Genomic DNA, 57,671 nt, shown 5'->3' on the forward strand with positions numbered 1-57,671 from the left:
GGATGAGGACGGCGAAGTCAATATTTTTGATATGCATATTGACCAGGAACTAAATGGTTGAAGCGTAGATGGTGTGTGGGGTTTGGAAGTAGCCGCGGGCATGGTCGGGGAGTTTCTGGATGCGCCGGAAGAACGACCGAACCGCCAGTTCCATCTGCTCTGGGTTGAGGATGTTCTCCTCGGCCAGGACATGTTTGAGGTCGTCGTTGACCAGTTCGTCGGGGTTGAGGTGTGGGGCGTATGCCGGGAGGTAGTGCAGTTCGATCCGGTCGCGGTGGGCGTGCGTCCACACCGTGGTCGCCTTGGCGCGGTGGACCGGGTGCCGGTCTGTGACCAGGTGGATCTTGGTGTCGTAGCCGCTGATCAGACGGTTGCAGAAGGTGCCGAACCCGGCAGTGTCGAACCCGGCAGTGTCGAACCCCGCCGGCGAAGACGGTGTAACGCACCTCGCCACGCGCGCAGATCGCCGACATCGCGTGGAGAGAGAATCGTTTACCCGTCCGTGCCATGGTCGGGGTGCGCCCGACCCGCCCCCAGGTACGTCCGGACAGATGATCCGACCGTACCCCGACCTGGTCGGCGAACAGGATCACCGCGCCCTCGGCCTCGGCGCGTTTCACCAGCGCCGGATAGGTGACCTGGACCCACTCCGCCAACGCTTCCGGCGTCCGCCTCGATCGCGCGACGATCCGGACGCTGGAACGACAAGCCCATACGCGCCAACAACTTTCCCATCCCACGCTCGGTATAGGACACCCCGAACAGTCGCCGCGCGAGTTCACCGACCTTGCGGCGCGTCCACAACTTCCCGCCCAGATCCAACTGATCAGGGGCGAACTCCACAACCGCCTCCACCAACGCCATCTCCTGATCCGGTGTCAGTTTCCGCGGCACACTCGCCTTACACCCCGGCCGTCGCGACTCCAAACCAGCCACACCACCGAACGCGTAACGGGCCTTCCCATTGCGGATCGAGTTCTCCGACACCCCGAACACCCGCACCGCCTCCGCTGCCGACATCTCCTCACCCACCGCAGTCACCACCCGCATCCGCACCGCCTCCTGCTGACCCGGCGAAAGCCTGCGCGTATCCACCCTCAGGTCAGCACCTACCCCGCAGGTCTACACGAACACCATCCACATCCACAAACATTCAGTTCCGGGTCAATAGGTCTGTTCGATCCAGGTGGTGATCGTGATGCGTAGTTCTTCATGGGACAGGGTTCGGTTGATGCGCTTGTCGCGACGGTGCTCTGGCGGGTGACGGGATCGGGGATTTCCTGGTCCTGGCCGCGGCGATCCGCACGTTGGTTCCGGACGTGATGAGCCTTGCCGGACATCGGCTCCGGATCTGTCCGCCTGTTCCAGGTAGGGCAGGTGGTGAGTGTCGTCGACCAGAGCGCCCATCGACCGGAACAATCCCAGCGTCCACGAATGTTCTCCCGCCAGAGCAGGTTCGGTCGGTTGCCTGATCGCTACCGTCGACTGTGTTCTCCGTGCCGGACGTGCCGCGTCGGCACCCTGGAAGCATCGTATGCCCGAGCCTTTGGCGCGGCAGCGTCGGCTTCGTGGGTACGCATCGCGGCGGTACTGCCCACAGGCCTCGAGGGATCAGTGGAAAAATCCATATCTACCTGCGTTTTTCCGCTGATTTTGATTCAGGTGCGTATTGCCTCATGTCAAGATGCGCGCGTAGCCGGGGTCGTTGCTTCACTTGCGGATGCGCGCTTGTTTCCCGGTGTGGTGGTAGGGGTCGAGCGGCCGGTCGCCTTGGCGAGGACCAGCGCCAGGAGTTGACTGTTCAGGTCCTGGATCTCCCGCTGCACGGCCGTCGGGTTGATCTGGACGTAGGTCTGAGCGAGTGTCTTCTTGACCGTTTTGTCGATCTTGTCGTGCCGGTCGGCCTGCTGGTGCGGGGTGGTCGCGGTGTCGTATTTCTTGGTGACTTTCGCGCCGTCGCGGTCCTTGCTGATGAGCTTCTGCTGCGGGTAGAAGTAGTTGGTCAGCTTCGATTGCAAGACCCAGATCTTGTTGAGCAGCAACAGTTCCGCCTGCGTGTCGTAGCGGTGGTAGCCGACGATCGTCCGCACGACAGCCCAGTTCTTCTGTTCGACATGGGCTCCGTCGTTGCTGTTGCCGGGCCGCGACCGGGTGAAGGTGATCTCGCGTTGCGCGCACCAGGCCAGCAGGTGATGATTGATGAACTCGCCGCCGTTGTCGCTGTCCGCGCCGAGAACTTCGAATGGCATTGCGGCGCTGATCTCTTCGAGTGCGGCCACAACCCACCTGCGGGCCTTGTTCGGCACGCTGCGATTCTCGGTCCAGCCTGTGGCGATATCGGTCACCGTCAGCGTGTAGGCGTGATCACCGATCGCGTTACCGCCCTCGTGGCCGACCAGATCGATCTCGACGAAACCCGGCTGCGTGTCGTCCCACCCGGCCCACGTGCGCACCGGGATCTGCGATTTGAGCAGCGACCCCGGCTTGGTCAGCGACCGCCCCTCAGGCGATGCTTCGCGCGTTCACCCGCCAGGCGGCGGTCGATCGTGGCCGCCGACATACCGGCCAGCAACACCGCGTCGTCATCAGTGATGTCGAGCTCACCGAAACGGCGCAGCGTGACCACCAGCTGCGGCAACATCGGCGCCAGCCGCTTCCCCGCGGGCATGCCCAACACCGCCCAACAGAACACCAGGCCCGCAACGACATTCGCACCGTACTTCGGTGGTCGCGGCGCCCGGGCCCGCACAACCCGGGGCCGCAGCGCGTCGGACAGGGCCTTGCGGGCATGGTTGCGGCGCCAACCGGTGGTGGCACACAACTCATCCAATATCCGACCCTTGTCCGATTTGGTAGCCCGCGCGTAACGAGCCGCGATCACCTTCGTCACAGCCTTGCGTTGACCCAACGTCAGCCCCATCATCCAGGACCTAACCCGACCAGCAACAACAGCCGAGGAAAGCACACCGCACGCGCGCACAATCATCTGAGGCAACGATGGTTGCTATGCGCGCATTTTTGATGAGTCAACGCGCGGTGTTGACAACTGGGTCGTCCTTAAGCCAAGATATTCGCAGCGCCAGAGCTGCGCCCAGATCCCGAAAATCCGGGAACACTCCTCACCCCAATAGCTTTCAACAAAGGCTCCGACCACACCCGGCGGGGCCTTTGTCATTCCCACACCAGGCCATCGGAAACCCTGGCCCCACACGTGGCACGCCCCCGAAAACCCGTCGACAACAACGACATGCGGGCAGAGCCTGCCACCACACCACGCCCTGATCCCGCGCCGGTCTCCCGCTACCCCTCACACTCGCGGTCGCAGACCGAGCCGGCGCATCGGGGCGTCCCACCCCGCCCCCGGTCACCAGCACCGGGGGCGGGGCCCCTACCGGTACGGAAACGAGTGCTGGAAAAACTGCCGCGGTCAGCAACTCCTGGCGCCGACCGCTCACCACGTCCACCCGAATCACGCACACCCGACAGGAGGTGAATCCATGGGCACCATCGTCCTCGCCCTGCTCGAACTCGTCATCGAGATCGCGCCGGTGCTCTTCCCGCTTCTCGGCCTCTGACCTCGCCGATACGGCATCCACACCGCAGCGTGCGGATGGCCGAACGGATGCATGGCATCCGGAGTCCGCTCGAACTTCTCCAAGGGTGGTGACCACAAGCCTTGTCCGACAAGGAAATCATCGAATCCGTCCGGTTCGCCAACCATCAGCCCGCACAGAATTATGTGCAGACCGATGGCGGGCAGCTGGTAACGCCGGAGTTCCTGGCATTCATTCAGCAGGCATTGAGCGGCAAGCTCGCCGACAACGCCGAAACCCAAGAACTGGACCCACAGGTCAAGGCACTGGCCGAGGAGCTGTCGGTGATTCATCTGCCTGCCTGGCAGAGCAAGACCTCGCCGCGGACCGCTGAGGCGACGGTAACCGGTATCAAACAGGCGACGCGAGTAGCGGAATACCTCGTCAAGCGCGGTGTTCGCGTGCAACCCGAGTTGGAGGAGATCCGCTGGGTGGCTACTCCCGGCGGTCCGCCCGGCGCGTTCGACACCGGCATCCACATCACCAAGGACGCCGATGGTGCGTGGCCCGCGCCGGATCCGGAATCGTTCTACGACTTCGACGATATCGAGGTCACGCAGACCGATGAGGGCGCTTGGTGCGCCGTGCATCCCCGCGGCCTTTCCTTCGAGGCCGTGACCAAGACCGAAGCCTATGCGGGTGTGGTCGATCAGCTGCGTCAGCGGATCGAGCAGGCTCGCGGGCAGCAGCAATAGCTCACGAAAGGCGGTGGCGCGGTGCCTGAACGAATCGTGTTCCCCGACATCGAGAAGACACTGGTCGATTACCTCACCGCGCAACTCGCGGCGGCCTCCGACACCGCGAAAGTGGTTACTCGCGTGCCGGATCCGCGTCCGGCTCGAATGGTCCGGGTGGTCCGCAATGATCGCAAGCAGCGATTGGATCACGAGGACGGATACGGCAGGCGTGGCGCGAACCTGATTCTGGACCGCTCGCGAGTGGTGTTCGAATGCACCGACGACTCCGGCACCGCTGCCGGTTTGGCCGGGCTGGTCCGGGCGATCCTGGCCGGTGCGTCCCCCGGTTATCTGGGGGCGGTGTGGTGCGACGCCATCGATGATGTCGGCGTCGAGAACGACACCGACCCGGCGACCGCCGCCCCACGGCAGGTGATCACCGCCGATCTGTTCGTTCGCGGCTCGATCCTCACCTGAATCCGCGCGGTACAACCCTGCTGGGTTGCGCGATTCCTCCAACGTGCGGGGCGCTGTCCCCGCCCGGCTCCCGCATAGGAGCCGAACCGAATAACCGAATCCCGATGGGCCTGCGCAACGATCCCAAAGGGAGAAAACGAAAATGGCTCAGCCTTCTAGCAAGTACATCGGTGCAGGCACCCCGATCTCGGTTACCGGCGGTGTGCTGGCCGCCCCGCTGGGCACCACGCTGCCCACCAGCAGCTCGGACAGTCCGAACGCCGCGTTCAAGCCCCTCGGTTACGTCTCCGAAGACGGTATCGAGTCCAAGGGCGAGCGTCGGGTCGAGATGATCAAGGACTGGAACGCCGACGTCATCGCGAACCTGCAGACCGAGCACTCGGTCCGTTTCGGTCTCACCCTGTACGCGGTATGGGACGAGGATGTCCTCAAGGAGATCTTCGGCGCGGGCAATGTCACCCCGACCGCGGCCACGGCCAGCACCGGCAAATTGTACAAGATCATCGAGAACGGTGCGGTATTGCCGTCCCGCTCGTGGATCTTCGACATGAAGAACGAGAGCAAGAAGCTGCGGATCGTGCTGCCGAACGCCAAGATCTCGCAGGTGCAGGAGCGGCGGTTCGTCTCGCGAGAGCTGGCAGGCTTCACCATCACCGTTGAAGCGTTCAAGGACGACACCGGTGTGAAGGCCTACCGCTACCTCGACGACGGCATTAAAACCGCCTGATAAGCCCCCAGCGGCGGCGGGATTCACCCTATGCGCAGGCCCGCCCGCCGCCGCTGGGCCCTTTACCCAGAAATTGCCTGCGCACCACTACACGTAACGAAAGGGTCTGTGCGCCAATGACTTCTCCGAAAGCCCCGATCACGCTCAACCGTCCGGTCCAGGTGAAGGACGACTTCATTCATCGGGTCGATGGCACCGAACTCCGGTTGCCCTCCTTGTCGTACCTCAAGCCTGGCCTGATCCGTCGCATCCGCCGCCTCGGCGATGTCGATGCGATGTACACCCTGCTGGAGCTGACGCTCTCGGCCGAAGCGCTCGCCGTGCTGGACGATATGGACCCGGACGCTTACCACGAACTGCTGGATGCCTGGCGCACCCACTCGGGGGTCAACCTGGGGGAATCCTGAGCCTCGATGCTCTGCTCGAAGAGCATTCCGAGGCGATCGAATACGACCTGATCACCCTCGGCCTGCGGTTGCGTCACCTGGGCAGCGAACTGCTCGGCTGGCGCGACCTGAAGGCTGTTATCAAATGGCTGCCCGTCGATTCCGCGTTGCAGCGGTCGATGAACCCAGACAATCACCGCTGGCAGCTCAACAATTGGCTGCTTGCCGATATGACTGATTCACTGCGCTGGCTCGTGTGGTCCAAAACCGAAGACGGGAGCCGTGGCCGGAACCGGCCCGAACCGGTGCAGCGGCCCGGCATGAAATCCGACCGCGAGCGCGTCGGCACGGCTGTCGGCATCGATCAGATGAACGACTTCCTCGACTGGGATCGGTAGCTGCCTGCGGCTGCGCTCGTAGCCGCAGGCAGCGGCGATCTGCGGAAGCGGCCGAGAAAGTAGATGTGAATGTGGAGAAAACGATGAGCTCCAATGTGCGGATTCCGCCGGACTCCAGGCGCCCTTCGGCGACTGATATTAATACTTCTCGGCCCGAGCGGTCGCGCCCGTCGTTGATGTCGATGCCCGACATTCTGGCGATGGCGACCAACGGCCACCCCGCGCCGGGCAGGAAGATGACCCTGCCCAGCGGAGCCGTGTGGGAGGGCGGCACGACCAGCGGAACGTCGATTATCACCACGCCCGGTGACGATGCGACCGCGCTTGCCGCGGAGGTGGCGGCGAACGAGATCACCGGCGGTGCAAGCCGGATCGACTCGCTCGCCCGCACCTTCCACGAGATCCTCAGCGCGGTGCCGACGTTCGTCGCGAGCTGGATTGGCGGTGCGGCTGCCAGCAACGCGGATCGGGCGAAAACGGGCACCAGTACCCGGCTTGTCAAGGTCTCTTCCCGCACCACCATCACCAATCCCGCCGGGAGTCCGATCGACCAGGGTGCGAATGAAGTTGTCGAGCAGCTGCCCGACGATTCCGCCGTGACGGGTGAATCGAGCATCGCCGACCGGACTCCGATCCGCCGCGCGGCCGGCGGCATGGTGTTCGGGCCAGGCGGGTCGCGCGACGACGTGATCCCCGCGTGGTTGTCCAATGGCGAGTATGTGGTCAATGCCGCGGCCACGTCGAATACGCTGCCCTTACTGGAGGCGATCAATGCGGGATGGGTGCCTTCGCCTGCCTATCTGGCGGGGATGCTGCCCGGATTCGCGCACGGTGGCCTGGTCGGCGATGCCGCCTCGGCCGAGCGTTGGCGCGACGTGCTCGCAGATAACCTGCATGCGCCGAGCAAACCGGCTGCTGCGGGGTTCCGCCCGCAGGATTTCGGCCTGTTCGGTTGGTCCGCTGATGCTCTGGGCACGCTAGGGAACTTCGCCGCTGATGCCGGTGGCGCGGCGGGCGCCGCGGTCGGCTCGGCAATCGCCCCGCTTTTCGCGCCGAACGGTCTGCTCGGCACCTTGTTCGGCGGTGCTTCCGCCGCATCGACCGAGCCGACGATGGCGATTCAGCGCCGGATACCGGAGGTCGGCGGGGCGCCGGACCCGTTGACCGCCTCTCTGCACATCGAACCGAAGGGGATCCCGCAAGGACATGCAGGCCCTGGGGCGTTCACGACCCCGCTGGGCACGCTCTCCGATCTCCCCGCCGCCACACAGAGCGCAGGGCTTACCCAGATGGGTGCACTGGCTGATGCTTTCGGCCGCGGCCTGGAGGGCGCTGCTATGGCGGCCGGTAGCCGAGTCGGCGCCGCTCTCGGCGCGGCGATTGGCCCGGCTCTCGGCCCTGCGGGCGCGCTGGCCCCGGAAATCGGCGCCGAGCTGGGCAGTCTGATCGGCTCCCGATTCGGCGGGAGCCTGCGCGCATCGATGACCGTATCGGGTCAGACTGGTCCGAATCCGGCGACCATGGGCAACGGTGGGACAGCCGCTACCGACCAGGTCCCCGGTGTGGGGCTGGGCGGCAATCCGGCTGAGGAGAGTTTCGCACCGGGCCAGGTAGGCGGCCTCGGCGGTGTCGGAGGTGGCGGAGGCGGCAGCCCGTGGTCAGCCTCCTCGGGAGGCGCGGACGGCGGTGCCGGTGGTGGGAGCTGGCAGTACGTGCCGAGTGGCACGGCAGGTGTCACCGGCGGTCCGTACTGGGATTACACTCCTTCCGGCGAAGGACCCATCAATCGGTATCCGGCGGATCCGAACGGCCCGCTTGTCGTGCCGGATGTCCGTGGCGGCCTTTCTGTGCAGGGCATTGTCGATGATCTGCGCCAACAGCCGAAACTGTCCATCGGGGGCACCGACGAGGCAGCTGTACCGGATACCGAGACACCGGCCATCGCTGTTCCCGCTGTCGATGGTCTGGAGGTGAAGACACCTGAAAACCCGGTCAAGTATTACAACCCGTTCGAAGGAAACTTCACCGACCTGTCCAAGTTAGCGGGGCAGGAGGTCGGCGCGGACTTCGGCAGCACGGTCGATGCCATGCTCGGCGGAGACCAAAGCCTGTTCGGTGGGAAAGACGGCGCATTCGGCAAACTGGGCGCCAGATTGGGTGGCGCGATCGGCACGGCGTACGAAGACGCCGACCCGGACAATGCATGGCTGCACACCATCGGCGCGCTGGTCGGCGGTGCTACTGGCATCGAGTGGACGCCGGCGAATTGGCAGCAGCCGCCGGAACCGACCTTCGAACAGCAGCTCGGCATGGTGGCCCTGCAGAGCGGTATCAATGGTCTGCAGCAGGGTGGCCTGGTCGGCGGTGTCACCGGCGCTGTTCGCGGTGTCGGGACGGCACTGGGGAGCGTGGCCGGTCGGACCCTTGGCACCCTGGCGGCTCCGTTCCTCGGTCCGGCGGGGGCGGTGGCCCCCTTTATCGGAGAGATGATCGGCTCTGTGGTCGCCTCGACCGCCGCTGATTTCATCACCAAGCCGATCGAGCTGGCGGCCGGTGCGGTCAAAGAGGAGGTCGGCAGCGGCTTCGGCCTGGTCGATCTCGCCAAAGGCTCGGGCGGCCGGACCGCCCGCGGCGACATCTACAACTTCAACGGCATGGATCCCAAGAGCGCCGCCATCGCGGTGGAACGGGTCCGCCGACGCCGCACGGTGGCGCAACAACGCGGAGGAGGGCTCGGCAGATGACCCACCAGTTACTCGATATCCACGACACCAAGATCGTGGTCTGGGATGTGAACGGCCGGGTGTGGCACCTGTCCGGCGCGAACGCCGGACGGGAGGGGGTCCGGCTGTCCAACCAGCGGGGATTCATGTTCGCCCCGGTGCAGCTGCTGGTGTCCGAAGGTGCGCGTCAGGACGGCGCGACTTTCCTGCGGTCGGTGCGCGCCAAAAAGGAATGGGATTTCCTGGCGGTCATCACGCCGTCGGCGAAAAGCACCGGCACAGGCTCGATCCGAGACTTCTACGCGGTGCACGACGCCTGGTTCCGGGGCTGGTCCACCGACAAGCCCTGCACTCTCGGGTTCTTCACCCGGCATCAGGGGTGGCGGTTCCAGAAGGTGCAACTCGATACCGCGCCCGAACCGATCAGTGAGATGGATCCGGCCCGTAATGCCCTCGCGCTGTACCGGATGTCGGCCACGGCCATGGACCCGCTGCAGCAGCACTTCGAGGAGGCTTCGGTATGGACCAATAGTGCGGGACGTGGTGAGGGCACAGTGCGTGCCCGCAATGCCGCCGACCAGCCCGCCTGGCCGCGCTACACCATGAACGGGCCGGGGCGCTGGGCGATTCTGGACCCGACCGGTGGCGATGAACTGCGCCTTGTGCAGACGCCGCTGCTGGAGGCCAAACAGACGCTGCGTATCGACACCCATCCACGCCACCGCACCGCGCGACTGTATTCGGCTACTGGCTCCGGCCGGAACGTCTGGGGTCAATTGGCCGGTCGCCGCTGGCTCGCCTCGCTACCACCGTGGAGTTCCACCGATATCACCGTCCGGGTCGAGGGCGGCACTGTGCAGTCGAGCCTGATCGCGTCGGTCACGCCGCGGTCGTCGAGGCCGTTCTGATGAGCGCGCCGATGTGGGACCCGCAGGCCGAAGCGCTACGCATGGACCGAGCGGAACAAGACGAGCGCGACGAGTACCGCGATCCCGAAGTGCTGGTGCGCTATTGGAACAAGTTCATGCGCGAAGTGGGCGAGGAACACAGGTACCTCTCGCTCGAGTTCACCTACCCGCGCAATGCCGCGGGCGGGTTGAAGATGGTCTGCCCGCGCGACATGGTCCACTTCGACCACTTGTTCAACAATCCTGACGGCGAAGATGCGACCATCCCGATCACGGTGAACACCAAGGGATTCCGCTGGGACGGCTACATCACCAAGGCGGCCATCGTGCGCGACGAGCACGGCGTGGAGACCGTCGATATCGAGGCCATCCACTGCTGGAACCACATCGCCACGATCTGCTGCTGGGCCAGCCCCTTCGCGCCGATCCTGGCGCAGTTCCCTCGACATATGATCCAGTTCGGCCCGGTGCGCACCATCATCACCAACTATCTCACCGCGAACTTGATGCGGCTGCAGGCGCCCGGTTGGGCGCCGCCGGGCGCGGCGGGCAACCCGGACTGGGGCGGGGTCGGCAACACGCTGTTCCCGATCGCTGTGGTCCCGGTGGATCCGTTGACCGACACCAGCGGGTGGAGCGCAGCCTCGGCCCGGTTCGATATGGCCGACAAGTTGTTCGCGCCCATGCTGGAGGACTCGGGAGTGCTGCTCACCGCCCGGTTCTTCCTGCCCGGCGAGGACGAGCAACCCGCACCCAAGTGGTACTACTTGGACCGGCCGACGGTTGTGCTGGAGACGGAGGACAAGTCGGGCGTTACCGGCAATACCGGCAGTCTGCTCGACGGAATCCGTTCCTGGATCGAAGAGTTCAGTGACGACGGCACTACGCCCGTCCGCTACCCCAACTTCAACTCCACCACCGACTATGAGGCGGTATACGGCGAGCACGGCCCGCGCGGAACATTCAAGAACTTCCCGTGGGTGTGGTACTTCGAGGGCGAGTATTCCGGTATCGGACGCTCGGAGATCGCGCTGCACAAGCCCACCGCCACTGATGTCATTATCGGCGGCCGGTCGCCGGGCTGGGTGAACGCGGGTATCGAATTCGTGCTCAAGGGCCTGCTCTCGCTGGTCGGTCTGGGCTTCCTGTATCGCGGTCAGCTCAACGACGTTTTCCTGGCCTGGATGGTCTACCGGGACATGGAGCGTGTCGACCGGGCAGGCCCCTACGCCTTCCGCGAGTTGTATATCACCGGTAGCGACAAGGCATTCAACCTCGATGGTCTGGTCGCCGCCCGCCAAGGCATGCACTTGACTCGCGGTTACACCAGTAAACGGGTCACGGTCGAAGACGGCGCGCCCTACATCCTCGGCAGGGACTTCCACCTCGGCGACCAGATCGGGTTCGCGATCGACAACCACATCTTCACCGATTACGTGACCGAGCTGACCTTCACCGACGACCGCGCGACCGCCGCACACTGGCAGATCGTCGTCGGCGACGGTTCCGACGAAGAGGACTCGATCGTCAAAGCCTGGCAGCGGCTCGGCCGGGTGGCCTCCGCGGTCAAGGATTTGGCCACCGACGTCGGCGCCGACCTCGACCTGCTCATCTTCTGATCTCGTCCGTGAGGAGAAAACATTGGCCGACATCACTTTTCCGGCCCACATCACACTACGCCGTACACCGGACGGCACTGGTCTTCCCGTCCTCACCGCCGAGGTAGCGGTCACCGACGACGTCGCCGAACTGTCACTGCCGCCAGGCCCGCGGGGGCCGCAGGGGCGACCTGGGCAGCCTCGTACCACCTTCCGCAAAATGGGCGCGATTCCCAATGCGACCGGTCGACCGAGCGGACTAGGCCCGGCCGACCGCGGTAAATGGTGGCATCGGCTCGACGACAACGGCATGGATGTGTGGACCGGCGCCCAGTGGCAGCATTCGCCGCAGGCCGTCGGCCCGCAGGGGCCATTGGCTCCGGCCAATGCCATCACCGTTGCCGCGACCGAGCACAACGAGAAACTGACCACACCCGCTGTCGAGTTCACCGGCAGAGGTGCCGCGCAAAAGGTGAAGGTCACTGCACCGGCAGGCCCGCAGGGGCCGAAGGGGCCCGCGGGCACGTCCGCGCCGATCGCGTCGGCAAAGGATTACGACACCACGACCAATCCGACCCCCGGCTCGACCCTCGCGTATCACCGCGCCACCCAGAAGTTCCGGCCGACGCCGCCGCCGCTGGGCACCGGACCGTGGTCCTGGTATCAGGAGGATTTCAACGCCAGCAAGGAAGGCAATGCCAATGACACCCAGTTGATCGCGGGCACCTTCACCGTGCCTGCGCAATCGTTCGCCTGGCGGCCAGTGGTGCATGGGCATATGTCGGTATACGGCAGTTCGGGATCGGGAGTCGAGGCCACGGTCCGGCTCGGCAGCACGACCGGCGCCGTAGTCGCCGCGCTGCCCAAGTCTTCCGGCGGTTACCTGATGCTGCCGATACTTCCCTGGTACCGCGACGACCGCAACAGCAAGTCGCTCTCACCGGCCTCCGCCTTCGCCACTGTGCCCGCAGGGCGAGAAGCGACGCTGGTGGTAGTCGCGCAGCGCACCAGCTCCAGCGGGGTCATCGGCTACTCCCGGACGATGGCTTCGCTGGTAGTCCACGCCCAGCCCATCTGAATGAGGTGACATGTCCACCGTAGGTGAATACTTCGAAACCACGCTCGTGCGTGGCATCGACGAGAACGCGGGTGCGCTCGGGCTGGTCCAGTCCCTGCACGGCACGCCGCGCACAGGCGCACTCGAACTGATGACCGGTACGCCTGGTCCCGCAGGACCGCAGGGTGCGGTGGGAGCGGCTTTCCGCTGGGAGGGCGATATCGCCGACCAGGCAGCCTTGGCCGCGCTGGCGTCGAAACTGACCACCGCCCATGCGGGCAAGTCATGGCGAGTTCTTGCCACAGATACCCTGATGTACTGGAACGGAACGTCATTCGACACCTTCACCGACGCGTTCGGTGCGGCGGGCCCGGACGGCGCACCGTGCACGCTCAGCATCGGAACGGTCGACACCGGCCCGGTCGGTTCTGAGCTGCGGGTTACCGTGACCGGCACCCCGCCGAACCTGGTGCTGAATCTGACTGTGCCGCGCGGCGTCAAGGGCCGCAAGGGCGAGCCCGGCGGTCCGGGTCCGATCCGGCAGGCGCCCGACTATGCCGACGGCCCCCATGTCGACCGCGCCGTCCCGGTGTGGGACGAGGGAGCGAAGAAATGGAAGCCTGCGCCTCATCCCGGCCTGCGCGGTCCCTGGTCGATCCTGGGAACCCAGGCGTGGGACGGCGGCGCGGGTTTCGCCGCCTCGCAGAGCAATATCAACGGACCGCTCACTGTCGCGCAACTGAAAGTCCCGGCGCAGGACACCGACTGGCGCCCAGTTATCTCGGGCGGTGTCATCGCGGCGACCGCCGAAGGTGTCGGTAACTTCAATACCCGTGTCGATGCCGAGGTCCGGATCGGTTCCGCCACCGGGCAGATCGTCGCGCTCGGCAGCGGAATCCCTTTCGGAGCGCAAGGATACTGCTACTTCCAGCCCTATTACGCCACAAGAGGACTAGCTCCGGCCAGCGCGGTCGGAGTGATCTCGGCCGGTCAACAAACCACCTTGTTCGTGGTGCTGCGCCGCAACAAAGGTGGCTCCAAATTCAGCTATATCAGCTCCAATGCCCAGATCACCTGTTGGGCAAGGCCGGTTACGGCGCAGTGAGGCGAAGAAGGAAATGACCGATCAAAACAACATCGTCTACGACGACGACATCATGATCACCATGCGCGGCGTCTCCGATTCGATCGGGCTGCCGTATACGGTGAACCCACTCGAACTCATCGACCGTGAGGCCGTGATCGAGCTGCGCGAGGGGCGGACAGGGCCTGCGGGCGCGGAAGGCGACCCGGCGTGGCCGTGGCAGTGGCAAGGAGATATCGCCGATCCGGCCGCGCTGCAGGCATTGCGGCTGACTATCGCCGATGCCCGCAAGGCGTGGCGGGTGGTCTCGGAGAACGCCATCTACTTCTGGACCGGGCTCGAATTCATTGCCTTCGCCAAGGCATTCCGACGCACCGGAAAACCAGGCCCAGCCAATGTGCTGACCGGTGCTGCGGTCGCGGGTGCCGCCGGGTCCTCCGCCAGTGCCAGGTTCGTTGGTTCGAGTCCGGGGCAGCGCCTCGAAATCACTTTCCCTGCAGGCGTTATTGGTGATGCGGGCGATCCCGGTGGGGTCGGGCGTCTCCAGGACGCCGCCGACGTGTTGACCGATAGCAAACACCAGTTCGATCAGGACTTCATCCTCTCCTGGAGCACTGCGGCAGGCAAGTTCGTGCCGACGCCGAACCCGCGCTTGGGGGGACCGTGGGCCATCGGCGAAAGCCAGTTCAGCAGCGGCACGAACTTGAAAGTGCTCGCGGCGATCACCATTCCCGGTCAGTCCGCGGCATGGCGTCCGCGAGTCGTCGGATCGGTCGCCATCTCGTCGGACAGTAGTACACGCGTCGATGTGGAAGTCCGCGTCGGTGGGCCAGAAGGTGAGCTTGTCGGTTATGGTGTCGGTTACCGCCTGAGCAACTTTGGGTGGGTACCGATCGGTCCGGAATTCGGCTACCCGATGAAACCCGATTCGAAACTCGGTGTTGTGCAGCCCAATCGGACGATCACCCTATATGTGATCGCCAAACGTGTAATGGGCAATGGCACCTATACGGTCAATTCCACCAGTGCTCAGCTCATTGTCTCCGCTGAACGCGTCTGAGTTCGCGTCGACTCTCATTCATTCCGGCCGGTGCTTTCCCTCCGGTCGATCCGATTTCGCATGCCGAATCCGGCTGCGGCTGTTCGAAAGGCATTGATCCATGGCTGATCTGCCCCCGTTGAAGTACGGAAAAGTCGTCGGGCGATTCCTCGCCAATGTCATCGACGGCCCCGATCTCGGCGACCTGCCGGAATTCCCGCCGCTGATCGGCACGATCACCTTCACCGCCGACGCGCCGAAGGTACTGGTCGCAGGCGCCCAGCCGAATCCGGCGACCTACGTCCAGCTACCCAAACACTACGAATGCCAGCTCGACGAGTTCGGGTATCTCACCTGGCGCGGAAAGCGCGGCGTGCGGTTGGTCGCGCCCAGCGGCGCGACGAATCCGACCCAGTGGACCTGGCGGGTGTCGTTCGACCTGTCCTACGACGGCGACCCGGTTCCACTGGAGTCGTTCAGCTTCACCGTGCCCGAGTACGTTCCGGGTTCCGACAGCAGCAACCCCGATAATGGGGCGGCCGGGCTGGTCGATCTCACCCTCGTCTCGCCCGTGCCCGCTTCCCAGGGCAATGCCGTGGTCACCGGCCCGCGCGGTGCGGGTATCCAGATCGACGGCCAGGTCGCGGCGTACAACCAGCTGCCCACGGCCCCGAAGGAGGGCGCGCAGTACATCGTCAAGGCGGACGGGCTGCTGTATGTGTATCACCAGGCGGCAGGTGGTTGGACACCGAACGGGCAGGGCATCGCGATACGCGGGCCCGCGGGCGCCAGCGATTGGGCAGGCATCACCGGCAAACCCACAACCTTCCCGCCCATCATCGGCGCCACCTCGACTACCGCCGTCGCGGGTGACGATCCCCGATTGTCGAACGCGCGAACCCCAACCGCGCACACCCACACATCGAATCAGCTCACCGACTCCACCGCTATCGGTCGCTCGGTGCTGACCGCGAGCGACGCCGCCGCGGCCCGCACGGTCGTCAGCGCTGTCGCCGCCGACGACCCTCGACTGACCAACGCCCGCACTCCCACCTTGGTCGGGCAGATCTACGACATCGTATTCAAGTCGCACAACGGAACCCGCGCGGCGGGCGCGGGCAATGTGATGCCGGAGGGCTTGCGTATCGAACGCAAGATCGCGGTCAGTTCGGTCACCTACCGCGGCGAGTCCGCGGGCACCGGCAATCTTGTTGTCGAACTGCGGCAGAACGGGACTGCCATCGCGGGCTCGTCGGCAACTATCGCCGTCGCCAATCAGGCCGGCGATACGACAATCACCCCTGCCACGCCCTGGACGTTCAACTTCGGCGACCGGATCACCGTGCATATCACCACGGTGGATACCGGCGCGGGCAAAGGCTTGCAGGCCAGTATGAAAGGCAGCACCGTCGCATGACGCTCCTCGTAGTGGGCGGTGCGGAAGTGTTGAAGCCGATGGGCATGAACAAAAGCACTCCGGATCAGTCGGTTCCGGGGCAGGAAAGCCTGAGAAAGATCACCAAGTGGACTGTGCGTGACGGCTACCCTGACACCGTCATCAGCAGTGCGGACGAGTTGATCGCCAACGCATCCGGTGCGGTCATAGTGCGTTGGCATGCCGAGGTCTCGGGTACCGTGGGGTGGAATGAGAAAAGGAAATTCGAGCTGATGCACAATGACAGATCGGTGAGTGCATTCAGCAGTAATGATAAATTGGTAAGCCCGCCCGATGAGCCGCTCACTCTTGCGGCAGGTGACCGTTTGTGGATGCGTGTGACCGGATTGAAGTCCTTCTACGTCACGACCGTCAAAGCGGGCATTAACACCTATCTCGCCTTCGATCTCGCCTGACCACCGCACCGAGTCGCCGATTTCGGCAGCATCGTCCAGATCACAGCGACAAGAAAAGCGGCCCTCATGGTGGACTGGTGATCCAGCGTGGTCGGCGGATGTTCTTCGTGTCGGCCATCATGGTATGTGGGCTTACAGGCGCCAATGTTGGACAGATATCACGGAAATATCACGGAAAACTGGCAATCTTCCCGCTCATCATCGGTGCCACCTCGACCACCGCTGTAGTCGCCGACCAGGCTGGTGATGTGACGATCACTCCCGCCACGCCTTAGACGTTCAACCCCGGCGACCGGATCACCGTGCAGATCACCGCGGTAGACCCCGGTGCGGGCAAAGTCCTGCAGACCAGTATGAAAGGCAGCACCATCACATGGCATTCCTCGTAGTGAGCGGCACGGAAGTGTTGAAGCCGATGGGCATGAACAAAAGCACTCCGAACCAGACGGTTCCGAAGAATAGCAATCGGGTGAAGATCACCAAGTGGACTGTGCGTGACAGCTACCCTGACACCGCCATCAGCAGTGCGGACGAGTTGATCGCCAACGCATCCGGCGCGGTCATAGTGCGTTGGCATGCCAATGTCTCGGGAATCCTGGCGATCAATGAGAAAAGGAAATTCGAGCTGATGCGCAATCAGGATTTGAAGGAGTCGATCAGTAGCGTCAAAGCTTCGGTAGACCTGCCCGATGTATCGCTCACTCTGGCGGCGGGTGATCGTCTGTGGATGCGTGTGACTGGATCGTACTACTACGCCACGAGCGTCATAGCGGGTGTCGACACCTATCTCTCCTTCGATCTCGCCTAGCCACCGCACCGAGCGGTTGGCTTCGGCGGCATCGACCAGTGACAAGAAAGGCGGCCATCATGCCGTGGACCGGTGATCCGATATGGCTGGCGGATGTGCTTCGTGCCGAGGGTTTGTCGGTGGTGGAGTTTCCCGGCTGGCGCGACCGCGGCCACGGTGATTTCGGCGCCATCTGGGGCATCGTCGCCCACCACACCGGCAGCTCCCGCACCCCGCCACGCGAGATCGCCTACGGACTGCCCGCTTTGAAAGGCCCGCTATCGCAGCTGCATCTGGCTCAGGACGGCACCGTCACCGTGGTCGCGGCCGGTGTCGCCTGGCACGCGGGCGCGGGCCGCTGGCCCGGATTGCCGGAGGACGACGCCAATGTCCGCACCATCGGTATCGAAGCGGTCAATAACGGCACCGAAGGTTGGAGTCGCGCCCAGTACGACGCCTATGTCGCTTGCTGCGCGGCGATCTGCCGCCGCCTCGGGCATGGCGCCGAGCGGGTGATCGGGCACAAGGAATGGGCCGGCGCCAAGCAGGGCAAATGGGATCCCGGTGGCATGGACATGGACCAGTTCCGCGCTGATATCGCGGATCGTTTGAAAGGTGTTGCTTTGATGGCGCTTTCGGATCAAGAGCAGCGTGAGCTGTTGGACAAGGTGCGGCGAGTGCATTTGGAGTTGACCGGTGCTTTCCAGTCGCGGGTGACCGATTCGGAGTATTGCGACACCCTCACTGGGTACGTGTTGAATTCCGATGCCGCTGATTACCGCAATGAGCAGCGGTTGCGGGCGTTGGAGTTGAAGTTGGATCGGGTGCTGGCCGTCGTCGAGGAGGTGTCGTGATGCGGGTTACTCGTTTTCCCGAGCCGGCGTTGGTGCGTTCGGTGCTGGTCGCGGTGAGCGGTGTGCTGGCGTATCTGCTGGGTCGTCAGCTCGATACCTCCTGGATCGAACCGGTGTTGACTCTTTACGGCCTGCTGTCGCCGGTGGTGGCCGGGGCGTTGATTCGGCCGGTGGTTACTCCGGTCGACGGCCTGGAGGGTGGGGGTTGAGGTGGATATCTTATTGGATCCTGAGGTGGTTCAGGCGGTTGGGATGGCGTTGGCGTCGGTGATCGGTGTGGTTACCGCGTGGGAGGCGCGGGCGGTGTCGAAGTTGCGGCGGCGGGTGGAGTCGTTGGAGCGGCAGGCCGTCGATGACAAGAAGCGGTTTCGGGAGGCGATTGTGTTGATTCGTGCGTTGCGGCGGCATATCGATGAGTTGCGTGGTTTTCTGCGTGTTCATTTGCCTGGTCATCAGCCGCCTACGCCGGGGTATCGTATCCCGCCGTCGTTGCAGGAAGAGATCTGACATGACATGTATTTACCGGTTGCCGGTCGATGCTTCGGCGGTGTGGACCGATGTCTTGGTTCCCGCTGGTGGTCGTTTGGTGCACGCGCGTACGGAGTTCGGTCGTCTGATCACTTATTGGAGTCATGAGGGTGGTCCTGATGCTCCTGCGAGTGAGTCGCGTCGTTTGCGTACTGATTCGTTGCCGTTGGCTCCTGGTGCGGGGCCGGGGTTCATTCGTGGGGTGGCGGGGTTGCCTGGTGCGGTCGCGTTCGTGGTGGAGGACTGGTTGTTGTGGGTGTATCAGCAGCCCCCGGCCAATGATCCTTGATCGGGGGAGGTTTCCTCCGTCGCTGGTGGTGGCTGAATCTCGTTGGTAGTGCGAACTGAACAACTCGAAACCTGAAGCGGCCTGGATGTGTTCCGGGCCGCTTCCTCATTTTCCTGTCTTCCTCGGTGTGGGTTGTCGAGGTGGATCGGGTATCGATCAGTGAAGGTGTTGTGGTCGTGGCATACACCGGTTTTCTCGGTGCGCCTGCCGGTCGTGGTGAGCGTGATGAGTTCTTGGGTTGGGTAGCTCGTCGCGTTGCTCATCTGGATACGTTGACTCCCGCTGTCGACGATCTGGCCGAGCAGTCGGTCGGTGGTGGTGGGCGGGTGCACACCTTTCATGGGATGAATCCTGATTCGGCTGCTCGGATGGTCGGGCGTATCGATGTGCGTCGTGAGTTGGTGGCCGATGCCCGTGAATCCGTGACCACGACGACGTCGTTCGGTGATAACCCTGCGGTGGTGCCTGTGCGGCAACAGGTTCCGACCCCGCCATCTTCAGGGCCGAAGGTGCAGAACATCAGCGCGACGAACTCCTCGTTATCTGACAACCCGTTCGACGACCCAGGTGACCGTCTTCTATATGCGCTGCGGATGGCGGAGGTGCAACAGGCAGAGCAGGAGTTGCTCGGCATGTCGCCGGACGACCCGCGGTACAAGGAGATGGGGAAAAAGCTGCTGGATGCGTGGAGCGATCTGCAGAACCTCAGGGAGAAAGCGGAGGCGGCTGAGCAGGGTGATCGAGGGTCGTCTGTCGTTCCCCCGGAATCATCGGGTTCCTCGACTCCGGCGGATAAGTCGACTGGTGGTCCTGCATCGTCTGGACCCGCTTCCTCGGCATCTTCGGCCCCGTCTTCGGGTGACTCGGCGTCGTCGGATTCGGTGGGTGGTGAGTCGCAGGCGCCGCAGCGCGGTATCGCTGGCAGGAGTTTGCTGGATATGCCGGACACGACCGGTCGCGTTCCGGGGGATGTCTGGGAAGGGGTCATGCTCGATGGGCGGCGGGTGACCTACCGTATCCCGGAGGGCAATGGCGCTGACACGGTCGATTTGGAGATCGAAAACTCTAACGGCACGATCGATCGGTGGCGGATCGCTCGTAATGGGCGTGGTGGGTTGCAGCACTGGCATGACGATGCTGACGGGAATTCTTCCTATGCTGGTAAGGCGACCGCGGAGGGTGATTGGTATCTGCAGAGTTTCGCTGCGGGGAGGTCGACTTCCGGTGTGCCCAGTCACGAGTCCGCCGCGGATGCGGGGCTCGAGAATATTTACACGCCGTCCTACGACGCGGACGGAAACCGCGACGGGATCGATGTCGGTGTCCTCAACGACAAAGGCTTGTACGACAACCAGCACATCGATTTGTATAACAACACGACTTTCACCGAGACGGTCGGTGTCGCTGGTGGTGGGTACGGCAGTGTCGTGGTGGGGCAGGTCGACAATACCGGTCGCGGTTGGATGGTCGGCGCCGACGATGAACGGTGGGATGTGTTTCCCGACGAAAACGGGAAACGTGTGTACCGGCGTCTCGACCCGGATACCGGGGGATACAGCTTCGTCTACCAGCACGGCCCCGACCTCAGGGTGGAGACCCGCAACGCTTCCGGGCGGGTGGTGGATTCCCAGACGTTCGGTCCGGACGGGAAACTGTTGTCCACCCTCGAGCGTGTCGGTGGGTTGCTCATCGCGGGCAGGCGTGGAGAAGACGGCGAGTTCGTATACGACTTCGTCGACGAGAAGGCCGGCCGCTCCTCTGCCAGGGGGACACTCGAACACCTCCCCGACGGTGGCATGTTGTTGCGCTACCGCAATGGTGAGACGGTCGAGGTAGACGCCGACGGGAACCCGACCGATACCCGAGGCCTGTTGGAAAAAGCCCTGGATCTCGATCAGGCCATGCGCCGGGGGGCGACAGAAGCCGCGGTCGAGCTGGTCGAAGGCCTCGGGGCGTTGAGTGGTGTCAACGACAACATCAACCAGATCGGTGGACTTTTCGGCAGGCAGCCGAACCTGACAACCCGGGCCGCCGCCGCACTCGGTATGGGGCAGAGCGTTGTCGCGCTCATGGTCACCAGTTCCGAAGCCCAGCACAAAAACCGGGAAACGATTCTGCGTTTCCTCACCGGGAAGCAGGGGATCGGGGAATCGCTGGGTGATATCTGGGCCGACAGCAAGGCGTCGTTGAACGAGACTTCCAAACTCGTGATCGGCACCGACTGGAACAACTTCTCGAGCGATCCCGGAGGCACTCTCGGCAGGGCGGTGTTCGGCACCGCGACCCTTATCGCGCCGACCAAAGGGCTGGGGGCCGTGGGCGCTGGCGCCAAAAGCGCGGCCGGGGCCAGCCGAACCGGCCGGGTCGCCGCCGACGCCGGTGGCGCCAGCAGCCGCGCGACCGCGGCAGCGATCGATACCGCAAGGACCACCCCGTCAAAGGCTATAACTTCCGCTCTCAGTGCCTCAAGATCTGCCCGAACCCCAACCGAACGCCGCTCTACAACACCGGGACAAGCCAGCAAACCTGGGCGCAACGCCACACCGGCCGACGGTTCTGTACGACGAACCGGCCTAGGCGGCAAACCTGGCAGTGAATCACGGGCGAGCACCCTGAGGTCAAAACCACCAAGAAAGCCGACCGAAGAGCTCGCCCCCGGATCCGTGAGGGCTTCCGAATCAAATTCTCGGCGCATATGGAAAGGTCAAGGAGTCGAGACCAACACAGATGCAGTTATCGAGAGCCGTGTAACCCAAAGCAATACACATAAAATCGGCGATAGCAAAGTAGTAGAATTCGCCGAAGCGACCAAATATGCGTCGCGACAAAGTGTCAATTTCTATGCGGGCTTTGGTGCGCAGTCGATACGCGATCTCGCGAAGGAAGTTCCCGCGAAGTCTCCCAAGGGTGCACTCCGTGCAATACATGGAGATTCCGCGTCTCCAGATATCCTCAAGACGGTCTTTCGTCGAGAATACGGAGAAGTCCTCGACGTGAATGCAAGGAATTTTGCCAATGGCCGCCCTGGGTTCGACATAAACTGCACCCGATGTGTAATCGCAACAGATCACACGTTAGCCGGATCGCCTGCTTCAGCGATGGGCGTGTCTTCCCCCGGTGGCCTTACTACTGTCGCGAAGGCACTCGATGGGACTTGGCAGTGGATGTCTGGCTACAATGAAATTGTGCGGCGAATGACGAATTGGGGACCTGGATCTCGAGGTATTGTGCTCATGGATCGAGGATCAGGAACTGTAGGACATGTCATTAATGTAGTACATGATCGCAATGGTGTGGTGTTCATCGATGGACAGAGCGGCAGATTCGCATATCTTGAGGTGGTGTCCCGATTGGCCCTAATGAGGACGGCATAATATGGCAAAAATTCTGGACCAGAATTCGGCGCGCGTTAAAGCAGCGGAACTTCTTCATGACGTCCAAGTAGCTGCAGATGTACCCGTTTCCTTTTACAATGGAGAGTTCGGAGTTTCCGAAAATGAAGACCATGGTGATGTTTGGATTTTCAACTGGAATTCTGTGCAGTACATCAAGTCTGGAAACATCTTCGATCAAATAATAGCTGGACCAATTGTGGTTCCAAAGGACGGTAGTGATCCATTCTTTCTCGGAACCGCCCGGAAGATATCTGAAGAACTAGATAACTGGCGATATCTGCGCTCACGCGAGAATTGAACATTTTCGGGTAGTAGTCTTGGGGGGCGATTTCAGGTGGCGCACTCACCACCTGAAATCGCCAACCGTCTATTTTCCGAGTGTGAAACCTGACTCGGGCTACATTTCTGGCTTGACGGTGGGTGTGGGTTCGTGACGTGCTGTTCTTCGGTGTGTGAGGGTTGGGATTTGCGCACTAACCCTCGGTCCGTAAGAGCTCCTGGCTTGTTAGCGCTCAATAGCGTTTACTTAGCTTAGGGTGGTGGCGAGCTGCCCGGGGTTATGACCGGTCTGTGGTCGATGCAGGGCGCGGTGCGGTGGTGCGGGTGTTTGACGTGGAAGACGGACATCTTGCGTTTGACCACACGCGGGTTCGCGCGGGCTCGACGTGGGGGGAGTAGTTCGTGAAGGATCTCCGCGCGGACGCTTCGGTCGGCGTCAGTTCGGGCTTCGGACCTGAGTTGCACCAGTTTAGTGTGCCAACCCTGACCGAGGATTCGGGATTTCGAGGGAATCGAGGATGTTCGTGGCGGTGTCGGTGAGCGGATCGAGGGCGGTGTGCTCGTGGCCCGCGATTGTGACGGTGATTTCCTGCAGTGGGCGCAGAGTGCGCACGATCTTCCGGATCGATATCCCTGTCTCGACCTGAGGGTAGCGTGAGATCGCCAACGCAGTGAACACGATGGTCAGGTGCGCCTCGATCGAATCCCGGGTGTGACTGAAGATCGGGCGGGCCCGCAGGTCGGTCTTCGACATACGAAACGACTGCTCGACCTGCCACAGATCGTGATACTTCTCCATCACCTCATGCGGGTTCATCAGTGAAGCAGGAAGATTGGTGACATAACCTTTGAGTCCGACGAGGGATCGAGCCCTGGCAATGCCGTCGGTATCAAGAGTCTTGCCCTTCGTCGTAGTCTTGACGAACCGTGGTGTTCGGGCAGCCCGGGTGCCGTCGATGATGTCCTTGGCCCGGGCCTGCTGAGCGTTGAGCGTCTGATTGTCGCGCACGGCACGCTTTCTCGAGTACGCCCAGATCGCCCGCCACGCCGATGTGTCAGCGGGGTCCCATACCGGCTCGGCGCGGTGCGTGATGTCGTTGACGACGCTATTTGCATGCCTCGGGGTGACCGTGTCGATGACCTGCCCGTCGGTGAACACGTCACCATTCCAGTGGAAATGACTGGCCAGATCCGACGGCGCCTTCATCACCAGTTGCCAGCCGATGAGCAGGTCGCCGACCGAGAGCAGGAAGCGCACCGAGCCGAGGCCGACCTTGTACAGCTCTGTGGCGTCTTCCTGGGCGCTCATCAGGTGCCCGGTCAGGGTGGCGGCCATGGTTTGTACGTCTTCCAGCGCGGTGGCCAGCAGCTTGCGTTCACCCTTCAGTCTGCCGTTGCCCGCATCCGAGTCGATGAACTTCTTCACCTGGCCCGCTACGTGGCCGAGTGCGGTGCCGCGGTCGCGGGCGATTTTGCGGAAGAAGAAGTCCTGCGCCTGGATGGCGGTGGTGCCTTCGTAGAGCGAGTCGATCTTCGCGTCGCGGATGTACTGCTCGATGCCTTGTTCGCCAAGCTGCGACGCCGCAGACCTGGACCAGCGTCTCGGTGCCTATTTCACGACGCGGACCAGCCCGATGTCCGGCGGTGGCCTCTGTAGGAAGACACTGCGCGGTGCTCGTACCTCCGGCCACCCATCCGGAGAAACTGTGGCCATCGAACCGGAGAAATCACGACCACCCGATCGGAGGTCTACCGACTGCAGGCCGGGGGATTCAGATGGTCGTTGCCGGTGTGGGCAGTCCAGACGCTGGTGCGAACGTCGCGGGTTGCCGATTTGGCTGGCTCCAAGCGCGATTTGGATGGCAGAAAAATAACATAATGTGGCGATTATCTACATTAATTTAGCTATTATTGTGCCATGGCTGAGGATAGTCGTGCCGCACAGTTGGTGGGTCTGGCGAGCGAACAGTGGGGCCTGGTGACGAGTCGCCAGGCCGGTGCCCGTGTGGGCGTGAGCCCGCAGCAGCTCAAGCAGATGGCCGATGCGGGGATGCTGGAGCGGGTTCGTCACGGTATGTATCGGGTAGCGCGGTTCCCCTATGACGAGCACCAGGACGTGCGCGTCGCGTGGATGGCCCTCGATCCTGAGCGTGTGGTCTGGGAGCGTCTGGACGATCCGGTGCCCACCGGGGTGGTGTCGCATCGGTCTGCCGCGGTGATCCATGGACTCGGTGACGTGGATGCTGATGTAGTGGAGCTGACTGCGCTGCGTCGAGTACGGCTGTCGATGCCAGAGGTCGAGATCCATCGCGCTCACCTCGACCGTGATGACTGGCAGGTGGTGGACGGGCTGGCGGTGACCACTCCGTTGCGCACGATCGCCGATCTGGTGGCCGCGGGACTCGACGCCGGCCATCTGGCGGGCGTTGTTCGTGACGGGCTGGCGCGTAGCCTGGTCACCGCGGACCAGGTCATCGCCGTCCTGTCCGAGCGCGCCCACAGCTATGGCCATGTGCCGTTCGATGGGCAGGGCTTTCTCGATGCGCTCATCGAGACGGCCGGGGTTCCGTCCTCGGCGGTGTCGCTGGCCCAGATCGCGGGTCAGCACGCCGTTGCCGACGCCGCTGATACCCTCTCGCTCGTTGCCGCGCTCGAAGCGCTGCTGCCACCGGGCCAGCTGGCCGCGGCGTTCAACAGGATTCGCAACGAGATCGTCCACGGCGACTCGAGCGCTGCGCTGCTCGCGGGTATCGCCGCGGAGCCTGCGCTGCTCGCGATGATCGACACCATGCAGCCGATGCGCAATGCCGGGAGGCAGGCTCGGGCGGCGCTGGATCCCGACACGGTGCGGGCCTGCCTCGCGCGAGAGCGCACCGATGGGCAGGTGGGTCGGTGATGCGCTCTCCGAACGCAGTGCGCCGCAGTATCACCGATCACCTCAGATCGCACGCGAAGGCGACCGAGCAGGACTTCAACACCGTCGCCCGCAAGTTCGTGATGTCGCGCTTCCTGGCACGGGTGTTCGCTGTCGACCCGGACCGATGGATCCTCAAAGGCGGTGTCGGGATGATGGTTCGACTACCGGAGTCCCGCTACAGTCGTGATATCGACCTGCTGGCAGTTCCCCAAGGTCAGGTCTTCGATCCAATCACCCAGTTGCGCAAAGCGGTTCGCGATAACCACCTCGACCACTTCCGCTTCGAGGTCGCCGCGCCTGCGCCGCTGGCCAACGGCAAGGGCTCGACGGTGACGGTGCAGGCTCTGCTGGGTGGCCGGGCGTTCGATGCGTTCTCCATCGACGTCGTCGATGCCCGGCGCGAACTCATCGGTGCGATCGAGTACCAGCCGGTGCCTCGGCTGATCGACAACGACGATTTCCCCGGCCACGCCAGGATCGCGCTGTATCCGCTGGCCGACCAGATCGCCGACAAAATCTGCGCCTTCTTCGAGCGTCATGGCGCGGTCGGGGCTTCATCGGGGAGATACCGCGATCTGGTCGATCTGCTGCTGGTCAGCATGTATCTGCCGATCGACCTGGAGTCGACAGTCTCCGCGGTGGAGGCCGAGCGTGCCCTGCGTGGAATTCCCGAGCTGCCCCGCACTATGCAGGCTCCCGGTCCGGACTGGGCTATGCAGTGGTCGAAAATGGTGAAGAAGAGTCCGTTGGCCGTGGAGCACCACGATCTCGATGCTGCTCTGTCGAGCGCGCGCACTTGCTACGACCGCATTCTGATCAGTGTTCCGGCCGCAGCGGCGCCGCAAACATGGAATCCCGAACAGCGCATCTGGACCTCGTAGTTCGAGGGCACAGCCAGGCGTTATCGGTCAGCATCGGTTTGTCGAGGGTCAGCGCGGCCAGCGGGCTGGGCTCGCCAGTCGAAGAGGGACGGCGGCGACGATCTCCTAGGAGGCCAGCAAAGACGGGAGCACGGCGACGACAGTCGTCGAGAGTTGACGCGGTAACCGGCGCGGTGCGCTGGTGTGGTAGTGAATGACAAAGGCCCTGTTCCACATCTGACAGTGTGGGACAGGGCCTTTCAGTCGTCGGATGCCGGGATCAGAACGCGGCTTCGTCCAGTTCCATGATGTCGTTGTCGAGGTTCGACAGCACGGTGCGGGTGGCGGTCAGCTCCGGCAGGACGTTGCGGGCGAAGAAGTGCGCGACCGCGATCTTGCCTTGGTAGAACGCCTCGTCGGCGCCGTTGGCGCCATTGTCCAGTGCCGCGATGGCGATCTCGGCGTGGCGCAGCAGCTGCCAGCCGATGAGCAGGTCGCCGACCGAGAGCAGGAAGCGCACCGAGCCGAGGCCGACCTTGTACAGCTCCGTGGCGTCTTCCTGGGCGCTCATCAGGTGCCCGGTCAGGGTGGCGGCCATGGTTTGTACGTCGTCGAGTGCGGTGGCCAGTAGTTTGCGTTCGCCCTTGAGCCTGCCGTTGCCCGCTTCCGAGTCGATGAACTTCTTCACCTGGCCCGCTACGTGGCCGAGTGCGGTGCCGCGGTCACGGGCGATTTTGCGGAAGAAGAAGTCCTGCGCCTGGATGGCGGTGGTGCCTTCGTAGAGGGAGTCGATCTTGGCGTCGCGGATGTACTGCTCGATCGGGTAGTCCTGCAGGAAGCCGGAGCCGCCCAGGGTCTGCAGCGATTCGGTCAGGTACTGGTAGGCGCGCTCGGAGCCGACGCCTTTGACGATCGGCAGCAGCAGGTCGTTGACTCGTGCGGCCAGGTCGGCGTCGGCGCCGGAGACCTGCTGCGCCACATCGGCGTTCTGGTGGGCGGCGGTGTAGAGGTACACCGCGCGCAGGCCTTCGGCGTAGGCCTTCTGCATGGCCAGCGCACGACGGACGTCGGGGTGGTGGGTGATGGTGACGCGCGGGGCGTCTTTGTCGGTCATTTGGGTCAGGTCGGCGCCCTGGACACGCTCTTTGGCGTAGTCGCGCGCGTTCAGGTAACCGGTGGACAGGGTCGCGATGGCCTTGGTGCCCACCATCATGCGGGCGTGCTCGATGACCTCGAACATCTGCGCGATGCCGTCGTGCACCTCGCCGACCAGCCAGCCCTTGGCCGGGATGCCGTGGCCGCCGAAGGTGACCTCGCAGGTGGTCGAGACCTTCAGGCCCATCTTGTGCTCGACATTGGTCACGAAAGCGCCGTTGCGCTCGCCGAGTTCACCGGTCTCGTGGTCGAAGTGGAACTTGGGCACGAAGAACAGCGACAGGCCCTTGGTGCCTGGGCCCGCGCCCTCAGGGCGAGCCAGCACCAGGTGCATGATGTTCGGGAACAGGTCGTCGGCGTCGGCGGAGGTGATGAACCGCTTCACGCCCTCGATGTGCCAGGTGCCGTCTTCCTGCTTGATCGCCTTGGTGCGTCCTGCGCCTACATCGGAGCCCGCGTCGGGCTCGGTCAGCACCATGGTGGCGCCCCAGCCCTGCTCGGCGGCGATCTTCGCCCAGCCCCGCTGCTCTTCGGTGCCGTTGTTGTAGAAGATGTTCGCGAAGCCGGGGCCCGCACCGTACATGAAGGCGGCGGGCTGGGAGCCGAGCATCAGTTCGGCGAGAGCCCAGTAGGCCGTGCGCGGCATCGGCAGGCCGCCGAGCTCCTCGGCGATGCCCAACTTGTCCCAGCCGCCGTCCTGCAGGGTGCGGAAGCTCTTCTTGAAGGACTCAGGCAGCTTGACCGTGTGGGTCTCGAGGTCGAAGACCGGCGGGTTGCGGTCAGCGTCGGCGAACGACTCACCCAGCGGGCCCTCGGCCAGGCGACGCACTTCGTTGAGCATCTCCTTGAGAGTATCGGCGTCGAGATCGCCGTAGGCGCCACTGTCCAGGATGGAACCGATGCCGAGGACCTCGAAGAGGTTGAACTCCAGGTCGCGGACGTTGCTCTTGTAGTGACCCATTGTCAGTACTCGCTCTCCGTTGAGTTGGTGCGGTCGGTTGGTTGCCGTTCCCGCCCGTTGGTCGCTCTACCGGGTAGTCGTGCCGGTTTTCCGCATACTACTCGCGGGTAACTTACACGCCATATTACCGACCAGTAACGACGTTACAAAGAGCTGGGCCGGCAATGTGACATTTTTTACACTGTTTGAACGGATGGTATCGAAGCGCTGTGATTTTGCTGTGTCCCAGGCGCCACGACGCGAACACCGGCCTGTCGCCACGGGCCTACTGTGTGGTGTGCTCATCGAGACCAGTGCGGGACCGGCTGAGGTCGAACTCGACCAGCCGCGAAGGCCCGCGTTCCTCCTGCTGCTCACGCACGGTTCCGGCGGTGGAATTGATGCGAAGGATCTTCTCGCGGTAAGAGACTCCGCGCTGCGACTGGGTGGCGGCGTCGCGCGAGTAGTGCAGCCCTATCGGGTGGCCGGACGGCGCGCGCCTGGTTCGGCGACCAAGCAGGACCAGGCCTGGCTGGAGATCGTCGCGTGGTTGCGCGGACGTAAGCGGCTCCCCGTGATCCAAGGCGGGCGCAGCAACGGGGCGCGGGTCGCTTGCCGCACGGCAGGCGCGGCGCGGGCCCGCGGAGTGCTCGCATTGTCCTTCCCGCTGCATCCGCCGGGTAAGCCGGAGAAAACCCGCAGGGAGGAGCTGCTCGCTCCAGGGAGTATCGAGGTGGTGGTAGTCAACGGCGCCAATGATCCGTTCGGCGTCCCCGATCCCGCCGACGCGGCCGAAGTCCGGGTCATCCCAGGTCAGCCGCATGCTTTCCGCGCCGGTTTCGATCTCATCGCCGAGACCGTCACACCGTGGTTGGCCCGATGGTCGGGAATCGGATGATGCCCGAGAACCGCGCCGGGGCGTCCGTTGAGGTTATTCGGCCGGTCGGGTGGCGATGACCAGGGCGTCGATGGCGTCGCGGGCTTCGGTCGGACGATAGACGCGGTCGGCGATGCGTACCCGGACCTGGTTGGCGGCGATCGCGGGGCCGAGGTCGGCGACGATGTCGTCGGGAGTGAAGAGGATGGCCGGATCCTGTGGCCCGCCGAAGCCTTCGGCGAGGTTGGTGGCGTCGTGGCCAAGGACCAAGAGGGTGCCTCCTGGGGCCAGCAGTTCGGCGGCCGCGCGGACCACCGCACGGCGTTGCTCGGCGGGTAGATGCAGGAAAACCATCAGCACCAGTTCGAACGGCCCGGTGATCCCCGCGGTGTCCAGGTGGGTGACATCGGCACACTGCCAGGTGATGCGGCCGCGCACCGAGCGGGACAGGTGCGAGGCCACGGTGCGGCCCTTGTCGATGCCCATCTGGGAGTAGTCCACGGCGCGCACCTGCCAACCGTGCGTGGCCAGCCAGAGAGTGTTGCGGCCTTCGCCGCACGCCAGGTCGAGCGCACGCGGGAGTTCGGGCGGCTCGCCGTCCGAGGTGGCGGGCCGCAGCGGTGCGCGTCGCTCCAACCCGTAGACATGCTCCACTACGGTGTTGTTGGGTGGCGCGCCCCAGACCAATTCCGTTTGCGCGTAGCGCTCGTCCCAATCGGCCGCATCCATGGTCGTGAGTCTATCGATTCACGACCAGGCCGGGCGGTTGCGCGGGCCCGGCTCGATACCCGTTGGAGTGGGCGTAACGCCCGGTGCCCGCGTCCGCTCGACCGGCCGCATTACAGGGCGGTGTGCATCAGCAAGACGTTGTACTGGCTGTGCACTGTGGTGAGGAAGTACAGATCGCGCCCGGTCTGATAGGGAAAGATCGCAGGCGCGTAGGCGGTCGGTAATTCTCGCGTGTCGATCAGCACCTCGGGCGCGCTCCACGGGCCGACCGGGGACGGCGCGCGGCGCATCACCACGGAATTGAACGGGTCGGTGGTGAGCGAAATGAACTGTCCCAGGTAATCGTTGTACATCACCGACAGCTCACCGACGCCCCACATGATGGGCGCGGCGGCACGCACGTCGTTCTTACGCCAGTCGTGGCCGTCCCAGTACTCGTACTCGCCGAGATTCGCGATGTCCTGCGCGCGGACGCGAGCGATATGCGCGACGCGATTGCGCCCGGGCCCGGTGCCGTACTCATAGATGTACCCGCCGTCCGCGAGGAAGGCGTTCATCTGGAATTTGGCGTGCCCGCCTTCGTTCGGTCGCCGGGTCGCGGGTAGCTCGGCCCAGGTCTCCCCGTTGTCGCTGGAGGCGGCCAGCCCGGAGTAGTTGGTGCTCCACTGGCCGACGTCGTCCCAGCTGCGCACCGACATCAGGCTCATGTACTGCACACCGTCGACCGCGATGCCCGCCGTGGGAATCCGGCTGATCTCCAGGAAGGGGATCTTCGGGCTGGGAATCAGGTCGCGGGCCTGGCCGAACACATCGGTGACCACGCTGTCGAAATAGATGCCATCGGCTGGATTCCTGGTGTGGCTGCGCAGAAGGACATTGCTGCGCCAGGACCACATACTGCCCGCGAGTAGATTCGGAAAGCCCAACCCAGCGGTATCACCGAACGCGGTGAGCATTTCGCCGTGTCCGTTGTCCCACATGATGCCCAGGTCGGTGCCGAGAATGTTGTAGTTCTGCGTGTTGTTCGGACTCGCCATACCGGTTACCTGGAAGACAGCCCTGGTGCGGCCGACCAGATTCGGTAGTCCGGTCGATCCGTTGAGCACCGGGAGCGGATTGATGGCGTTCGGATTGGCGGTGGCGGGGGTGATCATCGTGCAGAGCAAGGCCGAGATACCCGCCAGCGTGGATAGCAGCAAGGATGCGGTCTTGAGCAATGTCTGTGAGCCCTCCGGTTCTCGCCGAGAACGGCGCGGAACAAGGAGATTCCGCGACACACCGGCTCTTCGCAACGTGTCGTGTACCGTCGATCAACTGGATGGCAAAGTGCCAGCAAATGATAACAGTGTGACGGGATAATAGACGTTATTTGCTTTTAACTGGCTGATTTCCAGTTAATTCTCGATCCGAGTCGACTCCGGACAGGGGCCGGTGTGCCACACGGCTCGGGGTGAATTCACCGCCACATAGCGTGGTATTCGCGGCACAATGCTTTCGTGGCGGCGACAATACCGCTGACGTTCTCGTCGGAACTTTCGATGGTCGAGACGGCGCACCGGTCTGCCGCTCGCAGCCGTGGTGTGATCAGTGTGGGACCGCGGCACGATGTGCGTGATAAGTCCTGGTATCTGCCTGTGGGTGAAAGTCGTTGCGATAAGCGAACTGCCGTCCACCGAGACCCGCATACTGGTCCGTCTGATCAGAGTCGAGCGGCTTTACCAGCTCGGCGTGGTCAACCGGGTGACCGAGCCCGGGGAGGCGCTGTGTGTCGCGCTGGAGCTCGCGGCCGAGACCGCTGCGGCCGTACCGCTGGCGGTGGCGGCGAGCGAGCGGATCTCGACGAGTCGCCGGATCGGCCGGTCGCGGAGGCGTTCGCGCAACAAGGTGAGATCACCTTGCCCGCACTGCTGTCCAAGGACGCTGCCGAGGGAGCGTTGGCGTTCGCGCAGAAACGCCCGCCACAGTGGCAGGGCTGTTGTGGGCCGCGCCGGAACGCACCTGGCGATCACAGGCGTGGCTCGATGCCCGCATGCACCCGCTGCTGCCGGCCGCAGTTGTTACGCGCAGCCTTGGCCGACTCTCGATGTGGTGGACACTGGCGCCCTCGACCTGCTCGATACTGTGTTGCGCGCGGCGACGGATCTATGGTTCCTGCCACTACCGCATAGTGGAGCGGTGTGCCGTGTATCTGTCCGATGCCGATAACCGTGGGCGGCGATTGCCGGGCTGTCCACCAGCGGCTACCGCTGGACGGCGCGCGGCATTATGGTGGCCACGTCACGGACGGTGGCCGAGAGGAAAAGGAGAGTCGGGTGCGGATCTTTATGATCGCCGCAGCGCTACTCGCGCTGCCGGTGTTAGTGGCATGCGGCAGCGACAACAATACGGCGCCTACGGTGACTCAGGCCGATCTCGCCAAGTCTTTGCAGGACAAGGGTCTGAATAACGAGCAGCTGGCTGATTGCGCCGCGCGAATATTCGTCGAACAGGGGATTTCGCAGGCGGGGCTCCGAGTCTTGATCAGCGATGAGTACGACAAGAAGACCCCCGATCCGGAAACGCTCGGGATGAGCAAGGAGGATGCGGACAAGGCCCGCGCCGCCAGCAGCCGAATCGCCAGCGAGTGCATAGCGGATAAGGTGCGGTCGCGCTAGCAGGAGCCTCTTCGGGTGGTGATACCGCATCCGGACGCGGCCTTCATGGCGCGCGTCGCACCGCGCTACCCAGGTTCACAACGCATCCGGGTTTCACAGTGCGACGGTGAGTTCGATCAGTGCGCTCGACCCTGCCTCCAAACCTTGCGCCTCGCGCACGGCCTTCTTCAGCGGCAGCACGTAAGTCGCCCGCGACTTGTCCGGAAACAGCGAGGTGGACCATCGGCTGTCGCCGACGACCACATGCACCCGGACCGACCCGAAGCCGCCCGAACGGTGTGCGTACCGCTCTTCGATCTCATCGGCCACCTCCTCGGGGAGCGATACGAAATGCCACGCGGCATTGCCCTGGTGCTCCCACACTCGCGCCGTGAATTCGTACCGCGATCCAGTCACATCAGCGACTGTACGGCGTGGGTACGACATTTCTGGGCTGTGTCGGTTTCCGTCGGTCATGGTGTCGAGTAACAGTCTCGCCGAACAGGAAGACATAGCGAGTCGAAGGCTGAGGCAGCGCCTGGCCGGACGAATCGCAGCGAACAACGGAGTTATCGATGAACTGTCGGATATCCAGACAACCCCCTCAGCGGAGCATCAGTGTGACGCCGCGACTACGTACTGGCTATGATCAGCGCGTTCGTCAGGCCACTGGGGAAACCACTTCGATGACGTGGCCGACAGCGCCCCATGGATTGGAATCGACTGCTCGATGAAGCTTTCTGCTCTGCGCGGTATCGCCGCTTTGCGAACCACCGCTGTTGCGCTCACCGGCGCCCTGTGCTTAACACTGTTCGGCGGCACCGCCTCGGCGGCGCCACAGAAACCCTCGGCCATCACCTCCGTCACCAAGGAAGGGCGCGAGTGGCGTCTAAAGGTGTACTCGGCGGCGATGAAAACCGAGATCGCGGTCGACGTGCAGCGTCCGGCCGATGAGTCCACCCCGGCACCGAACCTGTATATGCTCAACGGTCTGGACGGCGGTGTGGGAACCGCGAGCTGGAATGCCCAGACCAATGCCTTGGAATGGCTGTCCGACAAGCATGTCAACGTTATCCAGCCGATCGGTGGCCGTGGCAGCTACTACACGGATTGGCGGGCCGTGGACCCGGTCCTCGGCCTGAACAAGTGGAAGACCTTCCTCACCGAGGAATTGCCTCCGCTGCTGGACCGAACGCTGCACTCCACAGGTCTCAACGCGCTGGCAGGCCTGTCGACGTCGGGCACGTCGGTACTGCAGTTGGCCGAGGCCAAGCCAGGGTTGTGGAAGTCTGTCGCCGCCTACAGCGGATGCGCGCAGATCGCCGACCCGGTGGGGCAGCGGTTCGTCAAGCTCTCCACCGAGACCTGGGCCGGTGGTAACACCATGAACATGTACGGACCTGACAACAGCCCGCTGTGGGCTGAGAACGACCCGGTCATCAATGCCGAGAAACTGCGAGGCACCCTGCTCTACATCTCCACCGGAAGCGGTATCCCGATGCTGCAGGATGTCGAGTACTATCTGAAAAGCGCGCCGGGACCCGTAGGCGTGCTCAACCTCGGTCTCGGAGTGGCGATCGAGGCGGCTGTCAACGGATGCACGATCAACCTGAAGAACCGGCTCGATTCGTTGGGGATTCCGGCGACCTACCAGTTCAATCCGGTTGGCACGCACTATTGGCCGTACTGGGAAGAGGCGCTGCACAAGTCCTGGCCGCTGCTCGCCAAGGGGATGGGGCTGGAGGGCTGACGGCCCTCGGGACTATTCAGATGCCACGCAGAAGTGGCGGTTGACTCAGGAGACGCCCGCCATGGCGGGCGTCTCCCTCGTATACAGCCATGGTCACGTCGCGCAGGAGGGATCAGAGTGGCTCGGTCGCCGGGTACCGAAATAGTCGCCCGCGATGAAGCATCGCTGTCCGGCCCCGCTCAGCTGGATTTGTGAGCTGCCCGGCTTGCCGCAGTCGGAAATCGCTTCAGGAAATGCTCGAGCTCCTCGACTGCTGACCGAGCTCGGCTACGACGCCGATGCGACCTTCGGCCCGAATGCCGGCAAGGAGTCCCGATAGCAAATCGGTTGCGTCGGCGAGGCTCTTACGGCATTCTTGCGGGCAGGAGCGCCGGGAAGCCTGGTCGGCAGAACCTGGTCCGTTCGGGTCGGGGGTTGGTTTGGCGAGGGGAATCCTGTCGTGCTTGTTTATGGGCGGTTCTGCTGTGGTGTCCGCAGGATGCGGTGGTTCGGTCAATGTGGTGAGGTTCGCGCGCATTCTGGTTCGGGGGTGCTGCTAGCGATCTCGCCGCGCCATGGGTGAGTTCTTCGCCGCCGCATTGGCATTTCCTACCGCACTGTTCACCTTCGCGTTAGTGGTTGTGTTCGGGTACTGGCTACTCGTTCTGGTGGGTGCCGCGGACCTCGATCTGCTCGACGGAGTCGAAGCAGGCTGGGCTTCACGTGGTTTCGAAGCGCTCGGCTCCGGCGTGCCCGTGACAGTGGCGGTAACCGGGTTGGTCTCGATGTCGTGGTTCGCGAGCCTGGTTGCAACGGCGGCGATACATGCGGCTGGTATCGGCGGAAACGTCGCGACGGCAGCGGGTTTTGCGGTGTTGGTCGTGGCAGTGGTCACGGCGGTCGCCGGAACGCGCGTTATCGTTGTCCCGCTGCGGCGATTGTTTCGCGGCTCGGCTCCGCCCGCACAACGAGATTTCCTCGGCTGCGTGTGCGTGATCCGTACCAGTCGCGTCGATGCGGAGTTCGGTCAAGCCGAGCTCGTCTCCGCCGACGGTTCGTCGGCCATCATTCAGGTCAGGCGGAGCTCACGGCACGCCTCGACCGTTCCCCTGGCACAGGGGGATTTCGCACTTGTCTATGACTACGACCAGGCCACCGGGACGTTCTTGGTGGCCGCGACGGAGGGGAACTGATGTCCACCATCGCAATCGGGTTCGGTGTGCTGCTCGCGCTGGCCCTGCTCATGGCGCTCGCCGGGCTGCTTCTGGTGAGCAGCCTGTTCAAGAAGGTCAGCCAGGGGCGTGCGCTGATCATTTCGAAGATGCGGAAGGTAGACGTCACCTTCACCGGTGCGGTGGTGCTGCCGGTCCTGCACAAGGCCGAGTTCATGGACATCTCGGTCAAGACGATCGAGATCGCCAGGGTCGGCCGGGACGGGCTGATCTGTCGCGACAATATTCGAGCTGATATCCGCATCACCTTCTTCGTGCGGGTCAACAAGACGGTCGAGGATGTGATCAAGGTGGCCCAGGCGATCGGCACCGACAGGGCCAGCGACCAGGCGACGCTGCAGGAGTTGTTCAGCGCGAAGTTCTCCGAGGCGCTCAAGACCGTGGGCAAGCATCTGGACTTCGTCGATCTCTACACCAAGCGCAACGAATTCCGTGATCGCATCATCGCCGTAATCGGTACCGACCTCAATGGCTACAGCCTCGAAGACGCCGCGATCGACTACCTCGAACAGACCCCGCTGATGCAGTTGGACAGCCAGAACATACTCGATGCCCAAGGCATTCGGAAGATCACCGAGCTGACTGCGATCGAACACGTGCGCACCAACGAGTTCCGCCGCCAGGAGGAGAAGGAGATCACCCGACAGAACGTCGAGGCTCGCGAGGCGGTGCTGGAGTTGGAACGGCAGCAGGCCGACGCGGAGAACCGGCAGCGTCGTGAAGTCGAAACCCTTTGCGCTCGAGAGGAAGCCGAGATCCAACGGGTACAGGCCGAAGAGCAGCTGAAGGCGCAGAACGCGATCCTGCGTACCGAGGAAGCGCTCGGCATCCAGAAACAGAACAAGGACCGCGAGATCGCGGTCGCGGAGAAGAACCGTGAACGGGTCATCGCGATCGAATCCGAACGCATCGAGAAGGACCGGTTGCTCGAGGTCAGCGACCGCGATCGCGCAGTGTCGCTGGCCCAGGTCGCCAACGAGCGCGAACTGGAGTCCGAACGCCGCACGGTGTCGGAAGTGGTGCGAGAGCGGGTCGCGGTGGACAAGACCGTCGCCGAGCAGGAGGAGCAGATCAACCGGTTGCGCGCGGTGGAGGCCGCCGAGCGCGAGCGTCAGGCCATCATCATCCGCGCCGAAGCTGATGCGCAGGAGCATCTGGTCAAGGACATCAAGGCCGCCAAGGCCGCGGAGGCGTCGGCGAAGTTCAAGGCCAAGGAGGCGCTCACACTGGCCGAGGGCGAGGAACAAGTTTCGGAACTGCAGGCGCGGGCCAAGATCCGGCTCGCCGAGGCAACTCAGGCCGAAGCCGCGGCCTATGGGCTCGGACAGGCCAAGGTGCGCGAGCGTGAAGCCGATACTATCGAGAAGACCGGGCGCGCGGAGGCCGCGGCACTGCGGGAGAAGAACCTCGCCGAAGCCGAGGGGCTGCGCGAGAAGCTCAAAGGCGAAGCCGAAGGCCTCAAGGACAAGGCCGAAGCGATGGCAGCCCTCGATGACGCGACCCGCGAGCACGAAGAGTACCGATTGCGTCTGGAATTGGAGAAGGACGTGGAACTGGCCAAGCTGCACGCGCACCGCGAGGTGGCCGAAGCCCAGGCCAAGGTGCTCGCCACCGGGTTGGGTGACGCCAATATCGACATCGTGGGTGGCGAGTCGATGTTCCTGGACCGACTGGTGGGGTCCATCGGGCTCGGTAAAGGCCTGGACCGGTTGCTGCGATCCGAAACCGGCACCATGGCGACGGCGATGGCCAGCTCATTGCTGGCACGCAATGGTTCGGTTCCCGACACTACGGGCGATGGCGCCACCGACGACGCCGTTTTCGGGAAATGAGCGCGCCGCAGCTGCAGCACCACGACGAATCGGCCGGAGTGGCCGCATCCACCCCGGCCGACGGCGCCGCCCTCGACAGCGGCACCTACGACGTGCTGCGAGCTCGTCTGCGCGAGCAGTCGGCCGACTTGGCGCGGCGCTGTGCACAACTCAACCGGCGCCGGGTGGAGGAGTTCGGCGGCTCGGAGTTCGCGCTACTGGGCACCGAACGGATTCGCACCGAGCACAATTGCGTGCCACGCGACATCGTCGCGCTGCCCGATGGGCGAATGATTTTCGGCTACAACGTCTTCATCGGGATGAAGCCGCGGACGGAGATCGGTGACGTGTTCGCCGTTCACCGGTTCCACCGGAACGAGACCGGGCTCGGCTTCAGCGACGCCGAGTCAACCGGCTTGCTCGACGATCCGCGGTTCCACCGTGACTTCGCCGAACTGTACCGGTACTACAGCCAGACACGGCTGCGGCAACTACGCACACTGGAGGGCAGGCTGCTCGCGGTCTTTCAGACCGGGCAACGCACCGACGACATCAAGGTGCTGCGCTGGCGGACCGAGGTATCCGGCGCCGTCGCCTACCACGACAACCGCGGCGAACGCGACCACGTCTTCCCACCGCCACACGAGTTCGCCTGGACCGAGAGCACCCGCGACGACCAGGTTCCCGGACGGCATCCGCACCTGTCGATCCTCGGCGAGGTCTTCGTCGAGACTCTCGGCGGAACCCTCACCATCAAAATCGAGAACAACACCGAGAACGGCGCGGGGATATACAGCGAGCCGGTCGACGAGCCGCTGCAGAGCCTGGCCGATGCCGACATCCACTATGCCAGGGTCGGCGCGCTGATCCTGCTGCGCATCCGCCCCTACAACGAAACTATCTGGCGGCACCTGGTTTTCAACTCCCGCACAAAGTCCGTGGTGCGACTCGACGGCATCGGCCTTTCATGCCGGCTGCTACCCGACGACCGAGGAATCATCTTCCCCGGCGGCTACTACCTCGACACCGGCGTCCACAAGACTTTCGACGCATCGGTCGCCGACCTGGAGTACGAACGCACGATTCGTGCCGCCAACGGCGAGGACGTGCTGTACGTCTTCCACGCCCGTGCCGAAGGGCGCACGCTGCTGTTGCCTTACAACGTCATCCGCAAGCAGGTCGCCGCCCCGATCACCTGCCACGGATATTCGTTGTTCGACGACGGCACCATGGTCGCCTTCCGCGCCCTGTCGGACGAACCGACCCGTGTACACCCCATGCAGGTGTGGCAGACTCCGTTCGCCTCCGATGCCCACGCTGCCGCCCAACCGGAAGGCACCGGTGCACTTGCCCGCATCGGCAACGCCGACCTTGTACGCGGTATCGCCGACTGTCTGACAGTGGCGCGCATGGTCGACGACATGGCACCGGCTACTGCGGTATTCGAAGCGATCATCGCCGCCTGCGTCCGTACCGCCGACCACCACCACTGGCTGCACGACCCCGAACTCGGCGGCATCGCCGAGCCCCTGCGGGCTCTGCGCACCACAGCAGAACAGGTGCTGACCGAGTACGAGAAGGTCGCCGCGCTCACCGACCAGGCGACCACCGCGGTCGAGGCGGCAGCCGAACACATCGCGAGCCTGATACGTACCGCTCACACCGCCGCCGACACCACCGCTGACGGCTGGGTTCGGCGGCTCGCCGAGCTCCGGCACACCAGAGGCCGTCTCGACACGCTGCGTGAGATGCGCTATGCCGATCCGGCCAGGCTCGACGAACTCGCCGCATCGGTGTCTGCCGCACTCACCGATACGGGTCGTCGAGCCATCGAGTTCTTCAGCGAGGAAACGGTCTTCGACGACTACCGTGATGTCATCGCCGCTGAGACCGATCGAGCCGCCGCGATCGGTACCGTCGCCGAGGCCGAACCGATCCAGCACGCGTTGGGCGAGCGGACCGAACGGCTGCAGACCGTGATCGACGTCGTCACCGACCTCGATATCGCGGATGCGACCGTGCGTACCCGTATCCTCGGACACACCGGCGCTGTGCTGGCCGCGGTCAATCGTGCTCGCGCGACCCTGGACGCACGTCGCGGCGAACTCGCCGCCGCCGAAGGCAGAGCGGAATTCACCGCGGAGTTCGCGCTGCTCGGTCAGGCAGTGGCGGGCGCGCTCGCGGTCATCGACACACCGGAGGGCTGCGACGACCACCTCGCGAAGCTGCTGGTTCGAGTGGAGGGCCTCGAGGCCCGATTCGGCGCATTCGACGACTTCGCCGTGCGACTCGATACCGAACGCGAGGACATCTACGAGGCGTTCGCGGCACGCAAACAGGCACTGCTCGACGAACGTACCCGGCGCGCGGGCCACCTCGCGAAGTCGGCACAGCGCATGCTTTCGAGCGTCGAGCGCCGTTGCGCCGCACTGTCCTCCCTCGATGAGGTGAACGCCTACTTCGCTGTGGACCCGATGGTGGACAGGCTACGCGAAACCGTGTCCGAATTGCGCGGGGCGGGCGATGTGATCCGCGCCGAGGAACTCGATAGTCGCCTCACCGCCCTGCGGCAGGAAGTGGGACGCGCGCTACGCGATCGGATCGACCTGTTCACTGACGATGGCGCGACCATCCGCCTCGGTCACCACCGTTTCGCGGTCACCACCCATGAGCCGGAACTGGCGTTGGTCCCGCACAACGGGTCGATGGTCTATGCCATCACCGGAACCGATTACCGTGCACCGTTACGTGACAACGACTTCACTGACACCGCACCCTATTGGTCGCAGCTGCTGGTCTCGGAAACCACGCAGATGTATCGAGGCGAGTATCTCGCGACCGCGATCCTGGGCGACGCACAGACACGCGGCACCGTCGATGCGCTCCACCAGGCGGCCGACGCCGACGAACTGCGCGCCCTGGTGTCCGGTGCCGCCGAACAACGCTACGACGAGAGCTATCAGATGGGCGTGCACGATCACGACGCCACCTCGATCCTGGCAGCGCTGCTGCGGCTGCACGCCGACGCGGGCCTGCTGCGTTACCGTCCGATCGACCGAGCCGCGGCCCAGCTGTGGTGGTCCTTCGGCGCAGCCGATTGGCAGCCGCACGACACCGTTGCTCGTCAGCGGTGGACGACCCGTATCACCTCGTTGGCCCGCGCTGCGACGATCTTTGCTGACACCACTTTGCACGCCTCGGTGCGCGAAGAACTCGCCATCGCGATAGCGGAATTCTCCGACCGGCTCGAACTCGACGACGTAGATCCACAGTTGGCGGGCGAGTACCTGTTCGAGGAAATCGCCGCAGGGCCTGACGGGTTCGTCACCGCCAAGGCGGCCCGCGACCTTGTTGACAGATTTCAACGGCATCTGGCCAGAAGCCAGCGCGCATCGGGCATAGATTTCGCGCAGGAACTGCGGATTCTTGGCGATGACCTGCCATTGCGCCACCAACTCGCGACCGCGTGGCTCACCGCTTTCACCGACCACAGCGCCGAAGCCGATCTGGCTGCCCATGTGGCCGAAGCGGTCGCGATCGAACTGTGCGGCGCCGACTTCGCCCGTTACGACCATGCAGCCGAGCTCACTGCGACGGTGCCCGGCCTGCTGGGCGACCATCCTCGAATCACGCACCGCACGATGAGTTTCCGACTGGATGAGCTCATCACCCGCGCACACCGTTTCCATACCGAACGAGTTCCCGGATTCCGGGCATATCTGCGCAGACGCAACGAGCTGGTCACCGCCGAACGCGATCGCCTTCGACTCGAAGAGTACCGGCCCGACGTGATGAGCGGATTCGTTCGTAACCGACTACTCGATGAGGTGTACCTGCCACTGATCGGAGACAACCTCGCCAAGCAACTCGGGACGGCTGAGCGCGCCGACCAGTCCGGGCTGCTCTTGCTGATCTCACCGCCCGGTTATGGGAAGACCACGATCATGGAATACGTCGCCGCCCGCCTCGGCATGATCTTCGTCAAGGTGAATGGGCCCGCGCTCGGTCACACGGTGCGCTCGGTCGACCCAGGCGATGCGCCGAACGCGACCGCCCGCCAAGAAGTCGAGAAGATCAACTTCGCACTCGAGCTCGGCAACAACGTGCTGCTCTACCTGGACGACATCCAGCACACCTCACCAGAGTTGCTCCAAAAGTTCATCTCCCTTTGCGATGCCCAGCGCCGGATGGAAGGCGTGTGGGAAGGCCGCACCCGCACCTACGATCTGCGTGGCAAACGCTTCGCGGTCTGCATGGCAGGCAATCCCTACACCGAACAGGGCATGCGCTTCCGCATCCCCGACATGCTCGCCAACCGCGCCGACGTCTGGAACCTCGGCGATGTGCTATCCGGGCGGGAAGATCTGTTCGCCCTCAGCTACCTCGAGAACGCACTCACCACCAATCCTGTTCTCGCACCGTTGTCCTCGCGCGACCGCACCGACCTCGAGCTACTCGTACGCATCGCTCGCGACGACGACACCGCTCGCTCCGATCAGCTCACCCACCCGTACACCCCCGCCGAATTGTCCGACATCACCTCGGTACTGCGCAAACTGCTGCGGGCCAGGGACGTGGTGATGGCCGCCAACCACGCATACATCGCTTCGGCCGCCACCGCTGACGCTGCCCGCATCAAGCCGCCGTTCCAGCTCCAAGGCTCCTACCGCGACATGAACGCGCTCGCCGCGCGCATCGTCCCCGTCATGAACAACGACGAATTGGAAACCCTCATCGACGACCACTACGCCGCCGAAGCACAGACCCTCGCGTCGGATGCCGAAGCCAATCTGCTCCAGTTGGCAGAACTGCGTGACCGCCTATCTCCAGCCCAGGCCGCCCGATGGAACGAGGTCAAGGCCGCTTATCTGCGCGAACAAGCCCTCGGTGGAAATTCCGACGACCCGGTGGCTCGCGCCATCGGCGGTCTCGGTCTGCTGGCCGACCGCATCGGTGCCATAGAATCCGCCATCCGTGCCTTCGAAGCCGCGCCGCTTACCGGAAAGCATGCTGCCCAGTACAATTCGCTATCGAATGGTTCCTGACGACGCCCTCCCTTGGTTGCCATGGGGCCGACGGCGACATCCGCAGAACATTGTTGTCTCGGAAGGTCTGCATCGACGAGATCGAGATCCTCGGGGTCATCTCGATCGTATGCGCGTTGGCACAGCAGGTTGTGTGGGCGGTAGACAGCATCGGCGTCCCGTCAGCTCTGCTGCTGGCGTTAGCCAGAAGGGGCCGGTTCACTGCCGCGCCTGCTACGGAGTGAGTGTGGTCATCCACTCTACTTGCTGGACGATGCAGCCGATAATGCTGGCGACGAGGAGCTTTTCATGCACATCCTCTTCGGCAGCAGGTGGTGTCGACAACAGCTCACGGTAGTACCTGCAATCAGCGGTCATCAGATCAAACCGACAGCACGTCCGGTCAGGCCAGCGAATATGACGAGCACGGTCAGTCCGGTAGGACCTCAGAAAATCTGGCTAGATCTCAGAATGCTTGGCCAGTCGGCCATGATTTTGAGACTCGGCTTCTTCCTCGAGTCAATTGGTGGATGATTTCGCCAGTTGTATTCCGGGGCAGGGGGTCCGGTTGGCAGGTAGAGCGTTGCTTCGGTGCCACGTTCGGCGCGATCGGTCACTGTTGATGCTGCTCTGGTGGCATTCCGCTGTGTTGATGATGGTTCGAAGAGGTCGGGCCGTTCACGGCGGTGAGTGTCGAAGCGCTGAGACGGGCGGTTCCGTAGCGGAGATTCCGTTGGCATCACGGGCAGAAATACTTCTCGGGCTTCCCCCGTCTGAATCCTGTCGCTGACTGTTGCTGTAGGTAGCTCACCCAGTTGGTGGGCAATGGATTCTCTACCCGTGACGAAGCAGGCCACTTGATGGGCCGCTGAGGCCATGGGTTGCGCCTGCGCGGTGGGTGCCGCCGCGACGACGGCAGCAGCACCCGCAGCGATGAGCGTGTGAACAATATTCATTTCCGTCCTCCATTCGTCTCGAGCATGTCCGCGAGCGCGCATGACTCGCCTGTCTATCCGTCCACATACATCGGTGACCAGGCCCCGTCCTCCCACTGCACCCACCCCCGCGGCTCGTCGTCCGGGTCGCTCATCGGACATACCGCTCGACGCGTTGGTCGGGCACGATCACGCCGGCCTCGACGAGAGCCCGATAGGCGGCGCGCTTGTCCGCACACCTATCGAGGCTGCACCGGCAGTGGTCCTGCATGATCTCGTGCGCTGCCTGCGCGGACATGCATTGCGGTGACGGGTGAGGATCATCCTCGCGATCAATGAGATGCGGCAGGACATAGACGATTCCGATCACCATCACACCGATCGCGATGGAAACCACGAAAATGGCCGCGATGTAGGGCGTTTCGTCCCCTGGCGTCGTTATCGGGTTGATACCCGGCGCCGAGGAATTTCACCGATCCGGCGGCGTCAGTTGGCCGGACAGGTATGCCGATCAGGAATCGACATCATCCCGGCGCCGGGTGTATTCACCCTCGCATTGGGATGCCGTAATTGTCTGTGTCCCTTTGTGAATGTGTCGCCGTGGAGGACCTCGCGGCCGATCCGATCGGCTGCCGCGCGGGCGAGACTCAAAGCATCCTCGGTCGCTCCGGGCGCGGCGTCACGCACACCGACGTTCGCCACATACAGCCACAACCGACCCCACAATGCGAGCTGTGACGCGGTCGCCCGGCTGAACCGCGGCTCGATGTCATCGGCCCAACGCACGGCAAGGTCACGCGCGGCCCTCGTGCTCGTCGAGTGCGTCCGCGTCCCGGATCAGGCTCGGTAGCTGCCCGGCAACCTGCCGGTATTCGTGTGCCGCAACGAGCGGACGCAGACCGTCATAGGCGGCCTGCACGCCCTCGAGAGTGGGCTGTTCGTCGGGCTCGTCGAGCTGACTGGCCAGTGCCCGCCGTACCGGTCCCCACACCTCGGCGGTCGCGTCGTCGGCCCACTCGGCGTCACCGCCGCCAGGGGTCTGCAGTGTGGAGGTGTGCACGCCGAGCGCGACCGCCAGGGCACGTAGCGTTTCCAACCGCACAGACGAGCGGGCACCCCGCTCGAGCATCTTGATGAGCGACAGCGAAATTCCGCTCGTCTCAGACAGTTCCGATTGCGTCATGCCGCGCCGCTTGCGCACCGACGCGACGCGGTCACCAAGATCCGCAGTCATGACACGAGAGTACGGCCCGAGAGCACTCGGCGTCACGTAGTCATCGCGCGTCGGCCTGTTTGATCAGCTCGGCGAAATTGCTTACTGCACTACCGTCAATCTCGTGCGACCCACGTTGGAATCGGGGCGCGTCTAGCCAGGCCAGCGCTGCAGCAGATTGCGGTAGTAAGGGATTGGCAACCTCTGAACTGGGGTTATTTGCCCGATTCGGGTGTGCACCTGGAGAATGTGCATTGGGTACAGTGCCACGTTGCCTGGTGATGCAAAAAGAAAACCCGCCCTGGTCAGGGCGGGTTTTCTGTGGAGCCGATGACGGGAATCGAACCCGCGCTGTCTGCTTGGGAAGCAGAAGTTCTACCATTGAACTACATCGGCAGCGGTACCAAGGTACATCGAAGACTGTAGCAGAACCCGTGCGCAGGTGGGAAAAGTCCTGATAGATCGCCTTGACCTGCGTCGACATCTTCCTACGAGGGCAGGTCGGGGGCACTGATCCAGCGGAGGTTGATCTTGTTTTCGGCGGAGTTCTCTCCCGAAAATCCTCCCAGAAATGAGCCATCAATACTCTTGTTCGAGGGCGTGGAGACACCACCAAGACGGCAGATAGCTGATCGAGAGCTGAAATTTCTCACTGAGATCTTCGTGTCCTCTACACCAAGCGTGTCGGAAAAGTGGGAGGATTTGGTCCCTTCTTCTAAGCCGTCATAGTGCGGTCACCGCTGCTCGTAGAGTAATTCTCCTCGTACCGTGGAGGCCTGGCCATAAAGAAAAGGGCGGATGGTGGAGAAGGAACGCAAGTTTGATGCGGAGTTCTGTGAGGGGGCTGTCCGGATCGTGCGTGAGATCGGGCGCCCGGTCGTGCAGGTAGCTCGTGATCTGGGAGTTAGCGAGGGCATGCTCATGATCTGGGTGGCCAGGGCCCGGCAACGCCGCGACCCTGTCACGAAATGAGGCCGCATAAAGGACCCTCCACAGTTCCAGGGATTGGCGAATACCGCTGCGTGCAGAGAGTGCGCAACTCCCACACGGCGTTGTTGCTTCGAGGTTTCTGGGTTGCTTGGGAAGCGGAAATTTTACTTTCGAACTGCATCGGCAACGATACCGAGGTGCGGCGGAACCGCCGCACGGGTGAGAGAATTAGAATTCCTGACAGATCGCTCCAGCCCGCGACGGTATTTTCCGGTGCCGGTGGACAGTCGGCAGTGAACCGCTGTCCGAGCACAGGGCCGGGTCAATCGGCGAAGGCCAGGGGGCCTTCCACCTCGGCGAGGTGGTAGATCCACCAAGGGCGGTCGGGGAACTCGGTGGAGGTGATCGTGAGGTAACGCGGGCGCAGCAGTCCGGTGTCGGGGTCGCGGACTGTTACGGTGTCGCGGGGGATGTCTTCGGTGGGAATATCAGTGGTCCACAGGCGTTCCCAGTTGTCGGCTTTGCTGAAGGTGTCGATCATTCGGTTGCGTTCGTCGTGGGGGATGAGTCCGAACGACAGCATCTTGAATGCGTGCACGATGAGATGGGATTCGCGTTCGAGACTGGTTTCGCCCATCGCCTTGACTGCCCGGTCGTCGAGCAACATCCATTCGATGATGTTCCCGCCGGGGAACAGGCCGGGAAATGAGTCGAGGTAGCGCTGATTGGCGGCGGCGACGGTGAAGTCGGGGAGGGTTTGGTAGCAGGTGGCGCCACTGTAGTCGGCGAGGACGCGGAGGTCTTTTCGGGTCGGCCGGTGGGGGGCGGCGCCGAGGATGCTGGGGATCATGTTCGGCGCGGTGAGGTGCATGACGTATTGGAAGTACCAGCGAGGGATCTCGAGTGCGGTGAACAGGGCGGCCAGTACCTGATCGGTTGCTGGGCGGAGGCCCTGCTCGATTTTCTCGATGATGCTCGGACTGAGGTTGGATCGTTCGGCCAGCTGTTCTCGAGTCAGTCCGAGGTCACGGCGGCGGGCTGCGACATAAGCCGCTAGAAGGTGGCGGGGTCTGGACATAGTGGGTCTACCTTTCTTCTGGGAACGTCGAGACGGAGAGCGGACCGATTTGTGTCACTCGCGAGATTGTGTGGCGGCGGGGGCGTATCGCAGGATTGCGTATGCGAATTCCATGACGTGATCAGCTGTGTGCAGTGCGTCGAGGCGCGACTATCGGACGATGCCGGCCACACAGTGCAACGTATGTTCGAGTGGATACCCTGCCTGAAGGTGAGGCCAGCGAAGCGGGGGAACTGTGACCACCATTACCTGGTTAGCCGCACGTCACTTCGAGTGGTTTGGCACAAAGGCTTGTGACATGAAGGTTTCGGCATTCTGGGGCACAGGGGCTTCGGGTGGCGTTAGGCCGAGTTTCCGAGCCGAATCGGCGAGACCATGCGATTGTTCGCGATGCCGCGGGCACAGCTCACTAGGCGGTTTGTCTTCGGCAATACGGTGGAAGACAGGGGAAGACCGCTATTTTCATGGGCGAATGTTAGCAAGCTTCCCGCAGACTGCGGGATGTGTGGAATGTGGTCAACTTTCTGGCAAACAGATACGAGTGGACACCCACCGGCAGAGTGGCTCGAGCCCATGCGAGGGGAATCGTGCTCGACCGAGTACCATGCGGCTGAGCAGCCGCGCGGAGCGGGCGCTAGGCTCGTCGCTGTGCTGCTTTCCGATCGCGACATCCGTGCGGAGATCGCCGCTGGGCGTCTCGGTGTTGAGCCGCTCCTGGACAACCTGATCCAGCCGTCGAGTATCGACGTGTGCCTGGACCGGATGTTCCGGGTATTCAATAACACCCGATACACCCATATCGACCCCGCACAGCAGCAGGACGAACTGACCAGTCTGGTCGAGCCCGAAGCGGGTGAGCCGTTCGTTCTGCACCCCGGTGAGTTCGTGCTCGGCTCCACCCTGGAGCTGTGTACATTGCCGGACGACCTGGCCGGTCGGTTGGAAGGAAAATCGAGTCTGGGCAGACTCGGCTTGCTGACCCACTCGACCGCGGGCTTCATTGATCCCGGCTTCAGTGGTCACATCACGCTGGAACTGTCCAATGTGGCGAATCTGCCGATCACCTTGTGGCCGGGCATGAAGATCGGCCAGCTCTGTCTGATCAGGCTGTCCAGCCCCGCTGAGTACCCCTACGGCAGCGCCGCGGTGGGTTCTAAGTACCAAGGTCAGCGCGGACCAACTCCTTCACGGTCCTACCTCAACTTCCCGATTCCGGAAGCCGCGCTCGATGCTGTTGTAACAGGCTGAGCGAAAATATTTCCGCCGCCTCGGGTAAGGCGATGGGGACTGTCGGACGGCGACGGGGACTGATTGCGGAGGTGATCAGCCCCCGCCGCCTGCGCCCACCATGAGTGCCACGGTGTAGGTGACCATAGCGGTGGGAGCGTGTCTCCGCGGCTCGGTGGCTGGTCCAGAAGCACCCATCCTGGGGTCGGCCGCCGAGACCGGTCGGTGACATCACAGCACTGCCGGGGTGGGCAGCTCGACATCCAGGTGATCGAGTACCGGGGGACCGCGAGCTGTCGGGCCTGGCAGCGAGTTCCTTGTCTTATGTCTCAATGGTCTCAGCCCGCCAGGCGTTTCGGTATTGCCCGAATACCAGCTTTCCACTGCCCTTCCACTGCCTTTGATAGAAGCCGCATTTCATATGTGGCTCTGCTCACAAACCGCTCGTACTCTGGGAGGGAGTTCGTTCGGAAGGGATGACAGCGTGGTCAGGCATTGGTCAGGTAAAGAGGTCCGGGCCCTTCGCGATGCCAAGCGTATGAGCATCAGGGAATTCGCAGCCCATCTGGGGGTGCATGAACGCCTGGTGTCCAAATGGGAGGCCGGGGGTGTCAGGGTCCATCCACGACCGATCAACCAAGCTGCCCTGGATACGTCTTTGGCCAGGTCCGACGAAGTGGTGCGGGTGAGGTTCGCGGCGTTGATCGATCAGCCTGTGGGCGTTCCGGCTGGTGTGTTCGGAGCCGATGGGCGCGTCGACGCTTCGACACGCGCCTATGATTCGGGCGACGTGGATCTGTTGGCCCTCATATGCGCTGGTGCGATGAGAGGTGTTGCTTTAGCAGCGTTTTCGGAGAGGGATCTGATCATGGCGGCTGCCCACGAGGCCAGCGAGCATGCTGGCAAAGCCGGGAGCACGAATATCGGTTCGAGTACTTTGGAGCAGCTCGATGCCGATGTCATGCGTATCGCGAACGATTATGTGCGTATCCCGCCGATTCCGATGATGATGGAGATGCTGCGGGTACGTCGCCGGGTGTACCGGTTGCTGGAGGGGCATCAGCGGCCCGCTGATACCAGTCATCTGTATCTGTTGGCAGGCATGCTCTCTGGACTGCTCGCCAACGCGAGTACCGACCTCGGGCGATACGACGCTGCTGGTGAACAGGCTCGAGCTGCCTGGGCTTACGCGGAACTGTGCGGGCACAACGGTCTTCGTGCTTGGACTCGCGGTATGCACGCGCTGATCGAATACTGGTCGCGTCGCCCACGCAGGGCAGTGCAGCTCGCACAGAGCGGGCAGGTTTTTGCCGAGTCCGCGACCGCGACTGTGCGTTTACTCACTATCGAGGCACGGATCTGGTCTGCTTTGGGGAGCGCCGCGGATACCAGCCGGTGTCTTCATGCCGCCGATGCGGCCCGTGAGGCTGCCGCGACCGACACTGTGCACGACGAAGTGGGCGGTGTCTTCGGATTCAACGACGCCAAAGCCAGCTACTATGCAGGCGCGACCTCTATTCATTTGGGTGAAGCGGAGTCGGCTCTCGCCGCTACTGAGAGAACCATCGAGTTGTATTCGAATGGCCCGGCCGAACAGCGCTCTTATGGTGCGGAGGCTTTAGCCAGGGTGGACTGTGCCGCAGCTCACTTGATCGGCGGCAGTTTGGACGGTGCGACCGAAGCACTGCATCCGGTGCTCGGACTTGATGAGGACAGGCGCATCGCCCAACTCGAGGAGCGACTGGGTGGTGTGCGGAGACGGATCGCGGCCCCGGCCTTCCGACACGCGGTGGAGGCGCGGCGATTGGATGAGCGGATCGAGGAGTTCTGCGGCTCAACGGCAGTCAAAGGTATCTCGCCGGGCAACTCGGCGTGAGCTGGATCGTTGCGTATTGATCCCGTCTACGGCACTGGCGCGGGCGCGGGTACCGGATGCGTGCAGGCTTTGGTCAGGCTGATTAACCGATTGCGCCGGATGGCACCATAGGACGGGTGAGCCCTAGCCATCATCCGCATTGCCACCCGCGTGTTCTGGAGCAGTCCACGAAGCTGCAGAATGTCGTCTACGAGATTCGTGGACCGGTGCACGCGCATGCGGCACGGCTGGAGGCGGAGGGCCACCGCATTCTCAAGCTCAATATCGGTAATCCCGCGCCCTTCGGGTTCGAGGCCCCGGATGTGATCATGCGTGACATCATCGCGGCGCTCCCGCATGCTCAGGGCTACTCCGAATCCAAGGGCATCTTGTCGGCCAGACGCGCGATTGTGACCCACTATGAGCTGGTGCCAGGCTTCCCTGAACTCGATGTAGACAATGTCTATCTCGGTAACGGCGTCTCCGAGTTGATCACCATCACTATGCAAGCACTGCTGGACAATGGCGACGAGGTGTTGATTCCCGCGCCGGACTACCCGCTGTGGACAGCTATGACCAGCTTGGCAGGCGGCACCCCGGTGCACTATTTGTGTGACGAGAACAATGGCTGGCAGCCGGACATCGCTGACGTCGAATCGAAGATCACCAGCAAGACCAAAGCGCTGTTGGTGATCAATCCGAACAACCCGACCGGTTCGGTGTACTCCGCCGAGGTGCTCCAGCAATTGGCCGATCTCGCGCGCAAGCATCAGCTGTTGCTGCTCGCCGACGAGATCTACGACAAGATTCTCTACGATGACGCCAAGCACATCGCGATGGCGACCATGGCACCCGACCTGTTGTGCTTGACCTTCAGTGGGCTATCCAAGGCCTATCGGGTCGCTGGATACCGGTCGGGTTGGTTGGCGATCACCGGTCCCAAGGAACACGCGGCCGGTTTCCTGGAGGGTATCGACTTGCTCGCTTCGTCCAGGCTTTGTCCGAATGTTCCCGCGCAGCACGCGATTCAGGTCGCGCTCGGTGGGCATCAGAGTATCGAGGATCTGATCCTGCCCGGCGGCAGGCTGCTCGAACAGCGTGATGTCGCTTGGGAGCGTCTGAACATGATTCCTGGGGTGTCCTGTGTGAAGCCGAAAGGTGCGCTGTACGCGTTCCCGAAATTGGATCCGGACGTATACGAGATCTACGACGACTCGAAGCTGATCCTGGATCTACTACTGCAGGAGAAGATCCTGATGGTGCAAGGCACTGGCTTCAACTGGCCCAACCATGATCATCTCCGGCTCGTGACACTGCCCTGGGCGCGGGATCTCGCGGTTGCGATCGAACGCTTCGGCAACTTCCTCGCCAGCTACCGGCAGTGATTGAGTGCGGCAACGAGCGGTGTGAGCGCCCCGCTTTCGGCGCTTAAACAGACCATATGTATGGATATATGCCGAATTTGACGATCACCTAGCGCAAAAGAAGTGTTTTTGTGTACAGTAGTCCTCGGCACATAGAGTGCCTGGCCGGATTGCCTACCCCCCCTGGGCATATCCGGCCCCGGGTCAGGCCGCCTACCCCCCCTGGGCCGCCTACCCCTGGGCGGCGGAGACATCCCCCTGCTCTCCGCCGCCCCCTTCCCGGATTCTTCTCTCTGCGGCTCGGATAGCCCCTATCTCTGATATCCGTATCCGGGTCGGGTGTTGCGCCGCTCATGAAAATGAAATCCCTTAAGCTCGCTCCGGTAGAACACCTCGAAGGTAGGGAGCGCGGTGGGCGACCATCATCACCATGATCACTCGGGACCGATCGCGATCGGGACGACTGCGGCGCGCGTGGTTATCGGATTGCTCGTCGCGATCGGTGGCGTCGTTCTCCTCGGCGCAATCGTGCTGTGGCCGAGTGAACAGCACATCGATATACCACTGCCGATGCAGAACGCGGGCGGCGGTGCGGTGCAAACCGAGGCGGGCACCGTGCTGCGGCAGGATATCGGCCCCTGTGGCAGTCCCTCTCAAGGCCGGGTATTCGTGAATCAGCCCGACGCGCCACGCAACAACGCCTATTCTTGTCAGCGCAGTCTGATCGCCATCGAGTCAGGGCCGCACGAGGGCACTCGCACCCTGCTCGAAATTTCCCCCAGCCCAGGACAGCCGGATTTGCATGCGGGCGACAAGATCCGACTGGTGCGTCAAACTGATCCGGGCGGAGTGCCGTTGTACTCGTTCGAGGATCATGCGCGTGGACTGCCGCTTACCCTGATCGGCCTGGCTTTCGTGGTGGTGATCATTGCGGTGGCGCACTGGCGCGGGGTACGCGCACTGCTGGGTTTGTTGTTCGCTTTCGCGGTGCTTGTCGTTTTTCTGTTGCCGGCTTTGCTGGATGGCAAACCCGCCATCCCGGTCGCGTTGGTCGCCGGTTCCTTGATCCTGTACGCGGTGCTGTATCTGGCGCACGGGGTGAATCTGCGCACCAGTTCCGCGCTGCTCGGCACGCTGACCGCGATGCTGCTCGCCGCGGGGTTGTCCTGGCTATCGATCGAGCTGACCAGCTTGACCGGGCTTTCGGAAGAGCAGAACACCGCCGTCGCCACCTATATTCAGCATGTCAGTATCACCGGGCTGTTACTGGCTGGGTTCATTATCGGTTCACTCGGTGTACTCAACGATGTCACGATCACCCAGGCGTCGGCCGTGTTCGAACTGGCCGCCATTGACGAAACAGCCTCACGGCGTCAGATTTTCACTGCTGCTATGCGAGTGGGACGGGACCACATCGCCAGCACGGTCTACACTCTGGTACTCGCCTATGCTGGTGGGGCATTACCGCTGCTGCTGTTGTTCAGTATCGCGGGGCGTTCCATCCGCGACGTGCTGGTCGGGGACGCGGTCGCGATCGAAATCGCACGCTCAGCGGTCGGCGGTATCGCGCTGGCACTTTCGGTGCCGCTGACTACCGGTATCGCGGTACTGCTGGCTCGCCCGTTCGGCGGCAAGGAACTCAGCGAGCCGCTGCGGCAGCGTCCTGCCAGACACGCCCGGATTTGATTCAGTTCGCTCCAGTTCAGCGGGGCGGAGGTGGAGGTGGAGGGAAGAGGATGATCCCGGGTTGAAGAGTGGGAACTACGATCGGCGGAAGACCGGGTATCACAATGGTGTTCGGGCCTGGCGTCGGTGGCGCTTCGCTGGTAGCTTCCGGCTGACGTGGTCGTGGTGCGGCGACCGATTCCCGCAGGGGCGATTCCGTAGTGGTCGGTACGGCTGTGGTCGGTACAACCGTGGTCGGTAGTTCGAGGCTGGTGGTAGGTGGTGGCGTGCTGGTCGGCGACAGCGAGGCAGGCGATCCTCCGCTGGTGCGCGAATCGCTTTCCAGCACCCTTGGTCCGTAGCTGAGGCCGAGCCCGATCGTGGCGATCACGGTCAGCACACCAACCGCCAACACCGCACTACTGATCTCGCGTTTGCCACGGCCGGCCGGTGCGGATAACCAGTCGGGCGACAGTTCGTCGTCGAGTCTCGTTCGCGGGGAAGCGGTTTCCGTGCGCTTCGGTCTGGCCAGGAGCGCGGCGCCGCGGGCAGTGACGCTCTCCGGGTTGTCAGGCACGACGACAGGCACACCCATCCAGCGTTCGAGCACGGTGGCGACCAAAGGAATGCGCGCGCAGCCACCGATGGCAAGCACTCCGTGCACTGGACGGTCGGAGCGCACGATCACATCGCGGGTCATCCGTGCCGAGGACTCGATGGCCAGCATGAGCAGTGCTTCGAAGTTCTCCTGCGCTAGCAACACCAGCCCATGCTCGCTGGGCAATGCCACTGCGGTGCCGCTACTGAGCTGCTCTTTGGCCGCCCGGCACAGTGCGTCGAGCGCGGCTAAACCCTCGTCGTCCGGTGGAGGTGCGATCCGGCCGGACGCGATCTGCTGCTCGCGGATCAGTGAGTCGAGATAATCGCCACTGATGTCACTGGTGCGTTCGCTGTAATGAACCTCACGAGTGTGGGTATCGACCACACTCACCGACAAGCCCGAGCTGCCGAGGTCGTAGACGACCACCGAGGATATGCCACGAATATCGCCTGTGGCTTGGGCGAATTCCAATACCGCTGATATTTCTGGGATCAGCTCGTAATTGGTCAGCTGCTGGCGCGCCATAGCCGCGCGAAGCGAGTGGGCGTGCTGCTCACTGCGGTGGGCGATCGCGATGGCATCGATTTCCGGTGTGGCTTCCAGTGCGACCCCGATAGCTTCGGCCGTCAGTTCTTCTACGTCCTGGTCGATGACCGGGATGGTCTGCAGATCGAAAGAGCTCGCGGCGACCTGTCCGTGGGGGTCACCGGCGTGCGGTCGCGCCATACGGACAGCGCTCGCTCCCACCGAAACTCCCAGTACCGAACTCATCAGCTGCCCATCTCGTCTCATGTGTCACGACATGCGAGCCCGCGTCATTTGTCGGCTTCGGCCCGCTGGACGGACCCTACCGTCGGCGATCAGCTGTGCTAGAGGCAGGACTGATCACTCGTCCGGTCGGAGTCTGCCTCGCATCGTGAGTTTACGGTGTGCCGAGTCCTGCGTACACCCGTCCCGCTGTCCGCCAGGCAGCGTGGTCGAGACGATTCCTATCAATGTGCGCGGCCGCCTCGGCGTAAGAGGTGGTGAACCGTAAGCGTTCTGCGTCGAGATTGCGGCTTAACACATCTTCCAGGCTAGGTTCGTAGAACGGCACTACGTCATCGGTCGATCTCGCGACTTTGCCCGGATCCACATCCACTCCGATGACCTGGTGCCCGAGTACGGCCATGCACGCCGCATGCGTAGCCCCGAGGTGCTCGGTTTCGAAGACTGTACAGCGCATGATCGATTGGTAAGTCCCGCCGGTGGCCACACCACGTCGTTGAGGTAAGGGCTTGGGTAACGGCAGATGTATACGCGACGACGTTCCGTCTCTTCTTCGCCCGCTGGACCTACGATTACGCCTATCACTCGATAGGTTTCTTCAAGGCGCTTTTCTAGGGCTGCTGATTGTCGCGGGTATGAGGTCGGTAACGCGCCGGTGCGGATGAGCTGAGCTGGGCAAGTCTTCCGGCAGCGGGATCGCCGCATTTCGGAGTGCGCCAGGACGAGTAGAGCCAGGGTTCCTGGGGAACCCTGGCTCTACTCGCTTTATCGGACGACTCGCTTTATCGGACGCTGCGCTCAGTTCTTCCGTCCGGGTGCCTTGGCACCGGACTTGAAGCCGAGGCCGCCTGGCTTGGCAGTGGGCGGTGTGTTGTCGGGCGTGTCGTTGCCGTTGCTGGACCGCTCGGGCTCGGCAGCGGGCTCGGTTTGTTCAGCTGGGGCTTCGTCTTTCGCGGCAGACGCCGGGGTCGAGGTACCAGGTGCCTTGGGGCCGGGCCTCTTGAACCCGGACTTCATAGCCAGGCCCTTGGTGGGAACCGTCGGCTTGGTCTCGGGCGGTGCTGTCGCTGTCTCGGCTGCGGGCGCAGCCTCGGCCGTGGCGGACATGTCAGCCGCAGGCGCCTTGCTGCCTGGTGCCTTGGCGCCGCCCTTCATGCCAAGGCCCTTGACCGGCGGAGTCGCCGGTGTTTCGGTGGTCGGGGTCGCGGATGCTTTGGCTCCGGGTGCTTTGGCGCCGCCTTTCATGCCGAGGCCACCCGGTGCCTTGGCCGGACCCTTCATGCCAAGGCCTTTGACTGGTGGAGTCGCCGGTGTTTCGGTGGTCGGGGTCGCGGATGCTTTGGCTCCGGGTGCTTTGGCGCCGCCTTTCATGCCGAGGCCACCCGGTGCCTTGGCCGGACCCTTCATCGCCAGACCGCCGCCGGTCGGCGTGGCTTTGGTAGGTGTGGGGGCCACGGTGGCTGGGACAGGTTCCGGCTCCTGCTCCGGCTCCGCCCCAGGTGCCTTGGGCTCCTGGATGACGGTGAGTTTCTGGGTCAATTCGGTCGGCTCGGCGCGCTCGATGGCATCGAGCATCAGCTGGGCGACGTCTACCACCTCGACGCCTTCGCCTTCGCCTTTCTCTTGGCGAGCGGTGACGCCGTCGGTGAGCATCACCCGGCAGAACGGGCATCCGGTCGCGATCTTTCCCGGCGCGGAGCTACCCGCGGGTGCGGCGAGAGTGTGCAATCCCTCGTCCACCCGGTCGATATTGATGCGCTTGCCCAGCTGCTCTTCCATCCACATCCGCGCGCCGCCGGCGCCACAGCACATGGATCGCTCGCCATGTCGCGGCATCTCGACCAGATTCGAGCCGGAGGCGGTCATCAGCTCACGCGGTGCGTTGTAGACCTTATTGTGGCGACCCAGATAGCAGGGGTCGTGATAGGTGACATTCTGGGTCACCGAGGCCACCGGGATCAGTTGTTTGGACCGCACCAAGCGGTTGAGCAGCTGGGTGTGATGCACCACTTCGTAGCTGCCGCCCACCTGTGGATATTCGTTGTTCAACGCGTTGAAGCAGTGTGCGCAGGTGACGACGATCTTCTTCTTGCGATCTTCGACACCGGCGAACACCGAGTCCAGCAGCTCGATGTTCTGCTGCGCCAGTTGCTGGAACAGGAACTCGTTGCCCGCACGCCGCGCTGAGTCGCCGGTGCAGGTCTCTTCCGCGCCGAGCACCATGAACTTCACTCCCGCGGTAGCCAGCAGCTCCGCGACCGCCTTGGTGGTCTTCTTCGCCCGGTCCTCGTACGCACCGGCGCAGCCGACCCAGAACAGGTACTCGTACCCGTCGAAGGAATCTGCTTCCCTGCCGAAGACCGGGATCTGGAAGTCGAGTTCGTTGATCCAGTTCAACCGATCCTTGGCGTTCTGTCCCCACGGATTGCCCTTGTTCTCCAGGTTCTTGAACAGTCCCGCGAGCTCAGAGGGGAAATCCGATTCGATCAGCACCTGGTAGCGGCGCATATCGATGATGTGGTCGACGTGCTCGATATCGACCGGACATTGCTCTACGCATGCTCCGCAGGTGGTGCAGCTCCACAGCACCTCGGGGTCGAGGATGCCGTTGACCTCTTCGCTACCGATCAGGGGGCGCTCGGCTTCCGTCTTGGCCTGCGCCGAGATCTTGGCCAGTCGAGCCTCGTCCGGATTGCCCTCGGTGTCGACTAGGCCGATTTCGTCGCCGCTGGCATCCTTGCGGCCGCCGGCCAGCAGGTATGGCGCCTTGGCGTAACCGTGATCGCGCAGCGACATGATCAGCAATTTGGGCGACAGCGGCTTACCGGTGTTCCAGGCCGGGCACTGCGACTGGCAGCGCCCGCACTCGGTGCAGGTGGTGAAGTCCAGCCAGCCTTTCCAGGAGAAGTCCTCGATTCGGCCCGCGCCGAAGGTATCGGTGTCCGGGTCCGCGGTCTCCATATCGACCGGCTTGCCCTTCGACATCATTGGTTTGGCCGCACCAAGCGCGACGTCGCCATCGTCTTCGCGTTTGAAGTAGATGTTCGGAAACGCCGAGAACCTGTGGGTGATAACGCCCCAGGTGACGTTGCGGCCCAGGTACCACAGGAACGCCATACCTGACATCAGCTTGATGAACGCGAAGATCGACACCATGGTCGGGCTCGCGGGCAACAGCTCGGCCACCCGCATGGTGAAGAAGTCGGTTGCTGGATCGGCGTGGCCATAGGTCGCGATCTTGCCCGCTTTTACGAAGATCATGCCCAGACCCTCGAGCAGACCGACAGCTTCGATGAAGTACGCGGCAGCGAAGTTCGAACCGCTGAAGCGTGACAACCGCTCCGGCACGCGCGGGTGATTCAGCTGGCGGATGGTGATCAGCGCCAGAATGCCGATAACCGTTCCGATACCGAGAATCTCATCCCACAGATGGTATGCCGCCGTGTCACCGACGATCGGCCAGTGGAACTCGGGATCG

At 63.4% G+C, this 57,671-nt stretch carries 52 protein-coding genes, 1 tRNA gene and 2 pseudogenes (1 of these 55 running past the window's edge); 34 read left to right on the top strand and 21 right to left on the bottom strand.

What is annotated here, in order from left to right:
• Positions 1-49: 49 nt before the first annotated feature.
• The 5 genes and pseudogenes from ACX4ZE_RS12350 to ACX4ZE_RS12370 all read right to left on the bottom strand — a co-directional run bounded on the left by ACX4ZE_RS12350 (position 50) and on the right by ACX4ZE_RS12370 (position 2,986).
• Positions 50-454, bottom strand: a complete 405-nt coding sequence (locus ACX4ZE_RS12350) for a transposase (protein WP_480273527.1) — start codon at positions 452-454, stop codon at positions 50-52.
• A pseudogene (locus ACX4ZE_RS12355) lies at positions 426-551 on the bottom strand (hypothetical protein); the annotation flags it as partial. The pseudogene ACX4ZE_RS12355 and the gene ACX4ZE_RS12350, both read right to left, overlap by 29 nt.
• Positions 493-1,095: a helix-turn-helix domain-containing protein gene (locus ACX4ZE_RS12360; protein WP_480273528.1), complete on the bottom strand. Its 603-nt coding sequence runs from the start codon at positions 1,093-1,095 to the stop codon at positions 493-495. The pseudogene ACX4ZE_RS12355 and the gene ACX4ZE_RS12360, both read right to left, overlap by 59 nt.
• Before the next feature lie 584 nt (positions 1,096-1,679).
• Complete coding sequence (locus ACX4ZE_RS12365) at positions 1,680-2,453, bottom strand: integrase catalytic domain-containing protein (RefSeq protein ID WP_480273529.1); 774 nt, start codon at positions 2,451-2,453, stop codon at positions 1,680-1,682.
• A 35-nt stretch (positions 2,454-2,488) separates the two neighbouring features.
• A complete protein-coding gene (locus ACX4ZE_RS12370) occupies positions 2,489-2,986 on the bottom strand; it encodes a hypothetical protein (protein ID WP_480273530.1) in 498 nt (165 codons plus the stop codon).
• Positions 2,987-3,676: 690 nt separating this feature from the next.
• Between ACX4ZE_RS12370 and ACX4ZE_RS12375 the strand changes: the two genes are divergently transcribed.
• The 20 genes from ACX4ZE_RS12375 to ACX4ZE_RS12470 all read left to right on the top strand — a co-directional run bounded on the left by ACX4ZE_RS12375 (position 3,677) and on the right by ACX4ZE_RS12470 (position 22,669).
• Positions 3,677-4,288 carry a hypothetical protein gene (locus tag ACX4ZE_RS12375; RefSeq protein ID WP_480273531.1) on the top strand — a complete coding sequence of 204 codons (612 nt, stop codon included), beginning with the start codon at positions 3,677-3,679 and terminating at the stop codon, positions 4,286-4,288.
• Positions 4,289-4,309: 21 nt separating this feature from the next.
• Positions 4,310-4,747: a hypothetical protein gene (locus ACX4ZE_RS12380; protein WP_480273532.1), complete on the top strand. Its 438-nt coding sequence runs from the start codon at positions 4,310-4,312 to the stop codon at positions 4,745-4,747.
• Between the two features lie 142 nt (positions 4,748-4,889).
• A complete protein-coding gene (locus tag ACX4ZE_RS12385) occupies positions 4,890-5,474 on the top strand; it encodes a phage tail tube protein (protein ID WP_480273533.1) in 585 nt (194 codons plus the stop codon).
• Between the two features lie 116 nt (positions 5,475-5,590).
• Positions 5,591-5,881, top strand: coding sequence for a hypothetical protein (locus ACX4ZE_RS12390; protein WP_480273534.1), 291 nt, complete (start codon positions 5,591-5,593; stop codon positions 5,879-5,881).
• 68 nt (positions 5,882-5,949) lie between these two features.
• Positions 5,950-6,258 carry a DUF5361 domain-containing protein gene (locus tag ACX4ZE_RS12395; protein ID WP_480273535.1) on the top strand — a complete coding sequence of 103 codons (309 nt, stop codon included), beginning with the start codon at positions 5,950-5,952 and terminating at the stop codon, positions 6,256-6,258.
• Between the two features lie 83 nt (positions 6,259-6,341).
• Positions 6,342-9,002, top strand: a complete 2,661-nt coding sequence (locus ACX4ZE_RS12400; protein ID WP_480273536.1) for a hypothetical protein — start codon at positions 6,342-6,344, stop codon at positions 9,000-9,002.
• Entirely contained in the window at positions 8,999-9,889 is an 891-nt protein-coding gene (locus tag ACX4ZE_RS12405; RefSeq protein ID WP_480273537.1) for a phage tail protein, read from the top strand. Before ACX4ZE_RS12400 ends, ACX4ZE_RS12405 begins: the two co-directional genes overlap by 4 nt.
• Positions 9,889-11,508, top strand: a complete 1,620-nt coding sequence (locus tag ACX4ZE_RS12410) for a Gp37-like protein (protein WP_480273538.1) — start codon at positions 9,889-9,891, stop codon at positions 11,506-11,508. The genes ACX4ZE_RS12405 and ACX4ZE_RS12410 overlap by 1 nt, the downstream gene beginning before the upstream one ends.
• Before the next feature lie 22 nt (positions 11,509-11,530).
• Positions 11,531-12,565 (top strand): hypothetical protein, encoded by a 1,035-nt coding sequence (locus ACX4ZE_RS12415; RefSeq protein WP_480273539.1) that lies wholly within the window; start codon positions 11,531-11,533, stop codon positions 12,563-12,565.
• Between the two features lie 10 nt (positions 12,566-12,575).
• The gene (locus tag ACX4ZE_RS12420) at positions 12,576-13,649 is read left to right on the top strand and encodes a hypothetical protein (protein WP_480273540.1); all 1,074 of its coding nucleotides are present in this window, start codon (positions 12,576-12,578) and stop codon (positions 13,647-13,649) included.
• A 13-nt stretch (positions 13,650-13,662) separates the two neighbouring features.
• A complete protein-coding gene (locus tag ACX4ZE_RS12425) occupies positions 13,663-14,688 on the top strand; it encodes a hypothetical protein (protein WP_480273541.1) in 1,026 nt (341 codons plus the stop codon).
• A gap of 100 nt (positions 14,689-14,788) precedes the next feature.
• The gene (locus ACX4ZE_RS12430; protein ID WP_480273542.1) at positions 14,789-16,084 is read left to right on the top strand and encodes a hypothetical protein; all 1,296 of its coding nucleotides are present in this window, start codon (positions 14,789-14,791) and stop codon (positions 16,082-16,084) included.
• An 11-nt stretch (positions 16,085-16,095) separates the two neighbouring features.
• On the top strand, positions 16,096-16,518 hold the full coding sequence (locus ACX4ZE_RS12435; RefSeq protein WP_480273543.1) for a hypothetical protein: 423 nt from the start codon (positions 16,096-16,098) through the stop codon (positions 16,516-16,518).
• Positions 16,519-16,891: 373 nt separating this feature from the next.
• Positions 16,892-17,326, top strand: coding sequence for a hypothetical protein (locus ACX4ZE_RS12440; RefSeq protein ID WP_480273544.1), 435 nt, complete (start codon positions 16,892-16,894; stop codon positions 17,324-17,326).
• A 59-nt stretch (positions 17,327-17,385) separates the two neighbouring features.
• Complete coding sequence (locus tag ACX4ZE_RS12445) at positions 17,386-18,159, top strand: N-acetylmuramoyl-L-alanine amidase (protein ID WP_480273545.1); 774 nt, start codon at positions 17,386-17,388, stop codon at positions 18,157-18,159.
• Positions 18,156-18,368: a hypothetical protein gene (locus ACX4ZE_RS12450; RefSeq protein WP_480273546.1), complete on the top strand. Its 213-nt coding sequence runs from the start codon at positions 18,156-18,158 to the stop codon at positions 18,366-18,368. The genes ACX4ZE_RS12445 and ACX4ZE_RS12450 overlap by 4 nt, the downstream gene beginning before the upstream one ends.
• Before the next feature lies 1 nt (position 18,369).
• Positions 18,370-18,666 (top strand): hypothetical protein, encoded by a 297-nt coding sequence (locus ACX4ZE_RS12455; protein WP_480273547.1) that lies wholly within the window; start codon positions 18,370-18,372, stop codon positions 18,664-18,666.
• A 1-nt stretch (position 18,667) separates the two neighbouring features.
• On the top strand, positions 18,668-18,976 hold the full coding sequence (locus ACX4ZE_RS12460) for a hypothetical protein (RefSeq protein WP_480273548.1): 309 nt from the start codon (positions 18,668-18,670) through the stop codon (positions 18,974-18,976).
• Between the two features lie 176 nt (positions 18,977-19,152).
• Positions 19,153-22,350: a toxin glutamine deamidase domain-containing protein gene (locus ACX4ZE_RS12465; protein WP_480273549.1), complete on the top strand. Its 3,198-nt coding sequence runs from the start codon at positions 19,153-19,155 to the stop codon at positions 22,348-22,350.
• A gap of 1 nt (position 22,351) precedes the next feature.
• Positions 22,352-22,669 carry a YrhB domain-containing protein gene (locus tag ACX4ZE_RS12470; RefSeq protein ID WP_480273550.1) on the top strand — a complete coding sequence of 106 codons (318 nt, stop codon included), beginning with the start codon at positions 22,352-22,354 and terminating at the stop codon, positions 22,667-22,669.
• 450 nt (positions 22,670-23,119) lie between these two features.
• Here the strand turns inward: ACX4ZE_RS12470 and ACX4ZE_RS12475 are convergent, their stop codons facing one another.
• Positions 23,120-24,076, bottom strand: a complete 957-nt coding sequence (locus ACX4ZE_RS12475) for an IS1634 family transposase (protein WP_480273551.1) — start codon at positions 24,074-24,076, stop codon at positions 23,120-23,122.
• Positions 24,077-24,568: 492 nt separating this feature from the next.
• On the opposite strand from ACX4ZE_RS12475, the gene ACX4ZE_RS12480 reads away from it, so the two are divergent.
• Together ACX4ZE_RS12480 and ACX4ZE_RS12485 are read left to right on the top strand one after the other, a co-directional pair.
• A complete protein-coding gene (locus tag ACX4ZE_RS12480; protein WP_480273552.1) occupies positions 24,569-25,546 on the top strand; it encodes a type IV toxin-antitoxin system AbiEi family antitoxin domain-containing protein in 978 nt (325 codons plus the stop codon).
• The gene (locus tag ACX4ZE_RS12485; protein ID WP_480273553.1) at positions 25,546-26,448 is read left to right on the top strand and encodes a nucleotidyl transferase AbiEii/AbiGii toxin family protein; all 903 of its coding nucleotides are present in this window, start codon (positions 25,546-25,548) and stop codon (positions 26,446-26,448) included. The genes ACX4ZE_RS12480 and ACX4ZE_RS12485 overlap by 1 nt, the downstream gene beginning before the upstream one ends.
• A gap of 259 nt (positions 26,449-26,707) precedes the next feature.
• Here ACX4ZE_RS12485 and ACX4ZE_RS12490 read toward each other — a convergent pair whose 3' ends face one another.
• On the bottom strand, positions 26,708-28,543 hold the full coding sequence (locus ACX4ZE_RS12490) for an acyl-CoA dehydrogenase (RefSeq protein ID WP_480273554.1): 1,836 nt from the start codon (positions 28,541-28,543) through the stop codon (positions 26,708-26,710).
• Between the two features lie 277 nt (positions 28,544-28,820).
• Between ACX4ZE_RS12490 and ACX4ZE_RS12495 the strand changes: the two genes are divergently transcribed.
• Complete coding sequence (locus ACX4ZE_RS12495; protein ID WP_480273555.1) at positions 28,821-29,420, top strand: alpha/beta hydrolase family protein; 600 nt, start codon at positions 28,821-28,823, stop codon at positions 29,418-29,420.
• Positions 29,421-29,453: 33 nt separating this feature from the next.
• Here the strand turns inward: ACX4ZE_RS12495 and ACX4ZE_RS12500 are convergent, their stop codons facing one another.
• The 3 genes from ACX4ZE_RS12500 to ACX4ZE_RS12510 all read right to left on the bottom strand — a co-directional run bounded on the left by ACX4ZE_RS12500 (position 29,454) and on the right by ACX4ZE_RS12510 (position 32,137).
• Positions 29,454-30,128, bottom strand: a complete 675-nt coding sequence (locus tag ACX4ZE_RS12500; RefSeq protein ID WP_480273556.1) for a class I SAM-dependent methyltransferase — start codon at positions 30,126-30,128, stop codon at positions 29,454-29,456.
• A 110-nt stretch (positions 30,129-30,238) separates the two neighbouring features.
• Positions 30,239-31,345: a DUF4185 domain-containing protein gene (locus ACX4ZE_RS12505; RefSeq protein ID WP_480273615.1), complete on the bottom strand. Its 1,107-nt coding sequence runs from the start codon at positions 31,343-31,345 to the stop codon at positions 30,239-30,241.
• A gap of 498 nt (positions 31,346-31,843) precedes the next feature.
• Positions 31,844-32,137: a hypothetical protein gene (locus tag ACX4ZE_RS12510; RefSeq protein ID WP_480273557.1), complete on the bottom strand. Its 294-nt coding sequence runs from the start codon at positions 32,135-32,137 to the stop codon at positions 31,844-31,846.
• Between the two features lie 186 nt (positions 32,138-32,323).
• On the opposite strand from ACX4ZE_RS12510, the gene ACX4ZE_RS12515 reads away from it, so the two are divergent.
• On the top strand, positions 32,324-32,782 hold the full coding sequence (locus ACX4ZE_RS12515) for a hypothetical protein (RefSeq protein ID WP_480273558.1): 459 nt from the start codon (positions 32,324-32,326) through the stop codon (positions 32,780-32,782).
• 93 nt (positions 32,783-32,875) lie between these two features.
• Here the strand turns inward: ACX4ZE_RS12515 and ACX4ZE_RS12520 are convergent, their stop codons facing one another.
• Positions 32,876-33,178, bottom strand: coding sequence for a DUF1905 domain-containing protein (locus ACX4ZE_RS12520; RefSeq protein ID WP_480273559.1), 303 nt, complete (start codon positions 33,176-33,178; stop codon positions 32,876-32,878).
• Positions 33,179-33,491: 313 nt separating this feature from the next.
• On the opposite strand from ACX4ZE_RS12520, the gene ACX4ZE_RS12525 reads away from it, so the two are divergent.
• The 5 genes from ACX4ZE_RS12525 (at position 33,492) to ACX4ZE_RS12545 (ending at position 42,802) form a co-directional block, all read left to right on the top strand.
• On the top strand, positions 33,492-34,511 hold the full coding sequence (locus tag ACX4ZE_RS12525; protein ID WP_480273560.1) for an alpha/beta hydrolase: 1,020 nt from the start codon (positions 33,492-33,494) through the stop codon (positions 34,509-34,511).
• 554 nt (positions 34,512-35,065) lie between these two features.
• Positions 35,066-35,683: a hypothetical protein gene (locus ACX4ZE_RS12530; protein WP_480273561.1), complete on the top strand. Its 618-nt coding sequence runs from the start codon at positions 35,066-35,068 to the stop codon at positions 35,681-35,683.
• On the top strand, positions 35,683-37,554 hold the full coding sequence (locus ACX4ZE_RS12535; protein ID WP_480273562.1) for a flotillin family protein: 1,872 nt from the start codon (positions 35,683-35,685) through the stop codon (positions 37,552-37,554). The genes ACX4ZE_RS12530 and ACX4ZE_RS12535 overlap by 1 nt, the downstream gene beginning before the upstream one ends.
• Positions 37,551-42,578: a DNA repair ATPase gene (locus ACX4ZE_RS12540; protein ID WP_480273563.1), complete on the top strand. Its 5,028-nt coding sequence runs from the start codon at positions 37,551-37,553 to the stop codon at positions 42,576-42,578. Before ACX4ZE_RS12535 ends, ACX4ZE_RS12540 begins: the two co-directional genes overlap by 4 nt.
• 53 nt (positions 42,579-42,631) lie before the next feature.
• A complete protein-coding gene (locus ACX4ZE_RS12545) occupies positions 42,632-42,802 on the top strand; it encodes a hypothetical protein (protein WP_480273564.1) in 171 nt (56 codons plus the stop codon).
• Here the strand turns inward: ACX4ZE_RS12545 and ACX4ZE_RS12550 are convergent.
• The 6 genes from ACX4ZE_RS12550 to ACX4ZE_RS12575 all read right to left on the bottom strand — a co-directional run bounded on the left by ACX4ZE_RS12550 (position 42,792) and on the right by ACX4ZE_RS12575 (position 45,101).
• On the bottom strand, positions 42,792-42,935 hold the full coding sequence (locus ACX4ZE_RS12550) for a hypothetical protein (protein ID WP_480273565.1): 144 nt from the start codon (positions 42,933-42,935) through the stop codon (positions 42,792-42,794). The genes ACX4ZE_RS12545 and ACX4ZE_RS12550 overlap by 11 nt on opposite strands.
• A gap of 68 nt (positions 42,936-43,003) precedes the next feature.
• Positions 43,004-43,513 carry a hypothetical protein gene (locus ACX4ZE_RS12555; RefSeq protein ID WP_480273566.1) on the bottom strand — a complete coding sequence of 170 codons (510 nt, stop codon included), beginning with the start codon at positions 43,511-43,513 and terminating at the stop codon, positions 43,004-43,006.
• Between the two features lie 130 nt (positions 43,514-43,643).
• A complete protein-coding gene (locus tag ACX4ZE_RS12560; RefSeq protein WP_480273567.1) occupies positions 43,644-43,865 on the bottom strand; it encodes a hypothetical protein in 222 nt (73 codons plus the stop codon).
• Positions 43,866-43,978: 113 nt separating this feature from the next.
• Entirely contained in the window at positions 43,979-44,278 is a 300-nt protein-coding gene (locus ACX4ZE_RS12565) for a hypothetical protein (protein ID WP_480273568.1), read from the bottom strand.
• 7 nt (positions 44,279-44,285) lie between these two features.
• The gene (locus ACX4ZE_RS12570; protein WP_480273569.1) at positions 44,286-44,726 is read right to left on the bottom strand and encodes a helix-turn-helix domain-containing protein; all 441 of its coding nucleotides are present in this window, start codon (positions 44,724-44,726) and stop codon (positions 44,286-44,288) included.
• A 301-nt stretch (positions 44,727-45,027) separates the two neighbouring features.
• Positions 45,028-45,101: transfer RNA gene (locus ACX4ZE_RS12575), tRNA-Gly, on the bottom strand.
• Between the two features lie 402 nt (positions 45,102-45,503).
• Between ACX4ZE_RS12575 and ACX4ZE_RS12580 the strand changes: the two genes are divergently transcribed.
• Positions 45,504-45,677: a transposase gene (locus tag ACX4ZE_RS12580; RefSeq protein WP_480273570.1), complete on the top strand. Its 174-nt coding sequence runs from the start codon at positions 45,504-45,506 to the stop codon at positions 45,675-45,677.
• A gap of 280 nt (positions 45,678-45,957) precedes the next feature.
• Here the strand turns inward: ACX4ZE_RS12580 and ACX4ZE_RS12585 are convergent, their stop codons facing one another.
• Positions 45,958-46,713: a helix-turn-helix domain-containing protein gene (locus ACX4ZE_RS12585; RefSeq protein ID WP_480273571.1), complete on the bottom strand. Its 756-nt coding sequence runs from the start codon at positions 46,711-46,713 to the stop codon at positions 45,958-45,960.
• 648 nt (positions 46,714-47,361) lie between these two features.
• Here ACX4ZE_RS12585 and dcd point away from each other — a divergent pair.
• The 4 genes from dcd (at position 47,362) to ACX4ZE_RS12605 (ending at position 52,845) form a co-directional block, all read left to right on the top strand.
• Complete coding sequence (dcd, locus tag ACX4ZE_RS12590; protein ID WP_480273572.1) at positions 47,362-47,961, top strand: dCTP deaminase; 600 nt, start codon at positions 47,362-47,364, stop codon at positions 47,959-47,961.
• Between the two features lie 517 nt (positions 47,962-48,478).
• The gene (locus tag ACX4ZE_RS12595) at positions 48,479-49,816 is read left to right on the top strand and encodes a helix-turn-helix domain-containing protein (protein WP_480273573.1); all 1,338 of its coding nucleotides are present in this window, start codon (positions 48,479-48,481) and stop codon (positions 49,814-49,816) included.
• Between the two features lie 107 nt (positions 49,817-49,923).
• Entirely contained in the window at positions 49,924-51,180 is a 1,257-nt protein-coding gene (locus ACX4ZE_RS12600; protein WP_480273616.1) for a pyridoxal phosphate-dependent aminotransferase, read from the top strand.
• 390 nt (positions 51,181-51,570) lie between these two features.
• The gene (locus ACX4ZE_RS12605; protein WP_480273574.1) at positions 51,571-52,845 is read left to right on the top strand and encodes a YibE/F family protein; all 1,275 of its coding nucleotides are present in this window, start codon (positions 51,571-51,573) and stop codon (positions 52,843-52,845) included.
• A 16-nt stretch (positions 52,846-52,861) separates the two neighbouring features.
• On the opposite strand, the gene ACX4ZE_RS12610 is transcribed toward ACX4ZE_RS12605, so the two are convergent.
• The 3 genes and pseudogenes from ACX4ZE_RS12610 to ACX4ZE_RS12620 all read right to left on the bottom strand — a co-directional run.
• On the bottom strand, positions 52,862-54,196 hold the full coding sequence (locus tag ACX4ZE_RS12610; RefSeq protein WP_480273575.1) for a DUF7159 family protein: 1,335 nt from the start codon (positions 54,194-54,196) through the stop codon (positions 52,862-52,864).
• Between the two features lie 154 nt (positions 54,197-54,350).
• Positions 54,351-54,650 (bottom strand): annotated as a pseudogene (locus ACX4ZE_RS12615) (hypothetical protein); the annotation flags it as partial.
• A gap of 341 nt (positions 54,651-54,991) precedes the next feature.
• Positions 54,992-57,671, bottom strand: partial view of a (Fe-S)-binding protein gene (locus ACX4ZE_RS12620; protein WP_480273576.1) — the 3' portion only. It continues 287 nt past the right edge of the window; 2,680 of the gene's 2,967 nt are visible here — the last part of the coding sequence; its start codon lies off the right edge, out of view — the gene reads right to left on this strand; it ends in the stop codon at positions 54,992-54,994.

The organism is Nocardia sp. TBRC8007, from assembly GCF_056629435.1.

Excerpts from the sequence above, each read along its gene's own strand:
- ACX4ZE_RS12490 (WP_480273554.1), bottom strand. The coding sequence starts at position 28,543 with ATGGGTCACTACAAGAGCAACGTCCGCGACCTGGAGTTCAACCTCTTC.
- ACX4ZE_RS12370 (WP_480273530.1), bottom strand. The coding sequence starts at position 2,986 with ATGATTGTGCGCGCGTGCGGTGTGCTTTCCTCGGCTGTTGTTGCTGGT.
- ACX4ZE_RS12570 (WP_480273569.1), bottom strand. The coding sequence starts at position 44,726 with ATGACTGCGGATCTTGGTGACCGCGTCGCGTCGGTGCGCAAGCGGCGC.
- ACX4ZE_RS12525 (WP_480273560.1), top strand. The coding sequence starts at position 33,492 with ATGAAGCTTTCTGCTCTGCGCGGTATCGCCGCTTTGCGAACCACCGCT.
- ACX4ZE_RS12595 (WP_480273573.1), top strand. The coding sequence starts at position 48,479 with ATGAGCATCAGGGAATTCGCAGCCCATCTGGGGGTGCATGAACGCCTG.
- ACX4ZE_RS12585 (WP_480273571.1), bottom strand. The coding sequence starts at position 46,713 with ATGTCCAGACCCCGCCACCTTCTAGCGGCTTATGTCGCAGCCCGCCGC.
- ACX4ZE_RS12535 (WP_480273562.1), top strand. The coding sequence starts at position 35,683 with ATGTCCACCATCGCAATCGGGTTCGGTGTGCTGCTCGCGCTGGCCCTG.
- ACX4ZE_RS12400 (WP_480273536.1), top strand. The coding sequence starts at position 6,342 with ATGAGCTCCAATGTGCGGATTCCGCCGGACTCCAGGCGCCCTTCGGCG.
- ACX4ZE_RS12445 (WP_480273545.1), top strand. The coding sequence starts at position 17,386 with ATGCCGTGGACCGGTGATCCGATATGGCTGGCGGATGTGCTTCGTGCC.
- ACX4ZE_RS12515 (WP_480273558.1), top strand. The coding sequence starts at position 32,324 with ATGCCGATAACCGTGGGCGGCGATTGCCGGGCTGTCCACCAGCGGCTA.
- ACX4ZE_RS12480 (WP_480273552.1), top strand. The coding sequence starts at position 24,569 with ATGGCTGAGGATAGTCGTGCCGCACAGTTGGTGGGTCTGGCGAGCGAA.
- ACX4ZE_RS12460 (WP_480273548.1), top strand. The coding sequence starts at position 18,668 with ATGACATGTATTTACCGGTTGCCGGTCGATGCTTCGGCGGTGTGGACC.
- ACX4ZE_RS12540 (WP_480273563.1), top strand. The coding sequence starts at position 37,551 with ATGAGCGCGCCGCAGCTGCAGCACCACGACGAATCGGCCGGAGTGGCC.
- ACX4ZE_RS12485 (WP_480273553.1), top strand. The coding sequence starts at position 25,546 with ATGCGCTCTCCGAACGCAGTGCGCCGCAGTATCACCGATCACCTCAGA.
- ACX4ZE_RS12440 (WP_480273544.1), top strand. The coding sequence starts at position 16,892 with ATGGCATTCCTCGTAGTGAGCGGCACGGAAGTGTTGAAGCCGATGGGC.
- ACX4ZE_RS12385 (WP_480273533.1), top strand. The coding sequence starts at position 4,890 with ATGGCTCAGCCTTCTAGCAAGTACATCGGTGCAGGCACCCCGATCTCG.
- ACX4ZE_RS12555 (WP_480273566.1), bottom strand. The coding sequence starts at position 43,513 with ATGAATATTGTTCACACGCTCATCGCTGCGGGTGCTGCTGCCGTCGTC.
- ACX4ZE_RS12610 (WP_480273575.1), bottom strand. The coding sequence starts at position 54,196 with ATGAGTTCGGTACTGGGAGTTTCGGTGGGAGCGAGCGCTGTCCGTATG.
- ACX4ZE_RS12550 (WP_480273565.1), bottom strand. The coding sequence starts at position 42,935 with ATGACCGCTGATTGCAGGTACTACCGTGAGCTGTTGTCGACACCACCT.
- ACX4ZE_RS12500 (WP_480273556.1), bottom strand. The coding sequence starts at position 30,128 with ATGGATGCGGCCGATTGGGACGAGCGCTACGCGCAAACGGAATTGGTC.
- ACX4ZE_RS12420 (WP_480273540.1), top strand. The coding sequence starts at position 12,576 with ATGTCCACCGTAGGTGAATACTTCGAAACCACGCTCGTGCGTGGCATC.
- ACX4ZE_RS12560 (WP_480273567.1), bottom strand. The coding sequence starts at position 43,865 with ATGGTGATCGGAATCGTCTATGTCCTGCCGCATCTCATTGATCGCGAG.
- ACX4ZE_RS12410 (WP_480273538.1), top strand. The coding sequence starts at position 9,889 with ATGAGCGCGCCGATGTGGGACCCGCAGGCCGAAGCGCTACGCATGGAC.
- ACX4ZE_RS12580 (WP_480273570.1), top strand. The coding sequence starts at position 45,504 with ATGGTGGAGAAGGAACGCAAGTTTGATGCGGAGTTCTGTGAGGGGGCT.
- ACX4ZE_RS12425 (WP_480273541.1), top strand. The coding sequence starts at position 13,663 with ATGACCGATCAAAACAACATCGTCTACGACGACGACATCATGATCACC.
- ACX4ZE_RS12390 (WP_480273534.1), top strand. The coding sequence starts at position 5,591 with ATGACTTCTCCGAAAGCCCCGATCACGCTCAACCGTCCGGTCCAGGTG.
- ACX4ZE_RS12470 (WP_480273550.1), top strand. The coding sequence starts at position 22,352 with ATGGCAAAAATTCTGGACCAGAATTCGGCGCGCGTTAAAGCAGCGGAA.
- ACX4ZE_RS12430 (WP_480273542.1), top strand. The coding sequence starts at position 14,789 with ATGGCTGATCTGCCCCCGTTGAAGTACGGAAAAGTCGTCGGGCGATTC.
- ACX4ZE_RS12405 (WP_480273537.1), top strand. The coding sequence starts at position 8,999 with ATGACCCACCAGTTACTCGATATCCACGACACCAAGATCGTGGTCTGG.
- ACX4ZE_RS12530 (WP_480273561.1), top strand. The coding sequence starts at position 35,066 with ATGGGTGAGTTCTTCGCCGCCGCATTGGCATTTCCTACCGCACTGTTC.